Here is a 40398-nt window from a genome sequence, read left to right as displayed (position 1 = left end):
CCATGGCCTGCGCCAGCAAGTGTTGCTGGCAGCGCGTGAGGCCAATGCCGAGAAAGCACTGGGGTTGTTGGCGGCACGCTATCGAATCACCGAGCAGGCCATTACGGAAAATCCCTTTAGCCAGGAGGTGCAGCGGTATTTGAAGAGCGGCATGGCGCAGGTTGAAGAGATGAAAGCGTTGCGCATCTCGGGTAGCCGCACGGTGTCTATCGAGCTGACCATTACTGCGCGTGTGAAACCCAACTTCCTTGGGTTGCTCACCTCCGGCGGTGGTGGTGGTTTAAACGCGGGGATGCTGTGGTTCAACATCTTATCGCTCAAGACGGCTTACAACAGCCTGCAAAAGAGCGATGCACCGGAATACACCCTGGGGTTCGCTTCATCTGTGTTCGGGGTGATTGGTGCAGCGGCGGCAACGTTGGTCAGCGTGCGGGCGACGCAAAAGGCCATGATGTTGAAGTGGATCTCAACGGCGCCAGGCATGGCCTTTGGTAACGGCATCATCAACTTTCTGACGAGTAATCTTTTCGCGCGGGCATCAGGCTACCCGGCGATAATAATGGGGTTTTCCTCAGATATTTTTAAGGCAATACGTCAATGGCAGAACGGCAATCTTATTTCAGGCTTATATACAGCGGCTGCCAGCGCGACTACTGCTTTAGGTTCGATTCTTGTTCTAGAAGGAAGCCTTGCCATCGCAGGCACGACAGTCCTCATTCCCTTTGCAGGCTGGACAGCAGCTGGAATCGCCTTGATCGGAGCAACTTTGATCGGTGGAGGTCTATTCCTCTACTCAAAAGCTCACTCCCGCCTTCACAGCCCTTTAGAATTATGGGCCAGCAGAAGCATCTTCGGAACAAGGGAAAACGATGGAGAAATACGGGAGAATATAAAGTTAGACTTTGATAAAAAATTGCCACCCTTTCGCCACATCCACGAAGAAATCAAGTCATGGCAGATTGAATTTTTCTCACCGAAAGCATTGTTGGCACCGTACTCTGAGCAGCTCGGCTTAGGCGCCCTAACGACACATTTGGATATAAATAACAAATGGCCAACACCTGACTGGGCAACAATTATCCATACCCAGGTCACTAAACAAAACGCAACACTCGAGCTAACTATACTTTTACCAGAATTCGTAGTAGGTCAAAGCGAATGGTCAGGGAGTTTAGTGAGCCAGAATCTCGACAGGCAGACAACCCCACTCCAAATAACCCCTGACTGCCATATCACCCAAGCAGGTTTATTACTTCATTACAAAACTGATGCTAGACAAATCAGGTCTGCCACGCTAACGATTAATTACTATGCCAACCAAGGACTGGATGACGACACTCCTTCTACTACCACTATTCATCTGGAACGCTAAACCTATGGCGACTATCTGGCTTTTTACTCAAGCCCACAATTCAGGATTCAAGCCAAAAATTTCCGGACAACTTATCCAAACAACCAGTTCACACTTATGCCTGCGCAACCCTTGGGTGTCCGACTCTGTATTCATGGGAAAAATCTACACTGCCATGTTTCTATTTACCTGGATATTATCATGTTACAATCTCATTAATGAAAATATAGACTACTCAATCAACGGCGGCGACATTTTCGTTGCCATCCTGATCTCACTCCCCTTTATTTTTACCCCATTCTTAGCCTACAGAATACTTTTCATAAAAAACTTATCGAACATATATTTAAATCGACACACAAAGAAAATCTACTATAAGCGATTCAAAAAACTCATAATATTTGACTGGAGCCAAGTCGCAGGCGGTCTTTTCAGTCGCACAGAATTCAGTGGTTCCTCCTTCACTACCAGCTATGCCCTCGCCTTCGCCCCCCGCCGCGAAGACGGCAGCCTGCATCAAAAAGACTGCCTCTGGGTCGACAGCAACGAACCCACCGAACCCGGCGTCAAGCATGTCGCCGAAGTGTGGGAATACCTGCGCCACTTCATGGACCACGGCCCGGACAAACTCCCCCCGCCCGGTGAACCCAACTGGTGGCACAAGCCACTGCACGCCATCTGCCTGACCCCGGCAGAAGCCTGGCGCCACTATGCCCCCTGGCGAACCGGCGAGCCCGGTGAAATGCAGGGCAAAAAGAACTGGCAATTGCCGTTCTGGGCGGTGCTGTTCCCCTACAACCTGACCGTCGCTCTCTGTTGGTACTGTGTCTGCAAGCTTTTCAATGTCCGTGCAGCGCCACCACCGGCGGAGGCTTTCGAAGTTGGGCCTGCTAAGCCCGAATAGTCACCACCTGAAGTGGATAGGAAGAGAACGCTACGCCCCTGGATGGCAACGCGGCAAGACAGAATGAGGATGGCGCCCAGATCAAAGGGCTGTAGGACGGCTCCTGACTTATCGCAGGCAAGCCAGCGTCCACAGGTTCGGCACAAATCTCAAGAGCGGTGCAATACCTGTGGCGCTGGCTTGCCGGCGGTGATTGGGCGCAGCGCCTGTCAGGCGAACTTGGCCCGGGCCGCGTGCAGTTTCTTGTAGCTGTCGATCAGGCGCAGGTGGCGATCAAGGCCTTCGAGCTTCATGCTGGTCGGGGTCAGGCCATGGAAGCGCACACTGCCGTCCAACGAGCCCAATACCGCGTCCATGCGCGCATTGCCGAACATACGGCGGAAGTTGGCTTCGTAGTCATCCATCTCCAGTTCGTCATCCAACTGCACTTCCAGCACCACGTTCAGCGCCTGGTAGAACAGGCCGCGGTCTACGGTGTTGTCGTTGAACTGCAAGAATGCCTCGACCAGTTCCTTGGCATCCTCGAAACGCTGCACCGCGAGGCAGATCAGCAACTTCAGTTCGAGAATGGTCAGTTGGCCCCACACTGTGTTTTCGTCGAACTCCACACCGATCAGCGTGGTGATGGTGGTGTAGTCATCCACATCGCAGTTGTCCAGGCGCTTGAGCAGCAGCTTCAGCGAGCGGCTGTCGAGGCTGTGCAGGTTGAGGATGTCGGCACGGAACGACAAGGCGCGGTTGGTGTTGTCCCAGATCAGGTCCTCGACCGGGTAGATTTCCGAGTAGCCTGGCACCAGGATACGGCACGCGGTGGCACCAAGGTTGTCGTACACCGCCATGTACACTTCCTTGCCCAGGTCTTCCAGGATGCCGAACAGCGTCGCGGCCTCCTGCTGGTTGGAGTCCTCGCCGTGCCCGGAGAAGTCCCACTCGACGAATTCGAAGTCGGCCTTGGCGCTGAAGAAGCGCCACGACACCACGCCGCTAGAGTCGATGAAATGCTCGACGAAGTTGTTCGGCTCGGTCAGCGCATGGCTTTCGAAGGTGGGTTGCGGCAGGTCGTTCAGGCCTTCGAAGCTGCGACCCTGCAGCAGTTCGGTGAGGCTGCGCTCCAGCGCCACTTCCAGGCTCGGATGGGCACCGAACGAGGCAAACACGCCACCCGTGCGCGGGTTCATCAAGGTCACGCACATGACCGGGAACTCGCCCCCCAGCGACGCATCCTTGACCAGCACCGGGAAGCCTTGCTCTTCCAGGCCCTGGATGCCAGCGAGGATCGCTGGGTATTTGGCCAGCACCTCTTGCGGCACGTCCGGCAGGCACAACTCGCCCTCGAGGATTTCGCGCTTCACCGCGCGCTCGAAAATTTCCGACAGGCACTGCACCTGCGCCTCGGCCAAGGTGTTGCCCGCGCTCATGCCATTGCTGAGGAACAGGTTTTCGATCAGGTTGGACGGAAAGTACACCACCTGCTGGTCGGACTGGCGCACGAACGGCAGCGAACAGATGCCCCGCGCCGTGTTACCGGAGTTGGTGTCATACAGGTGCGAACCACGCAGCTCCCCGTCAGGGTTGTATATCGCCAGGCAGTGCTCATCGAGGATCTCGGCCGGCAGCGCGTCGCGCGGGCCCGGCTTGAACCACTGTTCGTTCGGGTAGTGCACGAACGGGGCGTTGGCCAGGTCCTCGCCCCAGAACTGGTCGTTGTAGAAGAAGTTGCAGTTGAGGCGCTCGATGAACTCGCCCAGCGCCGAGGCCAGCGCAGCCTCCTTGGTGGCCCCTTTACCGTTGGTAAAGCACATCGGCGACTGCGCATCGCGTACGTGCAGCGACCAGACGTTAGGGACAATGTTGCGCCACGAGGCGATCTCGATCTTCATCCCCAGCCCGGCGAGGATGCCCGACATGTTGGCAATGGTCTGCTCCAGCGGCAGGTCCTTGCCGGGGATATAGGTGCTGGTGTCCGACACCGGCATCAGCAACCCCTGGGCATCGGCATCGAGGTTGTCGACCACTTCGATCACGAACTCAGGGCCGGTCTGCACCACCTTTTTTACCGTGCAGCGGTCGATGGAGCGCAGGATGCCTTGACGGTCCTTGTCGGAGATGTCTTCGGGCAGTTCGACCTGGATCTTGAAGATCTGGTTGTAGCGGTTTTCCGGATCGACGATGTTGTTCTGCGACAGGCGGATGTTTTCGGTGGGAATATCGCGGGTCTGGCAGTAGAGCTTGACGAAGTAAGCCGCGCACAAGGCCGAAGACGCCAGGAAATAGTCGAACGGGCCTGGGGCCGAACCATCGCCTTTGTAGCGGATAGGTTGGTCGGCGATCACCGTGAAGTCATCGAATTTGGCTTCGAGACGGAGATTGTCGAGAAAATTGACCTTGATTTCCATGCGGGATTACCGTGATTTAAGCGTGCAAAACGAAATTGGCCGGCATTATCCGGGTTTTCGTTGCGCAAGTCCTGTTCAACGCCGACCGCAGGCTTGATTTTTCGAAGCTGGCTTGCGTATTCCGCCGGATTACTTGCCTGATCCTCTGAAGCCACCTCCGCCACCAGACCAGCGGTCATCCTCCTGTGCTAGCGTTTCTGCACCGGGGGACAACGTATTCCCCATGCAGAAAAAACACAGCGACAACAACCGTGACGGGCAGGTGAAACCATGGAACTACGCATCAACCAGAAGACCTATCAGGTCGAGGCGGACGCCGACACGCCCCTGCTGTGGGTAATCCGCGATGACTTGGGGCTGACCGGCACCAAGTATGGCTGCGGCTTGGCCCAATGCGGCGCCTGTTCGGTGCTGGTGGACGGCAATGTCGTGCGCGCCTGCGTCACCCCGGTGGCCGGTGTGGTGGGGCGTGAGGTCACCACCATCGAGGCGATCGAGGCCGACCCAGTCGGCAAACGGGTGGTCGCCGCCTGGGTCGAGCACCAGGTGGCTCAATGCGGCTATTGCCAGTCCGGCCAGGTCATGGCAGCCACGGCGCTGCTCAAGCACACACCCAAACCCAGCGATGCGCAGATCGATGCAGCCATGGTCAACCTGTGCCGCTGCGGCACCTACAACGCCATCCATGCCGCCGTGCATGACCTGGCCCAGGGGGAGCAGGCCTGATGAACACGCCAGTCGATACACCTGCCGAACTGCTCAGGCTGCAGCGGGGCGAAACGATCAATCTTTCACGCCGGCGCTTTCTTGCCGGCACCGCAGTCGGTGCCCTGGTGCTAGGTTTCGGCTTACCCATGGGCCCGGCCCGCGTGCAGGCAGCCGCCGCTGCGGCAACTGCGGAACGAGGCACCCAGGTGCCTGCATTTCTGGAGATTCGCCCGGACGGTACGGTGCGCCTGCTGAGTCCGTTCATGGAAGGCGGGCAAGGCCCGTTCACCGCCATGGCGCAGATTGTGGGTGAAGAACTGGATGTCGACCCGGCCCATTTCGTGGTCGATAGCGCACCACCGGGCGAAGCCTACGTGGTGATGGAGAACGGCATGCGCATCACCGGGGGCAGCATGTCGGTGCGCATGAGCTACCCGACCATGCGCCGTCTGGGCGCGCTCGCCCGGGGCATGCTGCTGCAGGCGGGCGCCGAACACTTGGGTGTACCGGTCGATGAGCTTTCTACTACACCGGGTAACGTAGTACATACCACGACCGGACGTTCCGTACCCTACGGTGAGCTGGCCGGTCGCGCCATGGACCTGCCGGTGCCCGACCCGGCCAGCGTCAAGCTGCGTGACCCCAGCCAGTTTCGCTGGATTGGAAAGCCCGTACGCCGCCTGGATGCCTACGACAAGTCCACCGGCAAGGCCCAGTACTGCATCGACATCAAAGTCGACGGCATGCTCCACGCTGCCGTGCAGCATGCACCGCGCCTGGGCATGACAGTTGGCAGCCTGCGCAACGAAGACCAGGTCAAGGCCATGAAAGGCGTACATTCTGTGCATCAGTTGCCAGGCGCCGTGGCTGTGGTCGCCGAGCGCTGGTGGCACGCCAAGCGTGCAGTGGAGGCGATGCAGGTAGACTGGAAAGAACCGGCCGCCGACAGCAAAGTGCGCCCGATGCCGGCCGATTTTTCCAGCGACGCCTGGCGCGAACACCTCGCGACGGTGCAAGGGCCGTCCCGTGATGAAGAGAACGAAGGGGATATTGCCGGCGCCTTGGCCAACGCCAAGACCCAGGTCGAGGCCAGCTACCACAACCAGTACCTGAACCATGCCCAGCTGGAGCCACCGTCCGCCCTCGCCCGCTTCAACCCAGACGGCAGCCTCGACGTCTGGCTGCCCAACCAGGCCCCGGACATGTTCCGTGACGACATTGCCAGACGCACCGGGCTGGAGCCTGCACAAATCAACCTGCACTCGCCGCTGCTGGGCGGCTTCTTTGGCCGCCACTTCCTGTACGACTCTGCCAACCCCTACCCGCAGGCCATTGCCCTGGCCAAAGCGGTTGGCCGGCCGGTGAAGCTTATCTGGAGCCGCGAGGAGGAGTTTTTGCGCGATGTACTGCGCCCCGTCGCAGTGGTGAAGTTCCGCGCCGGGCTGGACGCAGACGGTATGCCAGTGGCGCTCGAAGCGGTAAGCGCCACCGAGGGCCCAACCGAAGCCCTTGCTGGAAAACAAGGGGAGAAGATCGACCCGACCGCGCTTGAGGGGCTGTCAGGCAAGTCCTACGCCATCGCCAACAAGCGCATCGCCCAGATCTATGTCAAAGGCCCGGCCATGCTCGGTTACTGGCGCTCGGTAGGTAACTCGCTGAACGACTTCTTCTACGAATCATTCCTGGACGAACTGGCTGACAAAGGCGGCAAGGACCCGTTTGAACTGCGCCTGCACCTGCTGCGCGACAACCCGAGACTGACCAACCTGCTGAACGCAGTGGCCGACTTGTCCGGGGGCTGGAAGCGCGGACCGTTCACCGCCGAGGACGGCAGCAAGCGCGCACGCGGCGTGGCCATGGCCTCACCGTTCGGCTCGGAGGCTGCGGTCATTGCAGAGGTTTCCATAGACAACGGCCAGGTCAGGGTGCACGACATCTGGCAAGCCATCGACCCGGGCAGCATCGTCAACCCGGCGATCATCGAGCATCAGGTTAACGGCGCCGTCGCCCTGGGCCTGTCGCAGACGCTGGTGGAAGAAGCGGTGTACGTGGATGGCAAGCCGCGCGCACGCAATTATGACCTGTACCCGATCCTGCCGCCTTCGCGCATGGCGCGGGTACATGTGCGCATCATCGAAAGCGGGGCGAAGATGGGCGGCATCGGCGAACCACCGCTGCCCGCCGTGGCCCCGGCGGTGGCCAATGCGGTCGCGCAGCTCACTGGCCAGCGCGTGCGCAGTTTGCCATTGAGCCGCCACACCTTCAGCTGATCGCACAAGGGACGCCTCATGACCCATCGTTTCGCAAGAACCGCTGGCTGGCTGGCGCTGCCGTGCCTGGTCGCGGCGGGCCTGCTGGCCTGGTATGTCACCCGTGAACCCGCATCGCCGTTTGCCGACGCACAGGCCACTGCTGCCGACCCGGCGCTGGTCAGCCGCGGCGAATACGTAGCCCGGCTCAGTGATTGCGTGGCCTGCCATAGCCTGCCGGATGGCAAACCGTTCGCCGGCGGGTTGGAAATGGCCACCCCGCTGGGGGCGATCCACGCCACCAACATCACCCCCGACCGCGACAGCGGCATCGGTAACTACACCCTGGCCGACTTCGAACGCGCCGTGCGCCAGGGTGTCGCGCCTGGTGGCCGACGGCTGTACCCGGCCATGCCTTACCCGTCCTACGCCAAGCTCAGCGATGATGATGTCAAGGCGCTGTATGCGTTCTTCATGCACGGCGTGCAACCGGCGCGGCAGGCCAACCTGGCCAGCGACATCCCCTGGCCGCTGAACCTGCGCTGGCCCATCGCCTTGTGGAACGGCCTGTTCGCCGCCACCACGCCTTACACCGACAAGGCCGGGGAGGATGCACAGTGGAACCGTGGCGCCTATATCGTCCAGGGCCCCGGACACTGCGGCAGTTGCCATACGCCACGTGGCCTGGCCTTCAATGAAAAGGCGCTGGATGACAGCGGCAAGCCGTTCCTGTCCGGCGCACTGCTCGACGGCTGGTATGCACCCAGTCTGCGCGCCGACCACAACACCGGGCTGGGGCGCTGGAGCGAGGCAGAGATCGCGCAGTTTCTGAAGACCGGACGCAACCGGCATGCAGTGGTATATGGTTCGATGACCGAGGCGTTCAACAACTCCACGCAATTCATGCGTGACGACGACCTGGCTGCCATCGCCCACTACCTGAAGTCGCTGCCCGGCGACCCTCAACGTGACGGCGCACCATGGCAATACCAGGCCGAATCGCTAGCGACACGGCTGGACAGCCCAGGAGCGCGCACCTACGTGACACGCTGTGCGTCATGCCACGGCCTGGACGGCAAGGGCCAGGCCGAATGGATGCCGCCCTTGGCCGGGGCGACCTCGGCACTGGCCAAGGAGGACGCCTCGGCAATCAATATCACGCTCAATGGTTCGCAGCGAGTGGTGGCTGCAGGGGTGCCGGATGCCTATCGCATGCCGGCTTTGCGCGAACAGTTGAGTGATCAGGAGATTGCCGACGTGCTCAGCTTTGTGCGTACGGCCTGGGGCAACCAAGGGGGGGCGGTGGATGCGCAGGCGGTAGGCAAGCTGCGTGGGCATACCGACCCGGCCAGCAGCAGCCCCATCATCTTGCATATGCGTTGAATTGGAGTGGCACATGTACCGACGCGAGGCTGCGCCCACAAAAACCGCGCAGCGCATGAGCCACTCTGTCACTGCCACCGCTCCAGATTCTGTTTCAACCACTGCTCGGGCAAGGCCCCACCAACGATCTTCGCCATCTCCCGCGCCAGCGCCTCACGCAGCAGTGGCCGGTTGCAAGGCGACTCTTGTGAGATTGCCAGGTACAACCCTTCGCTGGAAACCGGTGGCTGCAATACCTGCACAGCGGCAGCGATGCCCAATGTGCGCGCCAGCGCCATGCCAGGATACTGCTCGTACACCACGTAATCGCTGCGCTTGTGCATCAGCTTTTCGAACGCCTGCCTGGCAGTGGGCACCGCCTCGAGGGTGAGATTGGCCTGAGCGTATTCATCGAACTGTTGGCCGTGGCTGTTGTTGACCAGAGTGCCACCCTTGCGGCCTTTGAGGTCGGCCCATTGCTGGTAGGCAAAGGCATTGTCCTGGCGCACCCAGATGACGCTGGGTGTGCGCAAAAACGGCGGGGCGATGAAGTCCACATGCTGTCGGCGCGCTTCGGTCAGGAAATACCCGGCCATCAAGTCGATCCGCCCGGTGCGCACTTCTTCCTGGGCTCGCGACCACGGCCCGGCGTAAACCACCTCTATGTCCATCCCCAACTGCTTGCCCAGGTATTTGAGCAGGTCGGCATTGGCACCGATCAGTCGTTGAGGGTTCAGCGGGTCGCGCCACAGGTACGGGGGGTATTCCGGGTTGCCTGTGGCGGTCAACTGTAGGCATCCATCATCCGCTGTGGCAGCCAGGGGCAGCAGTGACAGGCACATCAGGAGCAAGACGTGGCGAAAGCAACGCTCGATCATCTACGACCCTCGGCACATGAAACACCCGGCGATCCGGCGTAGTGGCCAAAGGCTGCCACCTGCCGTGGTCACCTGCAGCTATCATCTGCGCGCTGTAGACAGTCTGGACCATCAGCAACCCGCAGACGAGCCTTTCATCGTCCCGTTGATAAATCTGCCGAAGGACAGACAGTGAGCGCCTGCACGGCCGGCGACAAACTGGGCTTTTCAGGCACCCTGCCGTCGCATCGCCAGGATCGCCGCGCCAAAACCGATAAAGGTGGTGCCCACCACCCGGTTCACCCAGCGCGACAGCGATGGCCGGGTCAGCACCCCCTTGGCCCGCGCAGCCAGGGCGGCATACGCGCTCAGTGAAGTGAGTGACAAGGCCACGAAGATCCCGGTCAAGGTCAGGAACTGCGGCAATAGCGCAGCCCCTTGGTCGATGAACTGCGGGAACAGTGCTGTAAAGAACATGGTCGCCTTCGGGTTGGTCACTGCAGTCAGAAAAGCCGATTTGAACAGTTTCAGCGGCGTAGGCCGCACCTTGGCCGCACACTCTGCGGCACCCTGCTCCAGCATCGGGCTCTTCTTCAGCAGTTGTCGCGCACCCAGGTAGAACAGATAGCCCGCCCCCAGGATCTTCACGGCGTTGAACAGTATCTCAGAACTGGCCAGCAGTGCGCCTAGCCCCAGCATGGCCGCTGCCGACAGACAGAACAGACCCGTGCCATTGCCCAGCGACGACCAGATCGCACTGCGCTGGCCATGAGCAAGGCTGTTGTTGATAGCCATCAAGGTGGCAGGGCCGGGGCTGGCGATCGCGATGGCGGCGACCAGGGTAAACGCGAACAGCGAGTGAGAATCCATTTCAGGCTCGTCAGACAGTCAGGAAAGGCTGCGTCAATTGCACGCAGGTTCAGCCGGCATTCTGCCGCTTGGCCACCTTTTTGGCGATAGCCTTCATTCGCGTCGCCGCACGCTGCACAGTGGCCATTTTCTCGGGCCTCTTCATGCCCCGCCACTTGCGGATTTCGTCACGGGTACGGCCGCAGCTCACGCACAGTTCGCTGTTGAGCTGGCATAACGAGACGCAGGGGTTGTCGATGTCTTTGGCCATGCCACTACTCAGCCAGGCAGTTCTGCCCGCGCACGTTCGCCAGCACTGTGGAAGACCTGGCGCACTTCCTCGGCCTTGACCTTGGTTACCGACCTGGCCACCAGCAACTCTTCGACCACGCGCAAGCCCTGCTCCAGGGCTGTTGCCAGTTGCTCGGCGTCGGAGGCGTCAGCGATATCACCCAGATAAGGAGCGATGAGATACACGTAACGGTCCTGCAGCTTGAGCGCTTCCAGCGCGTCGAGGGCTTTCTGGAACCGATCGGCAGCGGCAGGGCTCATGCTCAATTTATCGAAATGAATCAGGCTCACACGGTCAGTGGCCATTATGACGAATCTCCGTTTCCTGGTGCGGCCAGGCCCGCAAGCAGCAGCGCTTCTACGATGCTCGTATGTGCGGTCCCGGGTTATGCCTATCAGGGTACCAGAAGCCGAGACAGAAAGGGCCATTGCCCCCAGAACTAAAAGTATTTGCCAAGTCGCGCAATGGACGCCCCATGGCGTTATGGGGACATGAGCCGTTATCTGCTGCGCAGGATAATCCCGCCAGCAATCCACCCCGCCGAGGCCGTCATCGCGCTCGGCAGCCCACACAACAAGCCTGCGCGTTCAGGCAATACACAAATGGGGCCTCATCATACATGGCAAAGGAACACATCCCCGAAACACTCGATCTTGGCGTCACAGACCCCTCGAAAACCGCAGAAGCCCGCCAGGATCGGCATTTCGAGGGCAAGCTTGACTGGATCGTCTTTGGTTTCACCAGCCTCCTGACCATCGCCTTCGTGCTCTGGGGCTTCCTCAACCAGGCCAGCCTGGCCAGCAGCGCCTCCAGCGCGCAATCCTGGGTCATTCTCAATTTCGGCTGGTTCTTCGTGCTCACCTCCTCCCTCTTCGTGGTGTTCGTGCTGTGGCTGGCCGCCAGCCGTTACGGGCGGGTGCCGCTGGGCCGCGATGGCGAACAGCCAGAGTTCCGCACGGTGTCCTGGGTAGCGATGATGTTCAGCGCCGGCATGGGCATCGGCCTGATGTTCTTCGGCGTGGCCGAGCCGCTGTCGCACTACATATCGCCGCCGCCCGGCTCGGCCAGCGGGCAGACCAGCGAAGCGATGCAGGTGGCGATGGCCACCACCTTGTTCCACTGGACCCTGCACCCTTGGGCCATGTACGCCATCGTCGGCCTGGTAATTGCCTACGGCACCTTCCGCCGTGGCCGCTCGCAGCTGATTTCCGCCGCCTTCCGGCCGTTGATCGGCAAGCACGCAAACGGCCCCCTCGGCCGCCTTATCGACATGATGGCGATCTTCGCCACGCTGTTCGGCTCGGCCGCCTCGCTGGGCCTTGGGGCGCTGCAGATTGCCGGCGGCCTGGAATACAACGGCTGGATCGAAAGCCCCGGTAAACTGTTCTACATCTCGATCATCACCCTGCTGACCATTGCCTTCGTGACCTCGGCGGTGTCAGGCATCGGCAAGGGTATCCAGTGGCTGTCCAACACCAACATGGTGCTGGCACTGGTGCTGGCGGTGTTCGTGTTCATGGTCGGGCCGACGCTGCTGATGCTCAATCTGTTGCCGACCTCGCTCGGCATCTACATCAAGATGCTGCCGGAAATGATGGCCCGCACCAACGCCAGCGGCGGCGAGCAGATGAACAGCTGGCTGGCCGGCTGGACCGTGTTCTACTGGGCCTGGTGGATCTCCTGGACGCCTTTCGTGGGCATGTTCATCGCCCGCATCAGCCGCGGTCGCACCATTCGCCAGTTCGTTACCGGGGTGCTGTTGGTGCCAAGCCTGGTCAGCCTGGTGTGGTTCACCATCTTCGGTGGCGCCGCCATCGAGGCCGTGCGCGAGGGCGCCTTCCAGCTGGCCAACGGTGCGGTCAACAGCAACCACGCACTGTACCAGTTGCTGGACAGCTACCCGCTGGCCTCGGCCACCTCGGTGCTGGTGATGATCCTGGTGGGCATCTTTTTTGTTTCGGGTGCCGACGCCGCCTCGCTGGTGATGGGCACGCTGTCGGAACACGGCACCACCGCTCCATCGCGACGCACAGTGATTTTCTGGGGGACGCTGACCGGTACGGTGGCGGCCATCATGCTGGCGATCGGCGACCCAGGTAACCCTGGCGAAGCGCTGACCGGGTTGCAGAACCTGACCATCGTCGTGGCCTTGCCATTCGTGGTGGTGATGGTGCTGCTATGCCTGGCGCTGTACCGCGACCTGCGCAAGGACCCGATGATGCTGCGCCACCTGCGCGGCAACGAGCTGATCGAGAAGGCCGTACTGTATGGCGCGGTGAAGCATGGGGAGGAGTTCTACATTGTGGTGCAGGAGAAGAAGGCGTCGGCCAAGACAGCGGCAGAGGCCGAAGTAACCAGCAACTGACGGCGACAACCCGAAAACCACGGGCTGCCACGCAGCCCGTTCGCGATGCGAGACCGCGCCTGCTGAAACACAGACCCGCTTCAACCTTTCAACGCCGCCGCTATCTTGGCCACATCAATCTTGCCCATCTGCATCATGGCCTCGAACGCACGCTTGGCCGCCGCACGGTCGGGGTGGCCGATGGCTTCGATGAGGATGCGTGGAGTGATCTGCCACGAAATCCCCCATTTGTCCTTGCACCAGCCGCAAACGCTGGCCTCGCCGTCGTTGCCGACAATGGCATCCCACAAGCGGTCGGTCTCTGCCTGGTCCGCGGTACTGACCTGGAACGAAAATGCCTCACAGTGCTTGAAGGCCGAGCCACCATTGAGCCCCACGCAAGGGATACCCATTACCGTGAATTCCACGGTGATCACATCGCCCTGCTTGCCTGAAGGGTAATCGGCGGGTGCCTGGTGCACAGCGACCACCCGGCTATCGGGGAAAGTTCGGGCATAGAAGTTCGCCGCCTCTTCGGCATCGTGGTCGTACCACAGGCAGATGGTATTCTTGGCAGTCATGGTCTTGCTCCAAGATCGAAGGTGAGCCTTGAGTCTAGCCCCATAGCCCCGGCGTACCGGTTCTGCAGACATTTCCGACATCAGGTAGTGAACCTGCCGACAAAAAAACGGTCTTTCGCTGACGGTCAACTCACCGACCGGTTCATCGGCCCAGTCACCGGGCCTACTTTTTGTCCTGTTTCAGTGAAGACCCAACATGCCCGATTCCCGCCCCAATCCTTCCGCCCTCCCTGCCCTGCGCATCGGCCTGATTGCCGCCTTGGTGAGTCTTGTCGCACCCGTGCACGCCGAAGAGCCTGCCAGCGATGCACGCTGGGTCAGTGACAGCCTGAGCACCTACGTGCGCAGCGGCCCGACCGACGGGCACCGCATTGTCGGCACGCTCAAGTCCGGGCAGAAGCTGACCCTGCTCGGCAGCCAAGGCAACTACAGCCAGGTGCGCGGGCAGAACGGCGATGTGGTGTGGATCCTCAGCAACGACCTGCAGACAGTACCCGGGCAGAACGAGCGCCTGCCATTGCTCGATGCCCAGGTCGCCGAACTGACCGGGCAGTTGAAGACCATCGACGACAGCTGGAAGAACCGCGTACAGGGCATGCAGGAAACGCTTGATTCGCGCAAGCAGCTGATTGACGAGCTGGAGGCGCGCAACAAGGCACTGAACGAGCAGCTCGATCAGAGCCAGTCGGACCTGCGCGATACCCAGGCCCGCCTGGGGGATGAGAACAAGCAGGTGATGATGCGCTACATGGTGTATGGCGGCAGCATTGCCGGTGCAGGCTTGCTGGCGGGGCTGATCCTGCCGGCACTGACCCGTGGGCGCAAGAAGAACGATCGCTGGTTCTGAGTTCGGCAAGGCGTCGGGGCTGGAACGTGTAGGCCTGCCACAGGTCTTGCCGCAGCGGAACCGCCCCTACCGCAACCGTTCCAGCGCCTCCAGCACATACCCCGTGGCCCGCTCCACCTGCCCTTCCCGACACGCAATACCCAACTGCCGCCACAACCCCGGCCGCAGCGGTCGGCGGGCAATGCGCCGGTCCAGTTCGGTCGCCTCCCCCTCCTGCGGCAACAATGTCGCCCCGTACCCGGCGCCGACCAGGCTCTTGATCGCATCGTTGTAGTTCAGCTCGATCCGCGGTTCGGGGTACAACCCCGCCGCTGCAAACCACTCGCCGGTAACCCGCGACAGCTGGGTGGTGCTGTCGTTCAGGATCAACGCCCGTTGCGCCAGCCACGCCGGGGTGATCCTGGCCGGTGGCTGCCAGTCGGCCGGCACATACGCCAGGATCGGGTCGCGCCGCCAGGGGGTGACCGTCAGCCCTTTGCCGGCCACCTGCGGCAAGGCCACAAGGCCGATATCCAGTGTGCCCTCACGCAAGCGCGCGAGCGACGCCCGGGAGGTCAGCACCTGGACCTGCACATCGATCCCCGGGTGCTCCACACGCAGGCGTGCCAGCGCCTGTGGCAGCAAATGGGCGATGGCACCGGTGGAGGCGCCCAGGCGCACACGCCCGGTCAACCCTGCGACCTGTCGGCGTACTTCGTCCAGCGCCAGGTCAGCGTCCGCCAGCAGGCGCCGGGCACGCCCCAGCAGTGTTTCACCGATGACGGTAGGCCGCACCTGGCCGCGGGTGCGGGTGAGCAACGGGGCGCCGATACGCGCCTCCAACTCGGCCACGTGCAAGCTGATGGTGGGCGGCGCCAGGTTAAGCTGGCGGGCGGCCTCGGCAAAGGAGCCCAGGTCGGTGATGACCACCAATGTGCGGAGGCGGTCGAGGCTGATTTCGCGCATTGTTCAGAGCCGGCCCTTTTGCGAGTAAACCCACAGGTTCACCACGCGTTTCAAAACTCATTCAGAAAACCTGAATGTATCGATCATCATATTCAAATTTTCATTACCAACGCTACGGGCGAGCATAGGCTATCTTTCCCCAACCGGACCCCGAGCATGCACACCCCTGTTGTTTTCATCGACGGCGACCAAGGCACCACAGGCCTGCAGATCCATGCCCGCCTGCAGGGCCGTAGCGATCTTCGCCTGCTGACCCTCCCCGAGGCCGAGCGCAAGGACCCGCAACGCCGCTGCGAAGCGATCAACAGCGCCGACATCGCCCTGCTGTGCCTGCCCGACGACGCCGCCCGCGAGGCCGTGGCCGCAATCCACAACCCACGGGTGCGGGTGATCGACGCCAGCTCGGCGCACCGCACCACACCAGGCTGGGTGTATGGCCTGCCGGAGCTTGACGAACAGCAAGCCGAGCGCATCGCGCAAAGCACGCGTGTCAGCAATCCCGGCTGCTATCCCACCGGCGCCATCGCGCTGCTGCACCCACTGGTCAAGGCTGGCTTGCTGCCTGCAGACTACCCCCTGAACATTCACGCCGTGTCTGGCTACTCCGGCGGTGGTCGCGCGGCGGTCGAGCGGCACGAACAGCCCGGCGCCGCCAAAGCGCCTGCGCTACAGCTGTATGGCCTGGAGCTGGCGCACAAGCACGTACCGGAGATCCAGCAGCACGCGGGGTTGTCGGCGCGGCCGATGTTCATGCCCGGCTATGGCGCCTACCGCCAAGGCATCGTGCTGAGCATTCCGCTGCAGCTTCGCCTGCTGCCTGGACAGGTCAGCGCCGAGCAGCTGCAAGGCTGCCTGGAACAGCATTACCAGGGTGCCCGCCATGTTCAGGTGATGCCTCTGCATCAGGGCCGCGCTGCGGCAAACCTCGACCCCGAGGCATTGAACGGCAGCAATGACCTGCGCCTGGCGCTGTACGCCAACCCCGAGCATGGCCAGGTACTGCTCACCGCAGTGTTCGACAACCTGGGCAAAGGTGCCTCTGGTGCTGCCGTGCAAAACCTCGACCTGATGCTCGGTGCCTTACAGGCACACGGCTGATACGGCAAAACCGGTTAGACTGTACAACCCGCGCCAACACAGCGCGGGTCGTATTCTCATCCGCCGGAGCCCCCAGATGTTCATCCTGAGCCGCCTCGACAGCGTGCCGCCCGAATCTTTCCAGAACCAGATCCGCGAGCTGGTCATTCACAATGTCGGCGAATTGAGCAGTGTCGCCATCGCCGTCGACAACCCGCTGTACCCGCTGTACCAGTACGGCGTTGGCATGGAAGTCCACCAGTACCTGCAAGCGCTGGACGGCACCCGCGGTCTGGCCGTGGCGCTTACCCTGGCGCTGGATGCCGAAGCACCGGACCAGTTGCTGGGCTTTGCGCTGTCGCTGCCAGCCCAGGACGATGGGCAGGCCTGTGCATTGGCCTTTCTGGCCGTGTGCGCCAGCCATCGCCGCCAGGGCATCGCCCGTGCTCTGCTGGGCGACCTGCGCTCACGCCATGCCTGCGTAGAGCTGAACGCCTTTGCCAACCAGGTGCCGTGGTTCGAGGCGATGGGCATGCAAGTGGTGGCCGCCAACGGCCCGCAGGTGCTGATGAGCAGTACCGGCCACCCCAGTGATGCGCTGATCGGGCGTCTGGACATTGCGCCGATTTATCAGACGGCTGAAGTGCTGCAGATTCACACCTATCTCCTTAACCAGCAGGGTGAGGATGCAATGATCGAAGCGGAGCAGATGCGCGATGAGCGGCTGGATGAGCTGACCGCTCAGGCCCAGGAATGTGTGCGCCAGCGCAAGACCGTGCATTGATCCGATGGCCTGTTCGCGGGCTTGCCCGCTCCCACAGAAAAACCGTAAGGCCCAAGGCCGGTGATGCACCTGTGGGAGCGGGCGAGCCCGCGAAGAAGCCCCATTGGCCTTTCAGCCATGCACCCAGCGCCGATGCAGCCCACGCGCCAGGGCATCCAGCACAAACCCCAGCACGCCAATCAGCAGCACCATGGCCATCAGTTCGGAATACGCCAGCCGGTCGCGGGTATCAAGAATGAAATACCCAAGCCCCGCACTCACCCCAAGCATTTCGCACGGCACCAGCACAATCCACAGAATACCGATGGCCAGGCGCACCCCCGTCAGCACGTGACCGATCACCCCCGGCACAATCACCTTGCACAAGGTTTCCCAGCGCGTTGCACTCAAGCTGCGGCTAAGTTGCAGCCAGCGCGGGTCCAGTTGACGCACCCCTGCCGCCGTATTCAGCAAGATCGGCCACAACGCGGCAAACGCCAGCAGGAAGTAGATTGGCTGGTCACCCACGCCCATCAGCATCACCACCACAGGCATCCACGACAATGGCGATATCATGCGTAGAAACTGGAATGCTGGCGTGGTCGCCGCCTCCAGGTGCCGGTAGCTGCCTACCAGCAAGCCCAGCGGCACACCCATCAGCAGCGCCAGCAGCAGCCCGACCAGGATGCGCTTGAGGCTGACCCAGATATGCCCATAGACCTCGCCCTGCCCCAGCAGCTCGACCAGGCTGGCCAGGGTTGCCGCCGGCGAAAAGCGCGCCGACAGGCCGTCGGCCTGGCCGAACATTGCCACACCGGCCCACCATAACAGCAACAAGGCCAGCAACCCGACCAGCCCAAGGCCGGCATGTACGACATGGGTGCGCATCAGACCGCAAACTCCTCACTACGCTCGAAGTTGTCGGCAATGCCGAACACCGACGGGCCACCCACTGTCGCGATGGCGCTACGCACGAAGCGATCGTCGACCAGGTCGCGGGCGGCATACGCCGGATCCAGCCCGGCAAGGAACGCATTGTCGCCTTCGATCAGGGTGGTTTTCAGGCGCTTGACCAGCTCTTCGGTGTAACTCGGGAACGGGTATGGCTGGAAGTCGATGCGCTTTTCGTCCCACTGCTGATGGCGAATGGCGCCACTGGCAATGTAGCCAGCACGGTCTTCGGCGGCGGGCGCCAGGACCTTGGTCAGCACCGCAGGCTCGTGCGGGGTGTACTTGTTGGGGCCCGCCCTGGACAGCAGTGCGGCGGCTTCGGTGCGATGGTCACGGGTCCATTGCTGGGCCTTGACGATGGCGTTGACCACTTTCTGCGACCACACCGGGCGGTTGTTCAGGTCATGCTCGTGCATGAACACCACGCAGCACGCATGGTTGCGCCATACATCGCCGGTAAAGCGCTGCACGCGGCCGACCTTGAGGTTCTCGGCCAGTGCGTTGAACGGCTCGGCCACGATGTAGCCGGCAATACGCTTGCTGGCCAGAGCGGGTGGCATGTCGGACGGTGGCAGCACCAGCAGGTTGACTTCGTTGGCGGCCAGTTGCGCATTGGCCGGCTTCGACACGGGCGTCAGGCCGTTGTCGTTGAGCAACTGTTGCAGTACCACATTGTGGATCGAGTACCAGAACGGAATGGCCACTGTCTTGCCACCAAGCTGTTTCACGTCGGATATATCCGGCGCAACAGTCAGGCCCGAACCGCCCACGTGGTTCCAGGCCACCACCTTGGCTGGCACCTTGCTGCCATAGCGCGCCCATACCGTCATCGGCGAAAGCAGGTGGATGACATTGACCTGGCCGGAAATGAATGCCTCGATCACCTGCGCCCAGCTGCGCAGCAGCACCGGGCGCTCGGCCTTGATGCCTTCGGCCTCGAACAGGCCGTTGTTATGTGCCACCAGCAGCGGCGTGGCATCGGTGATCGGCAGGTAGCCGATGCGCACCGGCGCGTCCGGCTCGGCAGCGGCACGCGCCTGCAAGCTCGACAGCAACGGCAATGCACCGGCAGCAGTGAGCATGGCGCCGAGCTTGAGGAAGTCACGACGCGAAGAAGAAGAACAGCAGTCATCCATGCACATGGACAGCCTCCGAGGGCAACGAGGTTGGGGTAGGTTCGACTGTGCGGCTTGCCCGCCGAAGGGTTTTGAGGATTTCGATACGCAAGGCACCCAGTTCTTCGACCCGCTGCGTCCGTGGTTGCGGCAGGTCGATGTGCCACTGGCCGAGGATGTGCGCTGGGTGGTTGCCCAGTAGCAGAACCCGGTCTGACAGCAGCAGGGCTTCGTCGATATCGTGAGTGATCAGCACGGCCGCGGTCTTGTGCGTGGCGATCAGTTGCAGCAGCAGTTGCTGCATGTCGGCGCGGGTCACCTCATCCAACGCACCGAAGGGTTCATCCAGCAGCAAGACTTCGGGCTGGCGTGCCAGGCAGCGGGCCAGCGCGGTGCGCTGGGCCATGCCGCCAGACAACTGCGCCGGGTACTGGCCACGCGCGTGGGCCAGGCCCACAGCCGCAATCGCATGGTCGATGCGTGCACGGCGTTCGGCATCCGCCAGCTTGGGCTGACGGGCGAAGTCCAGGCCGAAGGCGACGTTTTTCTCCAGGCTCAGCCATGGCAGCAGGCTGGGATCCTGAAAGGCCACCGCCAGACGCGGGTGCGGCCCCTGCAGCGGCTGGCTGTGCAAGCTCACGCTACCGCCGCCAGGCTGCTGCAAGCCTGCCAGCACCCGCAGCAAGCTGGACTTGCCCACACCACTGGGGCCAAGGATGCTCACGACTTCACCTGGCGCCAGCTGCAGGTCGAACTGCGCCAGCACCTGCTGCCAACCACCCTCACGCGGGTAGCCCAAGCGAATGTCACGGGCCTCCAGCAACACCGCGCTCATGCAACGCCCGCCTGGCGTTGCAGTTCGGCGCGCAATTGCACCAGGCTGGGCGTGACGATCGGCACGAAGGCCGACTCCCGCCAGCGGCGGGCAAACCCTTCGCCGTATTCGCTGAGGTAAGCCTTGCCGCCACTGGCCTGCAATTCCAGTTGTACCGCGTCGGCAGCACTTTCAGCCAGGATGATGCGCAGCTTGAACAAGGCCGCCGGCTGCTGCTGGAAGCGACCTTCGAGCAAGCCCTGCTTGAGTTCGCTGACGGTGTTTTCCAGGCGTTCGCTAAGCACCTGACGGGCTTCGTCGAGGAACGAGGCTCGGCCATGCAGGTGCGCCTGAACCTCTTCAAGCGCTCGTCGCGCCAGGCCAATGGCCATGCCACATTGCAGCGCCAGGAATGCCGGGCGTACCCGTGGCAGGAATTCGCGTGCATTTTCATGCAGCAGCCAGTCGCGCGCCAGCGGCACCTGGTGAAAAGCCAGTGCTGCCGTGTTGCTCGACTGCAGGCCCATCAGTTGTAGATCATCAGAACGCTCAAGGCCTTGAGCGTTGGAAGGAATGGCCAGCACAAACGGCGCGCCGCCGGCTTCATCCTCGATGGCCGCCGCCACCACGAAGCCGCTTTTACGCAAGTTGGTCACCCAGTGCAGTCGCCCTTCCAGGTGCCAGCCATCGGCTGTCGGGCGGCCACGCACCTGCAGCGCTTCGATACCGGACAGGAACTTCATGGCGTTGGACAGCCCGGTGGCACCGGCCAATTCACCGGTCAACAGGCGCGGCAGCAGGCGCTCACGCAGGGGCTGGTTGGGGCTGTGCAGCAGGTATTCGATGAAAGCACGCTGGCCCCAGCAGACGAAAGCCGCAGCCAATGAGCGGCTGGCAATGGCGGCGATGGCCTCGACCGCGTCGGTCACCTGCCCGCCCGTACCGCCCAGCGCTGGGTCGACCCCCGTGCGCAGCAGCTGCGATTCTGCGATCTGGACCAGCACCTGCTGCGGTTCGCACAGGCCCCGATCAATGGCCTCGGCATTGGCATCCAGCCAGTGTCGAAATGCACACTCTTGCATGGTCTTGCTCCTTTGATAACGCCGGGGCCGCTCTGCGGCCCGTTCGCGGCACAAGGCCGCTCCTACAACGGCCAGGTAATGGCCATTATCACAGGTGGACTACGCAGAAGGCTGCCAGCGGTATTTGCCAAGCTCTTCGTTGAGTGGCGTCTGGGCGAAAACATTAGCAAAGTTGCACAGGGTTGCGAGGCTTACACCCAGAATCACCTCCAAGGCGTTGCCTTCACTGAAGCCGGCTTCACGGAAGGCCTGGTAGGTGGCTTCGCTGACATTGCCACGGGTGGCGATCACTTCGCGGGCAAAGGCGGCCAGGGTTTCGTAGCGAGCGTTCGGGAGTTCACCACGGGCACGCAGAGCATCGACCACATCCTGCGGCAGCTTGGCCTTGTTCAGCGCGACGGCCGTATGGCCGGCCACGCAAAAGTCGCAGCCATGCTGGGTGGCTGCGATCAGTTGCACCACTTCACGCTCGGCCAGGCCAAGCTCGGACTTGCCATTGAGTGCCGAAACGGTCACGTAGGTTTCCAGGGCCGCCGGCGCGTTGGCCAGCACGCCGAGCAGGTTGGGGATGAAGCCGGAATTCTTCTGGGCATTATCAAGAAACGGCCGTGCCGCTTCCGGGGCGCTCTGCAGCGTGTGTAAAGTAATGCGCGCGGACATGCAGTGATCTCCTTTGATGAGTGTCACTACAGTCTGTTGGTTATAAGAACTACCCTCCATATTCGTCAGTCGCCTTTCCTTGTTCCTGAGTCTTTGTATTAGATGATTTCGTCCAGCCACCTTGTCGATTGGTTATTAGAGGGCCTGGAGCTCGATGCCAGCCTGTTTCATGTCGGGCGCTATTGCGGTGGCTGGCATGCCAGCACCCAGGGCATGGGCCGCGCCAGCTTCCACCTGTTGGTGCAAGGGCATTGCTGGCTGCACATTGACGGCCAGCCGCAACCGGTGCGCCTGGAGAAGGGAGATGCCGTATTCCTGTTGCACGACCTTGCCTATCGCTTGTCCAGCGATCAGGACCCGGTCGACGCCTGTGCCCAACCGCGCCAGGCCATGCAGGCGCTGGATAGCGAAGCCAGCGACGGCGTCGGACTGGTTTGCGGCTTCTTCCATTTCCAGTCCGGCCTGTCTTCACTGATTGTCGAAGGCCTGGCCGACTGGATCCTGCTGCGCGCCGAAGACCCCGCCGGCAGTGCGGCACGGGCGCTGTTCGAGCTCATTCTGGAAGAATGCCGGCGGGCCGCCGGCCCGTCGCAGGCGTTGCTGGAGCGCCTGACGCACCTGTTGTTCCTGTACGTGCTGCGCCAGCAGGTCATTGCCGGGCAGTCACTGGGCGGGCTTGTCGCCCTCGCTCGCCAGCCAGCGTTTACCGGGCTGCTGGAGCAGTTGATCGAACAACCGGGGCAAGCCTGGACGCTGGAGAGCATGGCCGCCTGCACCGGCTTATCGCGGTCTGCGTTTTTCAAGCGCTTCAACGAACTGGCGGGGCAATCGCCAGGGCAGGTGCTGCTGGCACTGCGCATGCGCCATGCCAGCCAGTTGCTGCGGGCGGGTAATACCGTGGAGCAAGTGGGTGCGCAGGTGGGGTATCAGTCGGTGGCGGCGTTTACCCGGGCGTTTGCCAAGGCCGTGGGGGTGCAGCCTGGGGCCTATCGGCGCCAGCACGAAGGGCGCTGATCGGCGTACTTCGCTACTCGCGCAAAGGCCGGTTCGGGCAACCCCTTCACACCTGGTCTACCGGAATATCCCCAGCCCCCTTGGCCTCCCGCCGCTCACCCATCCAGGCATCGACCTGCTGGCCAAATTCAGCCGGGGCCTTGCGCCCGAAGCGCATGGCCAGGTCCAGCACAGTCTGCTGTGCCAATGACTCTTCCATGCGCTTCTGCGCCCCCAGCATCACTGCGTGGATCGCACAGGTACCCTCGGTCGCCCAACGCGGCGGCGAGCCGTCGAACAAGGTGCAACGCTCGCGCACCTCGCGGCAATCGAAGATCTTCTTTGGTCCATCAATGGCATTGACGATATCCAGCACGCTGATCTGCGCCGCCGGCCGCGCCAGGCGGAAGCCGCCGCGCACGCCTTCGGTGGCCGCCACCAGCCCGGCACGGGCCAGCTTGGTAAAGACCTTGGCCAGGTATTCCTGCGGCACACCTTGCAACTCGGCCAGGTCGCGCACGCTGGAATCACGAGTTTCACCGCGCTCGTCGACTAAAAACAACAGGCAATGGATACCGTATTCCACGCCAGCACTGTAAAGCGACATTCAAATCTCCGACCGATTTTGTCGTACATGTTACGCCGATGCCCCGACACTGACAAAACAAGGCGTCAAAAGGTAGCTCCACCGCAAAGGGAAAAACCCTTGCCGAAGATAACTACGACCGATATAGTCGTAGTTACTCGAAGGCCATACAGCTGGCCCTCGATGCCCTCTTCGAACCTTGCGGAGCACCTTCATGAAATCCAACATCCTGATCATCGGTGCCGGCTTTGCCGGTGTCTGGAGCGCCCTGAGCGCTGCCCGCCTACTCGACCAGGCGCAACGTGCCGACCTCAGCATCAGCGTGCTGGCGCCACAGCCGGAACTGCGCATTCGTCCGCGCTTTTACGAGGCCGACGTGCATGGCATGAAGGCGCCTCTGGGTGATCTGTTCGAGGCTGTGGGCATTCACTTCTTCCCGGGCAACGCCGACAGCATCGACACCGAAGGTCGCAGCGTCAGCTATACCGATACCCACGGCCAGCCACAGCGCATCGCCTACGACCGCCTGATCCTGGCCGCAGGCAGCCAGGTTGCCCGCCCGGCAGTACCAGGCCTGGCGGAACATGCGTTCGATGTCGACCAGATGGAATCGGCCATGCGCCTGGAGCAGCATCTGGTCGATCTGGCCGCCCTGCCCGCTTCGCCAACTCGCAATACCGTAGTGGTGTGCGGCGGCGGCTTCACCGGCATCGAGACCGCAACCGAAATGCCTACTCGCCTGCGCTCGATCCTCGGGGCCGACGCGGCATTGCGGGTAGTGGTGGTCGACCGTGGTGCGCAAGTGGGGGCGGCATTGGGTGAAGGGATCACACCGTCGATTGTTGCCGCGTGTGAACAGGCCGGGGTCGAATGGCTGGCCGGCGCTTCGGTGGTGGCTGTCGATGCTGCGGGAGTCACCCTGGACAACGGCGAGCATATCGCCAGCAACACGGTAATCTGGACCGTTGGCGTCAAGGCCAGCCCGTTGACGGCGCACGTTGCCGGCGAGCGCGATACCTTCGGCCGGCTGAAAGTGGATGGCCATTTGAAAGTGCTGGGCCAGGAGCACGTTTATGCCACCGGCGACACCGCCTGGGCTGCGGTGGATGACCTGGGCAACCATGCCCTGATGACGTGCCAGCACGCCATCCCCATGGGCCGCCACGCCGGCAACAACGCCGCCGCCGACCTGCTCGGCCTGCAGCCGGTGCTGTATCGCCAGCCCAAATACGTCACCTGCCTGGACCTGGGCGACTGGGGCGCCGCCTTCAGCGAAGGCTGGGAGCGCGAACTGAAGCTGCACGGCCAGGAAGGCAAGGCCCTCAAGCGCCAGATCAACTCGGTATGGATTTATCCGCCAGCGGCTGACCGCGCCTTGGCGCTGGCCGCGGCGGACCCAATGATCGCTATCGTTTAACGGCATTTTTCCTGACAAAACCGTCAACAATTGGCGGTTTTGTCAGTCTTGGCCGTTACATTGAATGGCTGTTCAATAATGATGGCCATATGGCATCATTGAAATCAAAAAAGTCACGAGGGTGAGACACACAAACAACTCCGCAGCGCATCAAGAGCCTGGCGCCATACCGGTGACCCGGCCATCCACCCAAGCTCCTGAGGCCTGCACGCCACCGTCAAGGAGCATTCCATGCAGTTACGGAATTTGAAGATCGGCATTCGCGCTGCAAGCGTGTTCGCCCTGTTGGGCATCCTGGTCCTGTTCATGGGCTTGATCGCACTTTACGAAACCCGGCAGATGGACAAAGCCACGGATGAAATCCGGGTGACCTGGATGCCGGCCGTAATAGCCCTCGGTGACATCAGCACCAACCTCGGGCGTGCCCGCGCCGTCACCTTGCGTGCCGCGCTGGACGACAACCCCAGTGACCGCGAGCGCAACCTGCAGATGCTCAACGGCATCAATACCGAGCTGAATAATGCGCTGAAGGATTATGCCGACACGATCATCGCTGCCGATGACCGCGCCCTGTTCAATGCCTTCAGCGCTGCTTATCAGCACTATTTCGAATTACAGACCCGTGTGCTGCAAGACATTCAAGCTGGGCACATGGACGATGCCAAACAGCAGATCAGCGGCCCGCTGACTCAGCGCGCCGACAGCATGATGCAGGCCATGGCAGCGTTGATCGCCTATAACGGCACAGGTGCCGAACAAGCCTCGCAGCGCAGCAGCGACGTAGCGGACGAAGCGTTCACCGCGCTGGTTGCCTCACTGGTGGTGATCATGCTGGCCCTTGCCGCCATCGCTACCGTGCTCACCCGCAGTATCGTCGTGCCGCTGGCCGATGCACTGGCTGTGGCCGAGCGCGTGGCGACAGGCGACCTGACCCGGGAGATACGGGTAACCGGCCGCGATGAGCCGGCTTTGCTGTTGCGTGCCCTGAGCCGCATGCAGGGCAGCCTGCGCGATACCATTCGCCAGATCGCCGCGTCTTCCGACCAACTGGCCTCAGCCTCGGAAGAACTGCACACTGTCACTGAAGACACCAGCCGCGGCCTGCATCAGCAAAGTGCAGAAATCGACCAGGCCGCCACGGCGGTGAACCAGATGACTGCGGCAGTCGAGGAAGTGGCGAACAACGCGGTCAGCACTGCTGATGCATCCAAGGGCGCTGACCAGACCACCCGCGATGGCCGCGACCAGGTCAACCAGGCGCTGGCATCCATCCAGCATCTGGTAGCGGATGTGACCGGCACATCGGCCGAGATCGAGCAGCTGGCCAGCAACGCCAACGAGATCAGCCGGGTGCTGGACGTGATTGGTGCGATTGCCGGGCAGACCAACCTGCTGGCACTGAACGCCGCCATCGAGGCGGCACGGGCCGGAGAGGCAGGACGTGGGTTTGCCGTGGTGGCTGACGAGGTACGCGCCCTCGCCCACCGTACCCAGCAATCGACGGCCGAGATCGAGCAGATGATTGCCGGGATTCAGACCGGCACCGAGCGGGCAGTGACAGCAATGCACAGCAGCCAGGATCGCGCCACGGGTACGCTGGAAGTGGCACAAAGCGCAGGACAGGCGTTGGAGGTGATTGCCGAGGCGATCGCTTCGATAAACCAGCGCAACCTGGTGATTGCCAGTGCGTCTGAGGAACAGGCGCAAGTCGCACGCGAGGTAGACCGGAACCTGGTGAATATTCGTGACCTGGCGATGCAAACGTCGGCGGGGGCGAACCAGACCAGCGCGGCGGCGCAGGAACTGTCGCGGTTGGCGGTGGACCTGAACGGGATGGTGGCGCAGTTCAAGGTTTGATCCAAAACAGCCGGGGCCGCGTTGCGGCCCCGGCTACAGCAACAGCGATCTATCAGTCGTTGACGCTTACCACCCGCCCCGCCTTCTCGACAGCCTTGCCGCGCGTCGCCAGGCAATAGTAAAGCGGCACGGTCACCAGCAAGCCGAACAGCCACGACAGGTCAGCCCCTTCGACAATGTTCGAGTACGGCCCCACATACAGCGAAGTATTGGCAAACGGCAGCTGCACCAGGATGCCGCAGGCATAGGCAATGATCGCGTGGTGGTTGAAGCGGCCATAGATGCCGCCGTCGGCACTGAAGATCGAGGCGATGTCGTACTGGCCCTTCTTGATCAGGTAGAAATCGATCAGGTTGATCGAAGCCCACGGCACCAGCACCAGCAGCAGCGCCAGGATCAGGCCGATGAACTGGCCGATGAAGTCCGCCGAGGCATTCAGTGCCACCATCCCGCAGCCCACCAGAATGACCGAGGCCAGGATCACCCGTACCCTGATGCTCGGCGTCCACTCGGCCATGAAGGTCTGGATCGCGGTCACGATCGACAGCACGGCGCCGTAAAGGTTGAGGGCGTTGTGGCTGATGATGTTAAGCAGGAACAACACCATCAGGATCGGGCCCAGCCAGCCGGTGGCCTGCTTCACCGCATCCATTGCGTCGGTGCCTTCCGGCACGCACAGCACCGCCACCGTACCAAAGCTGAAGCACAGGATGGTGCCCAGGGTGGCGCCAAAGTAAGTGGCCCAGAACGGCTTGGCGATGCCCACTTCACGGGGCAGGTAGCGCGAGTAGTCAGAGGTGTACGGCGAGAAGCTGATCTGCCAGATCACACCCAGCGACACGGTGGCAATGAAGCCCGACAGGTTGAACGCGCCACGACTGAAGAAGTCTGCCGGCAGGTCCTGGATGAACATCATGATGAAACCGGCCAGCAAAGCCGAACCCATCACCCAGGTACCGATGCGGTTGAGGATATGGATGAAGCGGTAGCCGATCACGCCAATGGCAGTAGCGCTCAGGGCACCGATCACGATCGCGCCGGGCATCGGCACGCTCGGCGCGATGCCGTGGATGGTCTTGCCTGCCAGGACAATGTTGGAAATAAAGAAGCCGACATAGATCAGCGCAGTGAAGAACACGATCAGCAAGGCACCGTAACGGCCAAATTGGCCTCGGCTTTGCACCATTTGTGGAATGCCCAGCTGCGGCCCCTGTGCAGAGGCCAGGGCGATGACCACGCCCCCGACCAGATGGCCCAGCACGATGGCGATCAGGCCCCACAACAGGTTCAGGTGGAACACCTGGACCACCATGGCGCCGGTCACGATAGGCAATGGCGCAATGTTGGTACTGAACCAGAGGGTGAACAGGTCGCGCGCCTTCCCATGGCGCTCGGCAGGTGGAACGTAATCGACCGTGTGATTCTCGACAAACTGGTGTTGCGACGACGGTTGGGACATGGTTTTCAGCTCGAAAGGTCGTTTTTATCTTTGTAAGGAAACCGCATCAAGGCGGCCTCTCAGCTGCGGACCATATTATGGTATTCCAAACTTTTGACAACACTGATCCGCATGAAAAAACGGCCACTGATCCGCTTGCAAAACCCCTGCGACAAACCGCCTCACCGCTCAAGGCCACGTTTTTCGTGGCTTTGGGCCGTTCATCGCGAAAACTCAGAGTTGAAAATTCCGCTTGCAAAATAGGTATTACGGTATACCATCAGACACATCAACGATAAAAACCGCGGACCACCGCAGCCCTTCAGAGGTACTCCCGATGATCGACGCAACTGTCTACAAGAACGTTCTGGGCTCCTTCCCGTCCGGCGTTACCGTCATCACCACCCAGGACGACGACGGCTCGGTCGTCGGCCTGACCGCCAGCGCCTTCTCCTCCCTGTCGATGGACCCGCCGCTGGTGCTGTTCTGCCCCAACTACACCTCCGACTCCTACCCGGTACTGATCAAGCAGAAGCGCTTTGCCATTCACCTGCTGTCCGGTGAACAGCAGGCCGAAGCCTACGCGTTCGCCAAGAAGGGCAAGGACAAGGCCAGCGGCATCGAGTGGACCCTGAGCGAACTGGGCAACCCGATCCTGGCCGGTGCCACCGCCGTCATCGAATGCGAACTGTGGCGTGAATATGAAGGTGGCGACCACGCCATCATGGTCGGCAAGGTACACAACCTGATCGTCCCTGCCGAAGCGCCACGGCCGATGGTGTACTGCCGCGGCAAGATGGCCAGCCTGCCGGCCTTTGCCTGAAGCCTGCAGTTGGACGCAGCCTGCTCCCACACTGAAGCCCGATTGACTGACGGGCAATAACAAGCGTTGAGGAAAAACCCATGAAATTTTCGTTGTTCGTACACATGGAACGTTGGGATGAACAGGTCAGCCACCGCCAGCTGTTCGAAGACCTGACCGAACTGACCCTGATGGCCGAAAACGGCGGTTTCAGCACCGTGTGGATCGGCGAACACCACGCCATGGAATACACCATTTCGCCAAGCCCGATGCCACTGCTGGCCTACCTGGCCGCACGCACCGAGAAGATCCGCCTGGGCGCCGGCACCATCATCGCGCCATTCTGGAACCCGATCCGCGTTGCCGGCGAATGCGCCCTGCTCGACGTGATCAGCAACGGCCGCATGGAAGTGGGCCTGGCACGCGGCGCCTACCAGTTCGAGTTCGACCGCATGGCAGGTGGCATGCCGGCCACCGACGGCGGCAAGGCGCTGCGCGAGATGGTGCCAGTGGTGCGCAAGCTGTGGGAAGGCGACTACGCCCACGACGGTGAAGTCTACAAGTTCCCGACCTCCACCAGCGTACCGAAGCCCTTCAACGCCACGCCGCCAATGTGGATCGCCGCCCGCGACCCCGACTCGCACAACTTCGCCGTTGCCAATGGTTGCAATGTCATGGTCACCCCGCTGATGAAGGGTGACGAAGAAGTGCTGGACCTCAAGAACAAGTTCCAGGCCGCCCTGGACAACAACCCAGGCGTGCCGCGCCCGCAACTGATGGTGCTGCGCCACACCCACGTGCACAGCCCGGCTGATCCGGAAGGCTGGAAGGTCGGCGCCCAGGCGATCTCGCGCTTCTACCGCACCTTCGATGCCTGGTTCGGCAACAAGACCACCCCGGTGAATGGCTTCCTGGAGCCGAGCCCGGAGTCGAAATTCGCCGAAGTGCCGGCGTTCCAGCTGGAGAACATCCGCAAGAACACCATGATCGGCACGCCGGAAGAGATCATCGCACGCATCAAGTACTACCAGGAACTGGGCGTCGACGAGTTCAGCTTCTGGTGCGACAACAGCTTGCCCCACGCCGAGAAGAAGAAGTCGCTCGAGCTGTTCATCAAGGAAGTGGTGCCGGCGTTCGCCTGAATTCCCATTGCCTGAATCATTGCGGGACGCGCCCGCTCCCGTGGGCCCCTTCGGCCTGCGTGAGCGGGCTTTTTTTTGAAACCTGTGCAGTCCCTGTGGGAGCGGGCAAGCCCGCGAAGAAGCCAGTACAGACAACAGAGAAATCAAGGCATCAGGCCACCTTTCGTCCCCCGACAAGAGAAATTTCCTGACACCTCTTGCACAACAAATATTATGGTATACCATCAGACAACAAGAGCTGATAACCCTCACCAGGAGCCATCCATGAGTTTCGAAATCCGCAAGATCGTCACCTACTCCGAAGAGACCCGCATCGAAGGCGGCAAGGCCACCGACAAGCCGGTGACCATGGTCGGCCTGGCCGTCGTGATCAAGAACCCGTGGGCCGGTCGCGGTTTCGTTGAAGACCTGAAGCCGGAAATTCGCGCCAACTGCTCGGAGCTGGGTGCCCTGATGGTCGAGCGCCTGACTGCTGCCATTGGCGGTGCCGACAAGATCGAGGCCTACGGTAAGGCCGCCGTCGTCGGCGCCGATGGCGAAATCGAGCACGCCTCGGCCGTGATCCATACCCTGCGCTTCGGCAACCACTACCGCGAGGCAGTTCAGGCCAAGAGCTACCTGAGCTTCACCAACAAACGCGGCGGCCCAGGCACTTCTATCCAGATCCCAATGATGCAGAAGGACGACGAAGGCCTGCGTTCGCACTACATCACCCTGGAAATGCAGATCGAAGACGCTCCGCGTGCCGATGAAATCGTCGTGGTCCTGGGCGCAGCCGATGGCGGCCGCCTGCACCCGCGCATCGGCAACCGTTACATCGACCTGGAAGAACTGGCTGCCGAAAAAGCCAACGCTCAATAACAACAACCAAGACGGGCCGGGGCGTGGCGTGCTTACCCGCCGCGCCCGACCTTCAAGGAGCGCCCCCATGATTCAGCCTGTCGCTGAACGCACACCTGCCGGCACCAGCTATCTGGATGTCGGCCAGGGCCAACCCGTGGTGCTGATCCACGGCGTGGGCCTGAACAAGGAAATGTGGGGCGGTCAGTTCGTTGGCCTGGCCAACGACTACCGCGTCATCGCCTACGACATGCTCGGCCACGGTCAAAGCCGCGTACCGGCCACCGACACGCCGCTGGAAGGCTATGCCGACCAGCTCGCCGAACTGCTTGACCACCTGCAAATTGCACAAGCCACCGTGATCGGCTTCTCCATGGGCGGCCTGGTTGCCCGTGCATTCGCCCTCAATTACCCGCAACGCCTGGCTGCACTGGTCGTGCTCAACAGCGTGTTCAACCGCACCCCCGAGCAAAGTGCCGGGGTGATCGCCCGCGCTGCCCAGGCGGCGGAGCTGGGCCCAGACGCCAACGTCGATGCTGCCCTGGACCGCTGGTTCAGCCGTGAATACAAGGCTGCCAACCCGGCGCAGGTCGCCGCCATTCGCCAGGTGCTGGCGAGCAACGACCCGCAGGGCTACCACACCACTTATTCGCTGTTCGCTACCCAGGACATGTACCGCGCCGACGACCTGGGCAGTATCCAGGTGCCGACGCTGATCGCCACCGGCGAACTCGACTCGGGCTCCACCCCGGCCATGACCCGCCAGCTCGCCGCCAGCATTCCTGGCGCACGCAGTGTGGTCCTCGCCGAGCAACGGCATATGATGCCGGTGGAAGCACCGCGTGAAGTCAACAAGATGCTGCTGGACTTCCTTACCCAAGCCCGCACCCTCACCGAATCCGCCAAGGGGATTGTTGCATGACCCTCGTTCGTTTCCAGATGTGCATCGACGGCCAATGGCGCGATGCCCAGAGCGGCAAGACCTTCGACAGCCTCAACCCGGCCACCGCCCAGGCCTGGGCGCAACTGCCCGACGCCGATGAAGCCGATGTGGAGCTGGCCGTTCAGGCCGCCCAGCGTGCCTTCGACAGCAAGGCGTGGCGCAGCATTACCGCCACCGCCCGCGGCAAGCTGCTGCGTCGTCTGGGTGACCTGATTGCCGAGAACAAGGAGCACCTGGCCCAGCTGGAAAGCCGTGACAACGGCAAGCTGATCCGCGAAACCCGCGGCCAGGTCGGCTATCTGCCGGAGTTCTTCCACTACACTGCGGGCCTGGCCGACAAGCTCGAAGGCGGCACCCTGCCGCTGGACAAACCCGACCTGTTCGCCTACACCGTGCACGAGCCAATCGGCGTGGTTGCCGGGATCATCCCGTGGAACAGCCCGCTGTACCTCACCGCGATCAAGCTGGCCCCTGCCCTGGCTGCCGGCAACACCATCGTGCTCAAACCGTCCGAGCACGCCTCGGCGACCATCCTCGAGCTGGCCCGACTGGCCCTCGAGGCCGGCTTCCCGGCCGGCGTGGTCAACGTGGTCACCGGCTACGGCCCCAGCACCGGCGCGGCGCTGACCCGCCACCCGCTGGTGCGCAAGATCGCCTTCACCGGCGGTGCCGCCACAGCCCGCCACGTGGTGCGCAGCAGTGCCGAAAACTTCGCCAAGCTGTCGCTGGAACTGGGCGGCAAGTCGCCGAACATCATCTTCGCCGACGCCGACCTGGACAGCGCCATCAATGGCGCCGTGGCCGGCATCTATGCCGCGTCCGGTCAAAGCTGCGTGGCCGGTTCGCGCCTGCTGGTGCAGGATGAAATCTTCGACGTGTTTGTCGAGCGCCTGATTGCCCGCGCCAAGCGCATCCGCATCGGCAACCCACAGGACGACGCCAGCGAAATGGGCCCGATGGCCACCGCACAGCAGCTGGCAGTCGTCGAAGGCCTGGTGGCTGCGGCCAAGGCCGAAGGCGCCAAACTGCATATGGGCGGAAAGCGTGCCGACGTTGAAGGTGACGGTTGGTTCTACGAGCCGACCCTGTTCGAGTGCGACAGCAACGCGATGACCATCATGCAGGAAGAAGTGTTCGGCCCGGTCGCCGCAGTGATTCGCTTCAAAACCGAAGAAGAAGCCCTGGCCATAGCCAACGACTCACAGTTCGGCCTGGCTGCCGGCATCTGGACGCGCGATCTGGGCCGTGCCCACCGCCTGGCCCGCGACGTGCGTTCGGGGATCATCTGGGTCAACACCTACCGCGCTGTGTCGGCCATGGCACCGATAGGTGGTTTCAAGAACAGCGGCTACGGCCGTGAGAGCGGCATCGATTCGGTGCTGGCCTATACCGAGCTGAAGACCGTGTGGATCAACTTGTCCACCGCGCCGATGCCCGACCCGTTCGTGATGCGCTAGGAGGAACACGAGATGATCGAACCCGGCATCTACAAAGACGTGATGGGCTCCTTCCCGTCAGGCGTCACGGTAGTGACCACCCTGGACGCCGACGGCGGCATCGTCGGCATTACCGCCAGTGCGTTCAGCGCGCTGTCGATCGACCCGGCGCTGGTGCTGTTCTGCCCCAACTATGCCTCCGACACCTACCCGATCCTGCGCGACAGCAAGCAGTTCGCCATCCACCTGCTGTCCGCCGACCAGACCGCCGAGGCCTATGCCTTCGCAGGCAAGGGCAAGGACAAGGCCAAGGGCGTCGAGTGGCACCTGAGCGAGCTGGGCAACCCCCTGCTGGCCAAGGCCACGGCGATCATCGAGTGCGAATTGTGGCGCGAGTACGACGGCGGTGACCACGCGATCATTGTCGGCGCGGTGAAGAACCTGGTGTTGCCTGAGCAGCCGATGACCCCGATGGTGTACCACAAGGGCAAGCTCGGCGCCCTGCCGCCGCTTGGCTGATACATCTTGAACTCGGTGTTGGCCTCTTCGCGGACTTGCCCGCTCTTACAGGTATCGCACAGATCCTGGAAGCTGTGGGAGCGGGCAAGCCCGCGAAGAAGCCAACCCCGATGCCACTGTTTTCAGGGGTCGCGCTAATCGTCTCACCCTCGATTGCGGCCCCTGTTTTATGCCGGAGTACTGCACATGAGCAATGAAAAGTACGAAAAGGGTCTGAAAATCCGCACCCAGGTGCTGGGCGAGGACTACGTCAACCGCTCAATCCAGAACGCAGATGAGTTCACCAAACCGTTGCAAGAGCTGGTCACCGAGTATTGCTGGGGTCACGTCTGGGGCCGCGAAGGCTTGTCGCTGAAAGAGCGCAGCATGATAAACTTGGCCATGATTTCCGCGCTCAACAGGCCCCACGAGCTCAAGTTGCACATTCGCGGTGCCCTGCGCAATGGCCTGAGCCGTGAACAAATTCGCGAAATCCTGCTCCAGGTCGGCATTTATTGCGGCGTACCCGCGGCGGTGGACAGTTTCCGCCTGGCCCGTGAAGCGTTTGCCGAAGCCGATGCGGAGCCAACCCGTTAACAACGGGCTGTTCGAACCACTGCATGGAAAGCCTCGGTTCGGGGCATTCCGCGATGTTGGCGCAACAGCCTCATAAAGAGCGCACCTGATGAAACGCCAGCCACTCGACGACAGCTTCAAGGTCAACCGCAACCCCGTTACTCTGCGCGAAATCGTGCTCGACAAGCTGCGCACCGCAATCATGAACTTTCATCTGCTGCCCGGCGACCGCCTGGTCGAGCGCGACCTGTGCGACCGCCTCGGCGTCAGCCGCACTTCGGTACGTGAAGCGCTGCGTCACCTGGAGTCCGAAGGCCTGGTCGAGTTCGCCGACGCCAAAGGCCCGCGCGTGGCCATCATCACCCTGGAAGACGCACGTGACATCTATGAGCTGCGCTGTGTGCTCGAAGGCCTGATCGTGCAACTGTTCACCCTCAACGCCAAGGCCAAGGACATCCGTGCGCTGGAACGCGCGCTGGAAGTGAACCGCGAAGCACTGGAAGAAGGTGAGCTGCAACAGGTGCTGGATTCGGTACAAGGTTTCTACGATGTGCTGCTGGAAGGCTCTGGCAACCAGGTGGCGGCCCAGCAGCTGCGCCAGTTGCAGGCACGCATCAGCTACCTGCGCGCCACCTCGGTATCGCAGGAAAACCGCCGCGGCGCCAGCAACCGCGAAATGGAAAAGATCGTCGAGGCCATCAAGGGCGGTGACCCGCTGGTAGCCCACCAGGCCTCGGTCGACCACGTCCGCGCCGCCGCCAAGGTGGCCTTGGACTACCTGCGCCAGAAGCAGGATGACAACGCCAAGGTGCGCGACATTGTCGAACCCTTGGCCCTGAAGGAACCCCGCATAGGTCGCTGATCATGCCCAATGCCCCGCGCTACTGCCCGCACTGCACCAAGGAACTGGCCCGGGGCGTTCCCACAGGCGATACCCACGAACGCCTGCATTGCGCCGGCTGCGGCTACATCCACTACATCAACCCCAAGATCATCGCCGGCTGCATCATCGAGCGCGATGGAAAGTACCTGCTGTGCCAGCGCGCCATCCCGCCGCGCCCCGGCACCTGGACCTTGCCTGCGGGGTTCATGGAGGCTGGCGAAACCACCGAACAGGCGGCGCTGCGCGAGGTATGGGAAGAAAGCGGCGTACGTGCAGACATCGTCTCGCCGTATTCGATCTTCAGCGTGCCAAAGATCAGCGAGGTCTACATCATCTTCCGAGCGATCGTCACCGAAGAAACCGGGCAGTACGGGCCTGAGACGCTGGCGTACAAGTTCTTCGAGCCGGACGAAATCCCGTGGGATGAGATCTACTACCCGGCCATCCGGCAAATTCTCGAGCGCTACATCCTTGAGCGGCAGGCCGGAGTGTATGGCATTTACATGGGCAATGATGACACCGGCAAGGTGCACTTCATGCGCTAGCCGGTCCGGCCTCTTCGCGGGTGAACCTGCACTCACCCGGATCGCGCAGTTACGGAGGCTAGTGCAGTGGCACAGCCCCTCACAAAACCCTCGCCAACGGTCTATTCTCGGTGCACCCTAAGGGCCTTGAGAAAGAGGACCGGCAAAGCACATGGCTAGATGGCTAGACGGCGGCGGGCTAATGGCCGAACGCATCCGCAACCACGAATGGGCCAGCACTCCCCTGGGCCCGCTGGAACATTGGCCCGACGCCCTGAAAACGACGATGTCTCTGTGCCTGGCCTCGCGCTTTCCGCAGGCCGTGCTGTGGGGCCCGGACTTGATCACCCTGTACAACGATGCCTTCACTCCGATTCTCGGTCGCAAGCCCCTGGCCTTGGGCATACCCTTCCGCGACGTGTGGCACGAAGCCTGGGATGAAATCAGCAGCATGGCGGACCGTGCGTTGGCAGGTGAAGCGGTGTACATCGAAGACTTCCCGCTGATGATCGACCGCAACGGCGGCCTGGAGCGGGCCTATTTCACCTTCTGCTACAGCCCGATTCGCGGCCATGATGGCGAGATACTGGGCATGCTCGACACGGTCACCGAAACCACCGCCAGCGTGCTCACCAACCAGCGCCTGAACTTTCTCGATACCCTCGGGCGGGCCGTGACCGAGGCAACCGACCCGGACCAGATCATGGCCATCACCACCCGCATGCTGGTCGAGCACCTCGGCCTGTCCAGCTGCGCCTATGCGGTGATGGACCCCGACGAGGACGGTTTCACCATTTGCGGCGATGCGGTGACACCCGGCTCACCACGCCTGTTGGGCCACTATCACCTGCATGACTTCGGCCGCCTGGCGGTCAGTCGCCTGCGCAGCGGCCTGGCCCTGGTGATCAACGACAACCTGCGCGAACTGGCCACTGACGAGGCGGCGACTTTTCAGGCCATCGGCATTACGGCCACCATCTGCATGCCACTGATCAAGGGTGGCAGGCTGACCGCGCTGATGGCGATTCACGACCGCGTACCTCGGGCATGGACCGACTACGAGCAAACACTGATCAGCGAAGTGACCGAGCGATGCTGGGCACACATACAACGGGCCCAGGCCCATGCCGAAGTGCGCGAAGCGATGGCGGCCCTTGAAGCGCTCAACACCAACTTGGAACATCGCGTCGAAGAACGCACCACTCAGTTGCTGCACACCGAGGCCGTGCTGCGCCAAGCCCAGAAGCTGGAAGCCATTGGCCAGCTGACCGGCGGCGTAGCCCACGACTTCAATAACCTGCTGACCATCATCCGCTCGTCGCTGCACTTCCTGCAGCGCCCCAACCTGGCCGAGGAGCGCCGCGAACGCTACCTCAAGACCATGTCCGACACGGTCGACCGTGGTGCCAAACTGACCGGTCAGCTACTGGCCTTCGCCCGCCGCCAGGCCCTCAGCCCACAGGTGTTCGAGGCCGGGCCTCGGCTGGAGGCCATGGCCGACATGCTCGATACCGTCACTGGCGCGCGCATTCGGGTCGAGCTGCAGTTACCGCAAGCGCCCTGCCACATCCGCGCCGACCTCAGCCAGTTGGAAACCGCGGTGATCAACCTGATGCTCAACGGCCGCGATGCCATGGCTGGCGAAGGTGCCTTGCAGCTGCGCCTGCAGGCCGACCAGTGCCTGCCGGCCTTGCGCGGTCAGCCTTCACAGCCAGGCCCGTTCGCGGCGATATCGGTGAGCGACAACGGAGTCGGTATCGCCACCGAGTTGCTGGAGCGCATCTTCGACCCGTTCTTCACCACCAAGGCCCCAGGTGAAGGTACCGGGCTCGGGTTGTCGCAGGTGTTCGGTTTCGCCAAGCAATCCGGGGGCGATGTACAGGTGAACAGCATCCCCGGCCAGGGCACCACCTTTACCCTGTATCTGCCGCAGGAGGCCCCAGCTGCGGCCTCGCCCGAAGACGCCTCGGCCGGCAGCCAGCCACAGGTACAGGGCGAGCGGCGACGAATACTGGTGGTAGAAGACAACCCCGACCTGGGCAGCTTCACGGCTCAGCTCCTCGAGGACCACGGCTACCAAATCAGCTATGCGCGGTCGGCAGAAGAAGCGCTGGCGCAGTTGACTGGCCCGTCAGGTGATTTTGATGCGGTGTTTTCCGATGTGGTCATGCCCGGCATGGGTGGCTTGGCACTGGCCCGCGAACTTCGCCGCCAGCGCCCGCAGTTGCCGGTGATCCTTACTTCGGGCTATAGCGAGGCGATTGCCGAAGGCGGGCACCAAGGGTTCACCTTCCTGGCCAAACCCTACTCGGCAGAACAGGTGTGCCAGATACTCGGCAAAGTATTCGGCCACTGATACCTTGCATCGCAATGGGCGATCAACGGCGCCCTTCTGACAGCATGCGCACCGCCAGCCCCGCCAGCACCGTTCCCATCAACCAACGCTGAACCTGTTGCCACAGCGGCCTGCCAGCCAGGAACACGGCGATGGAGCCGGCCATGATCGCAATCAGCGCGTTGACCGTAACGCTGATGGCGATCTGCGTTGAACCCAGCACCAGCGACTGCAACAGCACGCTGCCGTGGCCCGGTTCGATGAATTGCGGCATGAGCGACAGGTACATGACGGCAATCTTGGGGTTGAGCAGACTGGTGGCAAACCCCATGGTGAATAACCGCCGCGGGCTGTCGGCGGGCAGTTCACGGAGCTGGAACGGCGAACGGCCACCCGGCCGCAGCGCCTGCCAGGCCAGGTACAACAGGTACAGCGCGCCACCGATGCGCAGCGCGTCGTAGGCAAAGGGTACTGCCATCACCAGCGCCGTGATGCCCATTGCCGCGCAGAGCATGTAGATCACGAAGCCCAGAGCCACACCGCCAAGCGAAATCAACCCGGCTTTGCGGCCCTGGCATATCGAGCGGGAAATCAGGTAGATCATGTTCGGCCCTGGGGTCAGGACCATGCCGAGGCAGATCAGGGCGAACGTGAGCAGTTGCGAGGTTTCGGGCATGGCGCACTTCCTGGTTGTGCATTAGGGTGCAGCGAGTGTATCTGAAGTCATTCTGAACCGGTAAATTCAGGTCAATTGCCCGGCTATCAGGCCCACGGCCACGGTAATCATCGCCATCCCAGACACCCGCCCGACCAGCTTTGCCGCACCCGGCCGAGTGCTCAGCACCGCTTTGGCGCCATAGCCGACCAGCGTGTAGATCACCAGCGAACTGCACAGGTGGACCAGCCCCAACAACAAGATCTGCAATGGCACAGGCCAGCTCGACTGCGGGTCGGTGAACTGCGGTAGCAGGGCCAGGAACAGCAGGAATACCTTGGGGTTCAGGCCGCTGACGCAAAAACCCTTCAACGCCCAGCGCGAGCCCGACTCCCCCGCGCCGCCCTGCCCGGCCGCCGGCAAGGATGGGCTGAGCAACAGGTTGCCACCCAGCCACAGCAAATAGGTGCACCCCGCCAGGGTCAGCAAGGTCAGCGCCAACGGGTGACCAGCCAGCAGGCTGCCAACCCCGGCCGCCACCACCAGCGTGGCCAGGAAATGCCCCGACAACATACCCGCCACGGCTGGCATCACCCAGCGACCGCGCATGCCTGCAGAGATGGCATAGGCCCAGTCTGCACCCGGGGTAATCACGAACAGCATCGACACAGCCCAGAACGCCGTCAGCACACTGATAGCCACTTGAATCTTCCTTATCTACTGCATTGGGATGTCGAAAGATTACGGATTTCGTTCGGGGATATTCTTTCGTATATTTCCCCTTAGCATTCATGAATTGGAAGATTCTTCCCAATGGATAGAACTGATCGAAAAATCCTTGCCGAGCTGCAAAAAGACGGGCGCCTGTCGGTAACCGAACTGGCCGACCGCGTAGGGCTCAGCCTGTCCCCCTGCCATCGGCGTTTGAAGACACTGGAAGAGTCCGGAGCCATTCTGGGCTATCACGCACGGCTGGCGCCAAGCGCCCTTGGGCTGAACTTTGCCGCGTTGGTGTTCGTGACGCTACGCGAGGTGACCCGCCAGCCGGTGGCGGACTTTGAAACGGCACTGGCGCAGATCCCGCAGATTGTCGAAGCGCAACGGCTGTTTGGCGACCCGGATTACCTGCTGCATGTGGTAGCCAAGGACCTGCCGGCGTTTCAGAAGCTGTATGACGAGCATCTGACCAGTATTCCCAATGTGAAACGCTTGAGCTCGACCTTGGTGATGAAGGAAGTGATTCAGGATCGGTTGCTCCCCATGTAGCTGTTTCCTCTTGTGCCGGCCCCTTCGCGGGTAAACCCGCTCCTGCAAAGGTGACGTAGC

The 40398-nt window shown here is 62.1% G+C and carries 39 protein-coding genes and 1 pseudogene; 23 read left to right on the top strand and 17 right to left on the bottom strand.

What is annotated here, in order from left to right; all coding sequences use genetic code 11:
• Both ACF8FG_RS20560 and ACF8FG_RS20555 read left to right on the top strand, forming a co-directional pair.
• Positions 1–1372, top strand: a pseudogene (locus tag ACF8FG_RS20560) (hypothetical protein); the annotation flags it as partial.
• A gap of 4 nt (positions 1373–1376) precedes the next feature.
• Entirely contained in the window at positions 1377–2255 is an 879-nt protein-coding gene (locus ACF8FG_RS20555) for a DUF6708 domain-containing protein (protein WP_392519166.1), read from the top strand.
• Positions 2256–2464: 209 nt separating this feature from the next.
• Here the strand turns inward: ACF8FG_RS20555 and ACF8FG_RS20550 are convergent, their stop codons facing one another.
• On the bottom strand, positions 2465–4651 hold the full coding sequence (locus tag ACF8FG_RS20550; protein ID WP_014590666.1) for an OsmC domain/YcaO domain-containing protein: 2187 nt from the start codon (positions 4649–4651) through the stop codon (positions 2465–2467).
• Positions 4585–4830, bottom strand: coding sequence for a hypothetical protein (locus ACF8FG_RS20545; RefSeq protein ID WP_392519165.1), 246 nt, complete (start codon positions 4828–4830; stop codon positions 4585–4587). Before ACF8FG_RS20545 ends, ACF8FG_RS20550 begins: the two co-directional genes overlap by 67 nt.
• A 91-nt stretch (positions 4831–4921) precedes the next feature.
• On the opposite strand from ACF8FG_RS20545, the gene ACF8FG_RS20540 reads away from it, so the two are divergent.
• The 3 genes from ACF8FG_RS20540 to ACF8FG_RS20530 are packed head-to-tail and all read left to right on the top strand — an operon-like array spanning position 4922 to position 8991.
• Complete coding sequence (locus ACF8FG_RS20540) at positions 4922–5377, top strand: (2Fe-2S)-binding protein (RefSeq protein WP_003256023.1); 456 nt, start codon at positions 4922–4924, stop codon at positions 5375–5377.
• Positions 5377–7629 (top strand): molybdopterin cofactor-binding domain-containing protein, encoded by a 2253-nt coding sequence (locus tag ACF8FG_RS20535; protein WP_014590664.1) that lies wholly within the window; start codon positions 5377–5379, stop codon positions 7627–7629. Before ACF8FG_RS20540 ends, ACF8FG_RS20535 begins: the two co-directional genes overlap by 1 nt.
• Positions 7630–7647: 18 nt before the next feature.
• On the top strand, positions 7648–8991 hold the full coding sequence (locus ACF8FG_RS20530; RefSeq protein WP_318081870.1) for a cytochrome c: 1344 nt from the start codon (positions 7648–7650) through the stop codon (positions 8989–8991).
• A 68-nt stretch (positions 8992–9059) separates the two neighbouring features.
• Here ACF8FG_RS20530 and ACF8FG_RS20525 read toward each other — a convergent pair whose 3' ends face one another.
• The 4 genes from ACF8FG_RS20525 to ACF8FG_RS20510 form a co-directional block, all read right to left on the bottom strand.
• Positions 9060–9848 carry an ABC transporter substrate-binding protein gene (locus tag ACF8FG_RS20525; RefSeq protein ID WP_014590662.1) on the bottom strand — a complete coding sequence of 263 codons (789 nt, stop codon included), beginning with the start codon at positions 9846–9848 and terminating at the stop codon, positions 9060–9062.
• A gap of 207 nt (positions 9849–10055) precedes the next feature.
• Positions 10056–10697: a LysE family translocator gene (locus tag ACF8FG_RS20520; RefSeq protein WP_014590661.1), complete on the bottom strand. Its 642-nt coding sequence runs from the start codon at positions 10695–10697 to the stop codon at positions 10056–10058.
• Between the two features lie 49 nt (positions 10698–10746).
• Complete coding sequence (locus ACF8FG_RS20515; protein WP_014590660.1) at positions 10747–10947, bottom strand: DUF1289 domain-containing protein; 201 nt, start codon at positions 10945–10947, stop codon at positions 10747–10749.
• Between the two features lie 8 nt (positions 10948–10955).
• A complete protein-coding gene (locus ACF8FG_RS20510; protein WP_004577480.1) occupies positions 10956–11273 on the bottom strand; it encodes a hypothetical protein in 318 nt (105 codons plus the stop codon).
• 314 nt (positions 11274–11587) lie between these two features.
• On the opposite strand from ACF8FG_RS20510, the gene ACF8FG_RS20505 reads away from it, so the two are divergent.
• Entirely contained in the window at positions 11588–13333 is a 1746-nt protein-coding gene (locus ACF8FG_RS20505) for a BCCT family transporter (RefSeq protein WP_014590659.1), read from the top strand.
• 80 nt (positions 13334–13413) lie between these two features.
• On the opposite strand, the gene ACF8FG_RS20500 is transcribed toward ACF8FG_RS20505, so the two are convergent.
• A complete protein-coding gene (locus ACF8FG_RS20500; protein WP_014590658.1) occupies positions 13414–13893 on the bottom strand; it encodes a VOC family protein in 480 nt (159 codons plus the stop codon).
• A gap of 196 nt (positions 13894–14089) precedes the next feature.
• Here ACF8FG_RS20500 and ACF8FG_RS20495 point away from each other — a divergent pair, with 196 nt between their 5' ends.
• Positions 14090–14740 (top strand): TIGR04211 family SH3 domain-containing protein, encoded by a 651-nt coding sequence (locus tag ACF8FG_RS20495; RefSeq protein ID WP_014590657.1) that lies wholly within the window; start codon positions 14090–14092, stop codon positions 14738–14740.
• A gap of 66 nt (positions 14741–14806) precedes the next feature.
• On the opposite strand, the gene ACF8FG_RS20490 is transcribed toward ACF8FG_RS20495, so the two are convergent.
• Positions 14807–15685 carry a LysR family transcriptional regulator gene (locus ACF8FG_RS20490; protein WP_070383798.1) on the bottom strand — a complete coding sequence of 293 codons (879 nt, stop codon included), beginning with the start codon at positions 15683–15685 and terminating at the stop codon, positions 14807–14809.
• Between the two features lie 156 nt (positions 15686–15841).
• Between ACF8FG_RS20490 and argC the strand changes: the two genes are divergently transcribed.
• On the top strand, positions 15842–16783 hold the full coding sequence (gene argC, locus ACF8FG_RS20485; RefSeq protein ID WP_014590655.1) for an N-acetyl-gamma-glutamyl-phosphate reductase: 942 nt from the start codon (positions 15842–15844) through the stop codon (positions 16781–16783).
• Positions 16784–16859: 76 nt separating this feature from the next.
• On the top strand, positions 16860–17546 hold the full coding sequence (locus ACF8FG_RS20480; protein WP_014590654.1) for a GNAT family N-acetyltransferase: 687 nt from the start codon (positions 16860–16862) through the stop codon (positions 17544–17546).
• Positions 17547–17657: 111 nt separating this feature from the next.
• On the opposite strand, the gene ACF8FG_RS20475 is transcribed toward ACF8FG_RS20480, so the two are convergent.
• The 5 genes from ACF8FG_RS20475 to ACF8FG_RS20455 form a co-directional block, all read right to left on the bottom strand.
• The gene (locus tag ACF8FG_RS20475; RefSeq protein WP_014590653.1) at positions 17658–18413 is read right to left on the bottom strand and encodes an ABC transporter permease; all 756 of its coding nucleotides are present in this window, start codon (positions 18411–18413) and stop codon (positions 17658–17660) included.
• The gene (locus ACF8FG_RS20470) at positions 18413–19618 is read right to left on the bottom strand and encodes an ABC transporter substrate-binding protein (RefSeq protein ID WP_041166950.1); all 1206 of its coding nucleotides are present in this window, start codon (positions 19616–19618) and stop codon (positions 18413–18415) included. Before ACF8FG_RS20470 ends, ACF8FG_RS20475 begins: the two co-directional genes overlap by 1 nt.
• Complete coding sequence (locus tag ACF8FG_RS20465; protein ID WP_134698268.1) at positions 19605–20426, bottom strand: ABC transporter ATP-binding protein; 822 nt, start codon at positions 20424–20426, stop codon at positions 19605–19607. The genes ACF8FG_RS20470 and ACF8FG_RS20465 overlap by 14 nt, the downstream gene beginning before the upstream one ends.
• Positions 20423–21487 (bottom strand): acyl-CoA dehydrogenase family protein, encoded by a 1065-nt coding sequence (locus ACF8FG_RS20460; protein ID WP_053867897.1) that lies wholly within the window; start codon positions 21485–21487, stop codon positions 20423–20425. The genes ACF8FG_RS20465 and ACF8FG_RS20460 overlap by 4 nt, the downstream gene beginning before the upstream one ends.
• Before the next feature lie 99 nt (positions 21488–21586).
• Entirely contained in the window at positions 21587–22147 is a 561-nt protein-coding gene (locus ACF8FG_RS20455; protein ID WP_014590649.1) for a carboxymuconolactone decarboxylase family protein, read from the bottom strand.
• 102 nt (positions 22148–22249) lie between these two features.
• Between ACF8FG_RS20455 and ACF8FG_RS20450 the strand changes: the two genes are divergently transcribed.
• The gene (locus tag ACF8FG_RS20450; protein WP_014590648.1) at positions 22250–23161 is read left to right on the top strand and encodes an AraC family transcriptional regulator; all 912 of its coding nucleotides are present in this window, start codon (positions 22250–22252) and stop codon (positions 23159–23161) included.
• Positions 23162–23207: 46 nt separating this feature from the next.
• On the opposite strand, the gene ACF8FG_RS20445 is transcribed toward ACF8FG_RS20450, so the two are convergent.
• A complete protein-coding gene (locus ACF8FG_RS20445) occupies positions 23208–23747 on the bottom strand; it encodes an Rrf2 family transcriptional regulator (RefSeq protein ID WP_014590647.1) in 540 nt (179 codons plus the stop codon).
• A 193-nt stretch (positions 23748–23940) separates the two neighbouring features.
• On the opposite strand from ACF8FG_RS20445, the gene ACF8FG_RS20440 reads away from it, so the two are divergent.
• Both ACF8FG_RS20440 and ACF8FG_RS20435 read left to right on the top strand, forming a co-directional pair.
• Entirely contained in the window at positions 23941–25143 is a 1203-nt protein-coding gene (locus ACF8FG_RS20440) for an NAD(P)/FAD-dependent oxidoreductase (protein WP_004577488.1), read from the top strand.
• 231 nt (positions 25144–25374) lie between these two features.
• A complete protein-coding gene (locus tag ACF8FG_RS20435; protein ID WP_019438210.1) occupies positions 25375–27000 on the top strand; it encodes a methyl-accepting chemotaxis protein in 1626 nt (541 codons plus the stop codon).
• 52 nt (positions 27001–27052) lie between these two features.
• On the opposite strand, the gene ACF8FG_RS20430 is transcribed toward ACF8FG_RS20435, so the two are convergent.
• On the bottom strand, positions 27053–28459 hold the full coding sequence (locus ACF8FG_RS20430; RefSeq protein WP_014590645.1) for a cytosine permease: 1407 nt from the start codon (positions 28457–28459) through the stop codon (positions 27053–27055).
• A 316-nt stretch (positions 28460–28775) separates the two neighbouring features.
• Between ACF8FG_RS20430 and ACF8FG_RS20425 the strand changes: the two genes are divergently transcribed.
• The 10 genes from ACF8FG_RS20425 to ACF8FG_RS20380 all read left to right on the top strand — a co-directional run bounded on the left by ACF8FG_RS20425 (position 28776) and on the right by ACF8FG_RS20380 (position 38438).
• Positions 28776–29261: a flavin reductase family protein gene (locus tag ACF8FG_RS20425; protein WP_003256061.1), complete on the top strand. Its 486-nt coding sequence runs from the start codon at positions 28776–28778 to the stop codon at positions 29259–29261.
• A gap of 80 nt (positions 29262–29341) precedes the next feature.
• On the top strand, positions 29342–30382 hold the full coding sequence (locus ACF8FG_RS20420) for an LLM class flavin-dependent oxidoreductase (protein ID WP_318080108.1): 1041 nt from the start codon (positions 29342–29344) through the stop codon (positions 30380–30382).
• 264 nt (positions 30383–30646) lie between these two features.
• Positions 30647–31243, top strand: coding sequence for an amino acid synthesis family protein (locus ACF8FG_RS20415; RefSeq protein ID WP_003256068.1), 597 nt, complete (start codon positions 30647–30649; stop codon positions 31241–31243).
• 67 nt (positions 31244–31310) lie between these two features.
• Positions 31311–32144 carry an alpha/beta fold hydrolase gene (locus ACF8FG_RS20410; RefSeq protein ID WP_014590642.1) on the top strand — a complete coding sequence of 278 codons (834 nt, stop codon included), beginning with the start codon at positions 31311–31313 and terminating at the stop codon, positions 32142–32144.
• A complete protein-coding gene (locus ACF8FG_RS20405; RefSeq protein WP_003256071.1) occupies positions 32141–33622 on the top strand; it encodes an aldehyde dehydrogenase in 1482 nt (493 codons plus the stop codon). Before ACF8FG_RS20410 ends, ACF8FG_RS20405 begins: the two co-directional genes overlap by 4 nt.
• A 12-nt stretch (positions 33623–33634) precedes the next feature.
• On the top strand, positions 33635–34120 hold the full coding sequence (locus ACF8FG_RS20400; RefSeq protein WP_014590641.1) for a flavin reductase family protein: 486 nt from the start codon (positions 33635–33637) through the stop codon (positions 34118–34120).
• Between the two features lie 186 nt (positions 34121–34306).
• Positions 34307–34696 carry a carboxymuconolactone decarboxylase family protein gene (locus ACF8FG_RS20395; protein ID WP_003256073.1) on the top strand — a complete coding sequence of 130 codons (390 nt, stop codon included), beginning with the start codon at positions 34307–34309 and terminating at the stop codon, positions 34694–34696.
• 88 nt (positions 34697–34784) lie between these two features.
• Positions 34785–35537 carry a GntR family transcriptional regulator gene (locus ACF8FG_RS20390; protein WP_010954490.1) on the top strand — a complete coding sequence of 251 codons (753 nt, stop codon included), beginning with the start codon at positions 34785–34787 and terminating at the stop codon, positions 35535–35537.
• 2 nt (positions 35538–35539) lie between these two features.
• Positions 35540–36103, top strand: coding sequence for an NUDIX hydrolase (locus ACF8FG_RS20385; protein WP_014590640.1), 564 nt, complete (start codon positions 35540–35542; stop codon positions 36101–36103).
• Positions 36104–36254: 151 nt separating this feature from the next.
• Entirely contained in the window at positions 36255–38438 is a 2184-nt protein-coding gene (locus ACF8FG_RS20380; protein ID WP_041166949.1) for an ATP-binding protein, read from the top strand.
• A gap of 22 nt (positions 38439–38460) precedes the next feature.
• Here ACF8FG_RS20380 and ACF8FG_RS20375 read toward each other — a convergent pair whose 3' ends face one another.
• On the bottom strand, positions 38461–39093 hold the full coding sequence (locus ACF8FG_RS20375; protein ID WP_014590638.1) for a LysE family translocator: 633 nt from the start codon (positions 39091–39093) through the stop codon (positions 38461–38463).
• 66 nt (positions 39094–39159) lie between these two features.
• Complete coding sequence (locus tag ACF8FG_RS20370) at positions 39160–39774, bottom strand: LysE family translocator (protein WP_019438213.1); 615 nt, start codon at positions 39772–39774, stop codon at positions 39160–39162.
• Positions 39775–39885: 111 nt separating this feature from the next.
• Between ACF8FG_RS20370 and ACF8FG_RS20365 the strand changes: the two genes are divergently transcribed.
• The gene (locus ACF8FG_RS20365) at positions 39886–40338 is read left to right on the top strand and encodes an Lrp/AsnC family transcriptional regulator (RefSeq protein WP_014590636.1); all 453 of its coding nucleotides are present in this window, start codon (positions 39886–39888) and stop codon (positions 40336–40338) included.
• The last annotated feature ends 60 nt before the right edge of the window (positions 40339–40398 follow it).

The sequence above is a fragment of the Pseudomonas sp. YQ_6 genome (assembly GCF_043103245.1).
GTDB classification, from domain to species: Bacteria; Pseudomonadota; Gammaproteobacteria; order Pseudomonadales; family Pseudomonadaceae; genus Aquipseudomonas; species Aquipseudomonas alloputida.
Note: the sequence above shows the minus strand (reverse complement) of the source record. Positions and strands in the feature narration are given on the sequence as shown.

Coding starts and splice junctions, on each gene's coding strand:
- ACF8FG_RS20555 (WP_392519166.1), top strand. CDS start 1,377: ATGGCGACTATCTGGCTTTTTACTCAAGCCCACAATTCAGGATTCAAG.
- ACF8FG_RS20550 (WP_014590666.1), bottom strand. CDS start 4,651: ATGGAAATCAAGGTCAATTTTCTCGACAATCTCCGTCTCGAAGCCAAA.
- ACF8FG_RS20545 (WP_392519165.1), bottom strand. CDS start 4,830: ATGACCGCTGGTCTGGTGGCGGAGGTGGCTTCAGAGGATCAGGCAAGT.
- ACF8FG_RS20540 (WP_003256023.1), top strand. CDS start 4,922: ATGGAACTACGCATCAACCAGAAGACCTATCAGGTCGAGGCGGACGCC.
- ACF8FG_RS20535 (WP_014590664.1), top strand. CDS start 5,377: ATGAACACGCCAGTCGATACACCTGCCGAACTGCTCAGGCTGCAGCGG.
- ACF8FG_RS20530 (WP_318081870.1), top strand. CDS start 7,648: ATGACCCATCGTTTCGCAAGAACCGCTGGCTGGCTGGCGCTGCCGTGC.
- ACF8FG_RS20525 (WP_014590662.1), bottom strand. CDS start 9,848: ATGATCGAGCGTTGCTTTCGCCACGTCTTGCTCCTGATGTGCCTGTCA.
- ACF8FG_RS20520 (WP_014590661.1), bottom strand. CDS start 10,697: ATGGATTCTCACTCGCTGTTCGCGTTTACCCTGGTCGCCGCCATCGCG.
- ACF8FG_RS20515 (WP_014590660.1), bottom strand. CDS start 10,947: ATGGCCAAAGACATCGACAACCCCTGCGTCTCGTTATGCCAGCTCAAC.
- ACF8FG_RS20510 (WP_004577480.1), bottom strand. CDS start 11,273: ATGGCCACTGACCGTGTGAGCCTGATTCATTTCGATAAATTGAGCATG.
- ACF8FG_RS20505 (WP_014590659.1), top strand. CDS start 11,588: ATGGCAAAGGAACACATCCCCGAAACACTCGATCTTGGCGTCACAGAC.
- ACF8FG_RS20500 (WP_014590658.1), bottom strand. CDS start 13,893: ATGACTGCCAAGAATACCATCTGCCTGTGGTACGACCACGATGCCGAA.
- ACF8FG_RS20495 (WP_014590657.1), top strand. CDS start 14,090: ATGCCCGATTCCCGCCCCAATCCTTCCGCCCTCCCTGCCCTGCGCATC.
- ACF8FG_RS20490 (WP_070383798.1), bottom strand. CDS start 15,685: ATGCGCGAAATCAGCCTCGACCGCCTCCGCACATTGGTGGTCATCACC.
- argC (WP_014590655.1), top strand. CDS start 15,842: ATGCACACCCCTGTTGTTTTCATCGACGGCGACCAAGGCACCACAGGC.
- ACF8FG_RS20480 (WP_014590654.1), top strand. CDS start 16,860: ATGTTCATCCTGAGCCGCCTCGACAGCGTGCCGCCCGAATCTTTCCAG.
- ACF8FG_RS20475 (WP_014590653.1), bottom strand. CDS start 18,413: ATGCGCACCCATGTCGTACATGCCGGCCTTGGGCTGGTCGGGTTGCTG.
- ACF8FG_RS20470 (WP_041166950.1), bottom strand. CDS start 19,618: ATGTGCATGGATGACTGCTGTTCTTCTTCTTCGCGTCGTGACTTCCTC.
- ACF8FG_RS20465 (WP_134698268.1), bottom strand. CDS start 20,426: ATGAGCGCGGTGTTGCTGGAGGCCCGTGACATTCGCTTGGGCTACCCG.
- ACF8FG_RS20460 (WP_053867897.1), bottom strand. CDS start 21,487: ATGCAAGAGTGTGCATTTCGACACTGGCTGGATGCCAATGCCGAGGCC.
- ACF8FG_RS20455 (WP_014590649.1), bottom strand. CDS start 22,147: ATGTCCGCGCGCATTACTTTACACACGCTGCAGAGCGCCCCGGAAGCG.
- ACF8FG_RS20450 (WP_014590648.1), top strand. CDS start 22,250: ATGATTTCGTCCAGCCACCTTGTCGATTGGTTATTAGAGGGCCTGGAG.
- ACF8FG_RS20445 (WP_014590647.1), bottom strand. CDS start 23,747: ATGTCGCTTTACAGTGCTGGCGTGGAATACGGTATCCATTGCCTGTTG.
- ACF8FG_RS20440 (WP_004577488.1), top strand. CDS start 23,941: ATGAAATCCAACATCCTGATCATCGGTGCCGGCTTTGCCGGTGTCTGG.
- ACF8FG_RS20435 (WP_019438210.1), top strand. CDS start 25,375: ATGCAGTTACGGAATTTGAAGATCGGCATTCGCGCTGCAAGCGTGTTC.
- ACF8FG_RS20430 (WP_014590645.1), bottom strand. CDS start 28,459: ATGTCCCAACCGTCGTCGCAACACCAGTTTGTCGAGAATCACACGGTC.
- ACF8FG_RS20425 (WP_003256061.1), top strand. CDS start 28,776: ATGATCGACGCAACTGTCTACAAGAACGTTCTGGGCTCCTTCCCGTCC.
- ACF8FG_RS20420 (WP_318080108.1), top strand. CDS start 29,342: ATGAAATTTTCGTTGTTCGTACACATGGAACGTTGGGATGAACAGGTC.
- ACF8FG_RS20415 (WP_003256068.1), top strand. CDS start 30,647: ATGAGTTTCGAAATCCGCAAGATCGTCACCTACTCCGAAGAGACCCGC.
- ACF8FG_RS20410 (WP_014590642.1), top strand. CDS start 31,311: ATGATTCAGCCTGTCGCTGAACGCACACCTGCCGGCACCAGCTATCTG.
- ACF8FG_RS20405 (WP_003256071.1), top strand. CDS start 32,141: ATGACCCTCGTTCGTTTCCAGATGTGCATCGACGGCCAATGGCGCGAT.
- ACF8FG_RS20400 (WP_014590641.1), top strand. CDS start 33,635: ATGATCGAACCCGGCATCTACAAAGACGTGATGGGCTCCTTCCCGTCA.
- ACF8FG_RS20395 (WP_003256073.1), top strand. CDS start 34,307: ATGAGCAATGAAAAGTACGAAAAGGGTCTGAAAATCCGCACCCAGGTG.
- ACF8FG_RS20390 (WP_010954490.1), top strand. CDS start 34,785: ATGAAACGCCAGCCACTCGACGACAGCTTCAAGGTCAACCGCAACCCC.
- ACF8FG_RS20385 (WP_014590640.1), top strand. CDS start 35,540: ATGCCCAATGCCCCGCGCTACTGCCCGCACTGCACCAAGGAACTGGCC.
- ACF8FG_RS20380 (WP_041166949.1), top strand. CDS start 36,255: ATGGCTAGATGGCTAGACGGCGGCGGGCTAATGGCCGAACGCATCCGC.
- ACF8FG_RS20375 (WP_014590638.1), bottom strand. CDS start 39,093: ATGCCCGAAACCTCGCAACTGCTCACGTTCGCCCTGATCTGCCTCGGC.
- ACF8FG_RS20365 (WP_014590636.1), top strand. CDS start 39,886: ATGGATAGAACTGATCGAAAAATCCTTGCCGAGCTGCAAAAAGACGGG.